This is a genomic window from Pseudomonas nitroreducens NBRC 12694 (assembly GCF_002091755.1).
Taxonomy (GTDB): Bacteria; Pseudomonadota; Gammaproteobacteria; order Pseudomonadales; family Pseudomonadaceae; genus Pseudomonas; species Pseudomonas nitroreducens.
On the sequence record NZ_BDAI01000004.1, the window covers coordinates 392,975 to 447,669 of the forward strand.

The window sequence follows — 54,695 nt, forward strand, 5'->3', positions numbered from 1 at the left end:
GCGGGCGCGCTTCCGCTTTGCCTTCGAAGCCACGCTGGGCAAGGGCCACTACTCCGTGGCCATCGCCCTCTCCGCCTACGACTCGCACCTGGACAAGAATTATGAATGGCGCGATCACAGCCTCATTTTCCACGTCCTCAACCAGGGCAAGGAAGACTTCGTCGGCTCGACCTGGCTGGGCGCCCGAGCGCAAGTAGAGAAGGTCGGTGCATGAGGTCCGTGCCGCGGGTCGTGCTCAATGCCAGCATCCTGCTTGCCCCGCAAGCCGGCATCGGCCGGTATGTCGGTGAGCTGAGCCGCGCCCTGCAGCAGCGAACCGACGTTCACCTCTCGTTCACCTACGGTCTGCGCCATGGTCCGCAGTTGCCTGCCCAGGGGCTGAGCCACTACTCGCTGCTGCGCGATCTGGCGAAACGCCTGCTGCCGTCGCCTTACCAGGCCAAGCGCTGGGTGGAGCGCCGCACCCTCAGGCGCGCCCTTGACGAGCAGAATGCCGACCTGTACCACGAGCCTTCGCTGTGGCCGCAGCGTGTCGATCGCCCGATGGTGTTCACCCTGCATGACCTGACCCACGTTCATTATCCGCAGACACAGCCAGCGGATCGCCTGCGCGCCATCGAAAAAAGCCTGGACCACGCCCTGGGCAATGCGCGCAGAATTCTCTGCGTCTCCGAGTCCACTGCCCAGCAAGCCATGCAGCACTATGGCCTGAACCGTGAGCGCCTGTGTGTCACACCCCTGGGCGTCTCAGCGCATTTCCGGCCATGCAGCGCAGATCAATCCTTGCCGACACTGCAGCCCCTCGGCCTGCGCCATCGTAAATTCCTGCTCTGCGTTGGCACCCTCGAACCACGCAAGAACCTCGAACTGGTGTTCCAGGCCGTTCAGCACCTGCCCTCCTCCTTCCTCGAGCACTGCCCGCTGGTGCTTGCCGGCGCTCGCGGTTGGGGAGAAATCCCACTCTCACTGGCGCAACTGGAGCGCAAAGGACACCTGATCCGCACCGGCTATCTGGAGCGCGAGCCATTGCATCTGCTGATGGGCTCGGCACGCACGCTGCTGTTCCCTTCCCTGTATGAGGGTTTCGGCCTGCCCATTCTCGAGGCGATGGCCAGCGGCACCCCGGTGATCACCTCCAACTGTTCCTCCATGCCGGAGGTCGGCGGAGAAGCCGCGGTATATATCGATCCGACACAGCCGGAACAGCTGGCCGAGGCAATCCTGCGCCTTCATGAAGACGACGCCTTGTGGGCAACCTTGCAGCTGGCGGGACTCAAGCGCGCAGGCGAATTCTCCTGGGAGCGAACCGCGGAACTGACGATGAGCGCCTACCGCGCAGCGCTGAGCTAGCCCGCAGCAGAACAATCGTGCGTCCTTCGCAGCGATACAGTTGCCGGCAGACCTGGACTGCTCTAATACAATTTCGCCTCCCTGTGCCTGCCCGCGCGCCCTCACCGAGCCCATCCTAATTCCACAGGAACGGACCGGGAGGAACCCGCCATGCAAAGTTTCGTCTCCACTGCTCATCCCAAACCCGACACACCGCGTCCGGGCTTGCGCCACCTGCTGCGCCAATGGCACCAGAACGCCCGCACCCGCCGCCAGCTCGCCGAGCTGAGCAGCCTGCAACTGGCCGACCTGGGCATCAGCCCCAGCGAGCGCGTGAGAGAAATCTCGAAACCGTTCTGGCGCTGAATGCTGGTGACGCCGATCAGTCTTGGCTAGTCTGACCACAGTTAGAGTGGCCGCCCCGGCCACCTCTGTTTGGTCTTATCCGGAGCCACTCCATGAAGAACAGCCTTCGCCTGATTGCCGCCGCCGCCCTGATCGGTTGCACCACCGGCGCCTTCGCCACCAGTTTCGTCTACACCACCGACCTGTCGGTACGTGCCACTGGCGCCACTTCCGACGGCACCTCGGATATCAGCAACTCCTTCAAGGACGACAAGATCGTCCTGGAAGCCCGTGACGACGCCGCCACCTTCGTCGCCAGCCAGGGGCAGATTCGCGGTGCGCACCTGGAAGCCGCCCTCGCCCACATCCGCAGCAAGCTGCCGACCCTGGCCGCCAACGACCAGCAGCTGGCCCAGGCCATCCTGACCATCTGATCCACCGCTCGCCCCCTGCCGCGCCGGGCGCTCCGCCCGGCGCTCTGCGCTGGCTCTCCACAGCGCATTCCGTTAGCCTTGTCGGCCGTGCTTTTCCGATCGTCCGAGCCCATGCGTACCCTGTTCTTCCTGCTGCCGCTGCTTGCCTGTTCCCTGCCTGCCCAGGCATTCGACCAGACGACCCAGTTTCCGGTGGGGACCAGTTACGCCACCAGCCAGGTCACCAGCGCGCCCTTCGACAACAAGCTGCTGCGCGGCGCCCGCGATGACGCGGCGCTGTTCGTTGCCTCCGACGGCGCCCTGCGCGGTGCGCGCCTGGAAGCGGCCCTGCACTGGCTGCGACGGGAACACCCCGGGCTGGCGGCGAATGATCGGGAACTGGCCGAAGCCATTCTTGCCAAATAAGTTGTGAGCAGCCCTCGCTGCCCTTTCGGAGACATCCATGCGCCTCAGTTCGCTGTCCAAGAGCCCTCTGATCCTCGGTCTGCTGTTCGCCGCCTGCGCGTCCACCGCCCAGGCCCAGTCGGTGGTCCGCGTGTTCAACATCACCACCAACGCCTTCGCCCGCAGCATCGATTTCACCTCGGACACCACCACGTCCGTGCGCGACATGAAGGTCGTCCGCGAAGCCCGCGACGATGCCGCCAGCTATGTCGGCAGCGATGGCGCGATCCGTGGCGCCCAACTCGAAGCCGCCTTCAAGGTTCTGCGCGAGCAGGTGCCGCAGGCGCGCGAGGCCTCCGACCAGGACCTGGCTGAAGCCATCCTCGCTCTGTGAGACTCCGGGCTGGCCGCTGGCTGGCGGCCCTGGCACTGACCGTCGCCGCCAGCAGCCACGCCGCGCTCCGCCTGGAGCTGGATGAGGAAGGCCTGAACGCTGCGCAGCGCCAGGCCAGCCAGCAGCTGCTCGACGAGGCCCTGCACACCCTGCCGGACAGCTTCGTCGCACGCCTGGATCGCAAGGTCCAGGTGCAGTGGCGCGACGACCTGCCCAGCAACGGCATGGGTCGCACCTTGCGCCCCGGCGCCATCGCCCTGAATACCCGCTACCTTGGCCCGCTCACCGACGGCACCGCCGCCACCGAGCAGACCGGCCGCACCCATGGCACCCTGCGCCGGGAACTGCTGGCCACGCTGCTCCATGAGCTGACCCACCTCTACGACCGCGCCCGCCTCTGGGAAACCGACGAAGGCCGGGTGATCCGCCGCTGCACGATGCGCGACAAGAGCCTCGGCCGCGTTGGCGCGCCGGATGAATGCCGTGGCCAGACCGGCCGCCGCTTCACCCTCTCGGACGACCCGCGCCTGCTCGACCTTGCCGGTTGGCCGCAGTACGCCGGCAAACATGGCGAGCGCGAACAGCACAATCGCTTCCTGCTGCGCAGCCCGGACAAATACGAGCTGACCAACCCGCGCGAGTACGTCGCGGTGAACATGGAGTACTTCCTCCTCGACCGCAGCTTCGCCTGCCGCCGCCCGACGCTCTATCGTTACTACGCAGAGCGCTTCGGCGAGCGCCCGCATGACGAGTGCTCGACCCAGTACGCCTACCTGAACGCCGGCCGCGACTTCGGCCGCCAGCCGCTGGGCTATCTCGACCCGGAACGGGTCTACGAGGTCGACTACCTCATCGCCGAGGCCAACAACGAGATTGCCAGCCGCTGGGGCCACACCATGCTGCGCCTGGTGGTCTGTGCGCCGGGCCGCCCGCGCGGCCCGGCGTGCCGCCTGGACCTGGACCAGCACCTGGTGCTGTCCTACCGCGCCTTCGTCGGCGACCTGCAGCTGTCCAGCTGGGACGGCCTGACCGGCGCCTACCCCTCGCGCCTGTTCGTGTTGCCACTGTCGCAAGTGATCGAGGAGTACACCAAGGTCGAGCTGCGCAGCCTCGCCTCGATCCCGCTCAGGCTCAGCCGCGACGAGGTCAACAGCCTGGTGGAGCGCTCCGCGCAGAGCCACTGGAGCTACGACGGCAACTATTACTTCCTGTCCAACAACTGCGCGGTGGAGACGCTGAAGCTGTTGCGCAGCGGCATCCAGCGCCAGAGCCTGCAGACCATGGACAGCATCACGCCCTATGGCGTCCTCGGCCTGCTGGAGAACAAGGGCATTGCCGACGCCAGCGTGCTGGACAACCCCAAGGAAGCGCTGCGCCTGGGCTATCGCTTCGACTCCTTCCGCGATCGCTACCAGGCCATGTTCGATGTGCTGAAGACGCGCATGAAGGTGCCACAGGACAAGGTCGAAGACTGGCTCGCCCTCCCCGCTGTCGAGCGCCGCCCGTGGTTCGACAAGGCCGACTTGCGCTCCAGCGCCGCCCTGCTGCTGCTCGAACAGGCGTCACTGCGCCGCCAGCTGCTGCTGGCCCAGGACGAGTTGAAGCGCTTGTACCTGAGCAACCCGGAGGCCATGAAGAGCAAGCCCGACCTCGCCGCCGCCGGCAAGACGCTGCAGCAGATCCTCGACGACAGCGGCTTCCTCAGCCGCCCTGCCGAACTCCTCGACGGCGGCTACGGCCTGCCCCAGGCGCCGGAAACGGCGACCCTGGAGAAGCAGACCCAGCAGCGCCAGCAACGCCTGCGCCAGCTCAGCGACAACCTCGATCGCGAAGTGCGCGCCCTGCTCACCCCGGAGCGCCGCGACGAGCTCGCGGCGCTGGAAGCCAACGCCAAGCAGATCGGCGCGCACCTGCGCGAACTGCACAAGGCAGCGGGCGGGCTGGAGTTGCCCTGAGACTCCGCCCATCCTACGAAGGCTTCACCTTGACGCCATCTCCGAGCACTAAAGCTTCTCCTCCCACTCCTCCTCCAGCTGCTCGTCCAGATGAATCCACGGCAGCCGGCTGTTCACCCAGATATGTCGATCCGGCACCACGGTGGCAACCTCCTCCAGCGTCGCCGTGGTGATATCCAGCGTATCCGGCGCCTGGTCGGTGAACAGGGCCAGCTGGGCACCACAGTTGCGGCAGAAGTAGCGCACGCACGGCGGCGAAGAGCGGTATTCGGCAGGCTTGCCGTGGGTCCAGCGAAAGCTCTTCAACGGCACCGTGACCCAGGTGGTGACGATGCCGCCGGTGGTGCGCCGGCAGATCGAGCAATGGCAGTGAGCGACGTCCTTCAGCTCGGCGTCGCACTCGTAGCGCAGCTGGCCGCAATGGCAGCCGCCGGCATGTACAGCACTCATCGTTGATCCTCCCAGTCAGTCGTACTCGGCCGCGTCGTGGTCGCCCAGCAGCCGGCGTTGCCGCGGTGTGCAGGCGGCGAGCACCTCAGGGTTGAAGGTCCAGTCCAGGTAGGGCGAGAACTTCTGCGCGACCATGCGCCGGCCATAGTGCACCTGCAAAAGGTAGCGCGTGCGCTGACTCGTGTTGCGGCTGCCGGCGTGCCACAGGTCGCTGCGAAGCAGCAGGCAGTCACCGGCGCGGCACAGCACCGGTTCGGTGGCCCGGCCCTGCCACGCGCACTCGTCCGGGCCCGGCGCGCGGCCGGCACGGTGGCTGCCGGGAATCACCCAGGTCGGGCACAGCGCCTCGTCGATGTCGTCGAGGTAGATCTGCGCGGTACAGATGAACATCGGCACGTCGACGGCGGGCAGCGCGACAGGCAGGTAATCCTGGTGCATTTCCGCACCGATGAACCCCGGATGGCAACGCCAGGCGGTCTGGCCGATGACATGGCAGTCACCGCCCAGCGCCGCCTCGGCCAGCTCGATCAGCCCGGGCGGATCGAGGTACGGCAGCCAGCGCGGCGACCGGTTGAACACACACTTGTAGTGGTCCACCAGCCCTTCGTAATCCCAGTGCAGCGGCCGCAGGCCGTCGATCAGCGTGCGCACCTCGGCGACCTGTGCCGCGTCCAGCAGGCCGCGCAACAGGACGAAGCCGTCCTCGTGCAGGGCACGCAGCGCGTTCACACCGGCGCCACGCCGCTGCCCAGCCGCGCCTGGGCACGCTCCAGCGCATCAAGGAAGGCCGCCAGCGATTCGCCGGGCTCCGCGCCCTGACGCGTGACGCAGTGGAATTCCGAGACATAGGCCAGCTGCGCCGGACGGATCGCGCGCAACCGGCCATCGGCCACCCACTCGCCGGCATAGTGGCTCGGCAGGTAGCCGATGAAGGTGCCGCTGAACACCAGGTTGGCGATGGCTTCCATGCTGTAGGCGTTGGTCGCGCGGCTGAACACCAGGCCGTGGGGCCGCCGGCTCTCGGCCATGTAGCCGCGCCCGACATACTCGGCAGCGCAGATCTGCTCCAGCGTCGGCTCGTCGTCCTGGCGGGCGAAGAATGGATGTTCGCGGGCGCAGTAGAGGTTCTGCTCCTCGCGGAACAGGGGCTGATAGCGCAGGCCGGACAAGCGATGGTGAAAAGCGCCAATGGCCAGTTGCAGGCGCTCTTCCAGAACCGCGTTCTCCAGCTCGTCCGGGCGCTGCGTATGCAGGTTCAGGCGCACCCGCGGATTGTCCCGGCGGAACAGCTGGATCGCCAGCGGCAGCGGCCAGCAGTGCTGGCCAAGCACGCCATCCACGCAACCCAATTGAAGGATCTCGCGGTTGCGCCCACCCAGGCCGGTGACCTGCTCACGGAAGCGCTCGATGTCGGTGAACAGGCCGAGCGCCGCGTCGTAGAGCTCCTGGCCCTCATCGGTGAGCTGGAAGCCGCTGCTGCCGCGCCGGCAGAGCGAATAGCCCAGACGCAGCTCCAGATCCCGCACCAGCACGCTCAGGCGCGACAGGCTGGTATTCAGGCGCACCTGGGCGGAGGTGAAGCCGCCTGCCTCGACAATGGTGCAGAAGGTGCGCAGCAGGCGCAGGTCGATATCGGAAAGATTGCCCAGCATGGGAGTTCTCGCGGCGGCGGGCGCAGGCCTTTCGTTATAGCGCCGAGGACGCCGCCGCGTGAACCCCCACGACGCTCAGCGGCGAGCGGCCAGTGAATCGGCGAGCACGCAGAGCAGCTCGAACATCATGGTCGCGCCCACGAGCGCGGTCGCCCCGCCCTGGTCGAACGGTGGCGACACCTCCACCACGTCCGCGCCGATCAGGTTCAGGCCCTGCAGTCCGCGGATCAGGTGCTGCGCCTGCAGCGTGGTCATGCCGCCGATCTCCGGCGTGCCGGTGCCGGGCGCGAAGGCCGGGTCGAGCGCATCGACGTCGAAGGTCACGTAGGTCGGCTCCTGCCCCACCACGCGACGCACCTCCGCCAGCGTCGCCTCGACGCCGAGGTCGGCGAACTCTTCCATGTGGATCACCCGGATGCCGCACTCCTGGGCAAAGGCTTCATCGTCTGCGTCGTAGATCGAGCCGCGGATACCGATCTGTACCGTACGCTTCGGATCGAGCAGCCCTTCTTCGATGGCGCGGCGGAACGGCGTGCCATGGGTGTACGGGTTGTCGCCAAAGTAACGGTCGTTGGTGTCGGAATGGGCGTCGAAGTGGACCATGCCGACGGGCCGCTCCGCGGCCAGCGCGCGGAAGATAGGCAACGTCACCAGGTGGTCGCCGCCCACCGACAACGGGATGGCGCCAGCGGCGTGAATGCGCCGGTAGAAGCCCTCGATGCGCTTGAGCGAATCGAGCAGGTCGATGGGGTTCACCGGCGCATCGCCGATGTCACCGACGCGCACCAGATCGTAGGGGGCGATGTGGCTGACGTGGTGCACCTTGCGCATCAGGCTGGACTGGTTGCGCACCTCGCGCGGGCCGTGGCGGGCGCCGGCGCGGTTGGTGGTGCCGCCGTCCCAGGGCACGCCGAGCAGCGCGATGTCCACCTGCGCCGGGTCTTCGAAGATGGGCAGGCGCATGAAACTGGGAATGCCGGCGAAGCGGGGAATTTCGGCGGCGTCCAACGGTTGGGGGAAGTCGTGGGTCACGGTTCGTCTCCTGGCTGCGAAAGGGATTCAGTCGGCCTGCGGCTGCAGGCCGATGGCAGGCTTGCCGGCGAGGCTGACCACCACGAAGGTGACCAGGCTGGCGAGCAGGCCGTAGGCGATGGGGGTATTGGCGAGGATGCCGTCGATGGCCATGAACAGGACCACCACCAGGCTGCCGACGACGATGCTGGCGATCGCCCCGCGGGCCGATGCGCGGCGCCACAGCAGCGCGCCGAGGATCGGCACCAGCAGGCCGCCCACCAGCAGGTTGTAGGCAATGCTCAGGGCGCCGATGACGTCGTTTACCAGGCATGCCAGGACCAGCATCACCACGCCCATCAGCAGGGTGAACAGGCGACTCTCGCGCAGGCCGTTGGGCGCACCGGGGCGCAGGAAGCGCGCATAGACATCCTCCTGCAGCACAGTGGCGGCGGCGAGCAGGCAGCCGGAGGCGGTGGACATGATGGCCGACAGCGCTGCCGCTACCACCAGCCCGCGCACGCCCGGCTCCAGTACCTGCCGGGTAACCTCGGCGTAGGCGTTCTCCGGCACCGCCAGGTTGGGGATCAACACGTGGGCGGCGGCGCCGATCAGCGCGCAGGCCAGGCCGTAGAGCATGCAGTAGATACCGGCGCCGAGGCCGGCGTAGCGCACCACCTTCTCGCTGCGCGCGGTGAACACACGCTGCCAGATGTCCTGGCCGATCAGCGCGCCGAAGAAGTACAGCAGGAAGTAGGTGAGGATGGTGTCGAGGCCGATGTGGCCAAGGTCGAAGAAGCCCGCCGGCAGCACCTCCTGCATCCGCGACAGGCCGCCCGCCTCGTGGATCGACATGGGCAGCAGCACGGCGAAGATGCCGAGGGTCTTGATCACGAACTGGATGATATCGGTGAGGGTCAGCGACCACATGCCGCCGATCACCGAATAGAAGATGACGATGCCGCCGCCGCAGAGGATCGCCGGGATGCGCGGCACATCGAAGACCACCTCGGTCACCGAGCCGATGGCGATGGTCGCGGTGACCGCCACCATCAGGTCGTAGGCGACCATCACGATGCCGCCGATCAGCCGCGACGACGCCTGATAGCGCTGCTCGAGGATCTGCGTGACGGTGTAGACCTTGAGCCTGGCGATCTGCCGCGAGAACACCAGGCTGAGGACGATGATCCCCAGGCCCAGCATGAACACCAGCCACAGGCCGGACAGCCCGTAGAGATAGCCGAGCTTCACCGTACCAATGGTGGACGCGCCGCCAAGCACCACGGCAGCCATGGTGCCCAGGTACAGGCCCGGGCCGAGCCGGCGCCCGGCGACGAGGAAGTCGTTCTGGTTGCGCGCCTTGCGCATTCCGTACCAGCCCAGGGCAAGCATGCCCAGGGCGTAGACCAGCATGATCAGGTAATCGAGCAGCATCGCGGGGCTCCTGTTGTTGTTGTGTGGGCCGCCCGGCAAGCCTGATGCGCCCCGCCTCGCCAACAAATCCCCAATGCCGGAAGCCAACTTTCGCCGGCGCGAAAGTGGCGGCCTGTCCCGCGCCTGCCGAAGAAAAACCTGCTCAAGCCAAGTGCTTGATTCGTATACGTATGTTATCGTTGTAAACACTGTATACAGCGTAAACGGAGCTGTTCAAAAAGTGACCACCGTTGTTTCGTTCCGCGCCGATGACAGCCTCGTGGCGGCGCTGGACCAACTGGCCCGCGCCACCCACCGGGACCGGCCGTATCACCTGCGCCAGGCCCTGGCGCAGTACCTGGAGCGCCAGAGCTGGCACGTGGCGGCCATCGATGAAGGCGTGGCGGACGCCGATGCCGGCCACCTGCTGGAGCACGCCGCCATCGAAGGCAAGTGGGGGCTGGCATGAGCCTGCAGTGGACGCACAAGGCCGCAGCCGACCTGGACGCCATCTATGACCACTACGTCGTGCTGATCGGCCCGGAGAAGGCATTAAGGGCGATCCAGGACATCGTCGAGCAGGTCAGCCCGCTGGCGAACCTGGACCTGAGCAGCAGCGGCGTGCCGAGCGAAGTCCCCGGCGTGCGCGAACTGAGTGTCGAGCGCTGGCCGTACCAGGCCGCTTTCCGGGTAAAGGGCCGTTCTGTACAGATTTTGCGCATCGACCGTGTGGATAACCCGGGGTAAAAGTGGCCACACGGTTACAAGATGTTTCAAGGCATTGACTTTTCTTATTGATCATAAATCGATCAATAGAGCAAAGGCGTATTACTTGGTCAATCAGCAGCATTCAGGGATAAGAACGAATATTTTGTGACCAATCGGTAGTGTTCAGTCAAAATTCCTGAGCGACGTCTGGCGTTTTCCAGGCAACAAAAAACCCGGCCTTGGCCGGGTTTTTCAGTTTTTGCGCTTTTCCGCCGGGTGATTTCAGGCGGCTTGCCAGTTCACCGGCAGTTGGCCTTCTTTCCAGGCGAAACGGTCGAGGTGGCTGACTACCACGTTCTGCAGGCGCTCAAGGCCTTCGGCATCAGCGGACTCGGCTTCCATCAGCAGGGCTTGCGCGGTGGCGTGCAGGCGGCAGGTGCCGAAATCGAAGGTCAGGACGCCCCGGTCTTCGGTCAGTTCGACCGGCAGCTTGTGGGCGAAGTGGTTGCACAGGCGCTTGAGGTAGCGCGCGGCATCGGGGGTAGGGACGGTGGCACGGCTCGAAGGCATCGTTTCTCTTCTCCATTTTGGGAGATGACATCCTAGGCGCCGGCAATCAAGGGAAAAACCCGCTATTTTGCCTTTCACTCTTTAGCGGAGCTTCACAATGGACAATCTTCGCGGCATGGCGGTGTTCGCCACCGTGGTCTCGCGCGGCTCCATGGCCGCCGCGGCCGAGGCCCTCGGCATGACGCCCTCGGCGGTCAGCCAGCAGATTCGCAAGCTCGAAGCCCACGCCCAGGTCACGCTGCTGCACCGCACCACCCGCAAGCTGACGCTGACCGAAGCCGGCGAGGCCTTCTACCGCAGCTGCGCGCAGATGCTGGCGATTGCCGAGGAAGCCGAGCAGCGCCTGGGCGAATGGCGTGAAGCGCCGGTGGGCGAGCTGCGGCTGGCGGCACCGGTGGGCTTTTCCGGCAAGTTGATCACCGAAGCGCTGCGGCCGCTGCTGGAGAACCACCGGCAACTGCGCTTGCAGCTGTTCTTCCATGACGAGCAGATCGACCTGATCGAACAGCGCATCGACCTCGCCATCCGTGTCGGCAGCCTCTCTGATTCCAGCCTGGTGGCGCGCCATCTGGCGGAATGGAACAACGTCATCTGCGCAGCACCCACCTACCTTCGGCGCATCGCCGCCATCGACCATCCCCAGCAATTGCAGAACGTGGACTGGCTGGCGCTGAACACCGTGGCGCACCAGGCCTACCTGACCTTCAGCGGGCCGGGCGGAGAAACCTGCAAGCTGCGCCTGGAGGCGCGCGTCGCCGCCAACAGCATGATCGCCCTGCGCCAGTTCACCCTCGATGGCCTCGGCGTGTCCTGCCAACCGGAACCCGAAGTGCGCGAGGCACTGGAGGAGGGCAGGCTGGTGCGCCTGCTGCCGGAGTGGTCATTGCCGCCATTCGGCATCTACGCCGTCACTCCGCGCCGCGACGCCCAGCCGGCCAAGGTCAAGGTCGCCATCGAAGCGCTGCGCCGGCACCTGGGCGGGTCCGCGACACTGCGCTTCCACGCGCCGGTGTGAGCCGCGTTACCATGGCCTTCTCGATGACCGGAGTGAACAGAACATGGCCCTGAACTGGACCTGCAAGCACCACCGCGACCTGACCAAGGAAGAGCTCTACGCCATCCTGCAACTGCGCACCGAAGTCTTCGTGGTGGAGCAGAAATGCCCGTACCAGGAAGTCGACGGCCTCGACCTGGTCGGCGACACCTGCCACCTGATGGTGGAGCAGGATGGCCAACTGATCGGCTACCTGCGCCTGCTCGATCCGCAACGCCATGACGGCGACGTGGTGATCGGCCGCGTGGTGATTGCGCCGGCCGGGCGCGGCAGCGGTCTTGGCCACCAGCTGATGGAGCAGGCGCTGCAGGCCATTGCCCGGCGCTGGGCCGGCCTGCCGATCTACCTCTCGGCCCAGGCGCACCTGCAGGGCTACTACGGTCGCTACGGCTTCGCGCCGGTGACCGAGGTCTATCTGGAAGACGACATCCCGCACATCGGCATGCGCCGCAACGCCTGACTCAGCGGGGCAGAGCGTCGCGCCAGGCACCGGGGCTGGTGCCGTACCAGCGGCTGAAGGCGCGGGAAAAGCTCTGCAAGTCACCGTAGCCGAGCTGGTCGGTGATCTGTGCCAGAGACAGCAGCGGATCCTCCAGCAAGTCCAGCGCGCGGAAGCGCCGTTGCTCGTCCAGCAGTTCGCTGTAGCGCCAGCCGTGGCTGAGCAATCGCCGCGCGGCGGTGCGCTCGGTCAGATGGCGGAGCTCGCAGAATGCCTGGAAGCTCGCGCCCTGGGGCAGTTCGCGGGCAATGTAGTCGGCGGCCTCGTCCAGCAGGGTACGCTGGGTCTGGCTGCGCGCCTGGTCGAGCAGGCCGACCAGGGTGGCCTCCAGCTCGGCGTTGGGCGGCGACAGAGGGCGGCGGTACAGCTCCGGCCACAGGTGCAGCACCACCGCCTCCGAGCGCCAGCGCAGAGGCACGCGCAGCGCCTGCTGGTAGACATGCGGACTGGCCGGTTCGACGCCGGGCAAGTCGATGGCCAGCAGGGGATCGAGTGGAATGCCGCTGGCCGACAGCTTGCGCCGCAACAGGCTGCAGATACCCACCACGGTGTATTCGCTGCTCTGCCGCCCCGACAGCAGCGCACCCTGTTCGCTGAGTACCAGGGCGATCTGCCCGCGGTCCTCGCGCAACTCGGCGCGCAACGAACCGTTGAAATACGGGAAGTACTCGCAGAAGTAGGCGCAGGCCGACTCCAGGGTCGGCGCCACGTCGAACAGGTAGGTCAGGCCGTTGGTCAGGGTCGAGGCGAAGCGCTTGCCCGCCAGCAGGCCGATGGCCGATTCGCCGCTGGCCGCTTCGGCCTGGTCCCAGAAGCGCCGCGAGAGGAACAGAGGCACCCGCACCAGCGGCGTGCGCAGCTCCAGCAGCGTGCGGCGGAAGCTCGCTTCCAGCTCATCGCCCGGCACACCGCGCGCCAACAGCTCCTCGATGGCCGGCAGCAGGGTCGGCGCGTAGAAGGCGTTGGACAGGTCGGCGGGACGGGGGCTCATGGGCTCGGCAGCTCGGGATGGCGGCGCGACCGACCTTACGCATTGCGCCCGATGCCCACAAGCGCCAACGAATTCAGGCCGGGTAATGGCGCGTGAAGAAGTCCAGCAGGTAGGCATTCACCTTTTGCGGCTGCTGGTTCTGGATCCAGTGCCCGCAGTCCCCCAGCACATGCTGCTCGAGGTTCGGCACATGCTCGGGCATGCGCTGCAGGGTGTACGCCTCGAAGCGCCCGACCGGGTCGCGGTCGCCGATCAGGAACAGCGTCGGCTGCTGTACCTGGCGCCCGACCAGCGACTCGGTGCGCTGCCAGCTGCGCTCGAAGTTGCGGTACCAGTTCAACGCGCCGTGGAAGCCGCGGCCCTGGAAGGTTCGCACGTAGTACTGGAAGTCCTCGGCGCTGCACCAGCTCGGGTGCTGCGGCGGGGTCGGCAGGCCGTCGAACAGGCGGCCATCGGGGGACTGGTCGGGCGCCAGGCGCACGTTGTCACCGAGGAAGTGCCGCAGGCTGATGGCGACGTCCGCGTCCAGCTCGGCCTCGGCGCACCCCGGCTGCTGGAAGTAGAGGATGTAGAAGAATTTGCCGGCGAACACCTCGCGCATGATCTCCACGGCGGGGCGCTTGGCGCGGCCGGCGAAGGGAACCGACAGCGTGGCCAGCACCTCGACGCGCTGCGGCTCCAGCAGCGCCAGGTGCCAGGCCACCGGGGCGCCCCAGTCGTGGCCGACCATCGCTACGCGCTCGTGGCCCAGGGCATCCATCGCTCCCTGGATATCCGCGCACAGGGTCAGCACGTCATAGGCATCCACCGCGTCGGGCGCGCTAGTCTGGCCGTAGCCGCGCATCTCCGGCACGAACACGCGGTAGCCGGCGGCAGCGAGCGCGTGCATCTGGTGCTGCCAGGAATGCCAGCACTCGGGGAAGCCGTGCAGCAGCCAGACCGGCTTGCCACTCGGCGGGCCGCAGCTGTAGAGGCTGAGCTGGATGCCGTTGACCGCCAGCAGCTGGTGATCAAACTCGTTCATGGCCGGGGCTCCCGCGAAAGGTGATGACACAGGGAGAACCACTATGCCAAGTCCCGCGCACATCGCCGAAGCGCATTCATCAGCCGAATGCCGGCACCGCGTTCATCGGCGCAGCACACGGATGATCGGAAATTGTCCTGTAGCGCTGGCGGCGCGGGGCAGGGCGCTCACTAGCATCCACCGCTCGCTTTCGCGCCCAACGCGGTACCCGCCATGCTCGACCTACGCCAACTGGACCTCAACCTGCTGCTGGCCTTCGACGCCATCTACCACCAGCGCAGCATCACCCGCGCCGCCGAGGTGATGAACCTCACCCAGCCGGCGATGAGCAACGCGCTGCGCCGCCTGCGCCTGCTCTGCGCGGACCCGCTGTTCGTCAAGACGCACCTGGGCGTGGCGCCGACGCTGGTGGCGCACCGGCTCTCCGGGCACGTCCGCGACGCCCTCGACAGCCTGCGTGACGCCCTGCACCACACACCCGCAGCACTGGCCACGACGCCCACGCGCAGCCTGCGCCTGAGCTGCCCGGACACTTTCCAGCCGCTGCTGCTCGATGCGCTGTGCGAGCAGCCGGAGCAGCACTGGCAGGTGCGCTACTACCAGAGCCGCCGCCGCGAAGCGTTGCACGAGTTGGCCACCGGCAAACTCGACCTGCTGATCGACGTCGACCAGCCGATTTCCCAGCAGAGCGGCCTGCGCAAGCTGCCTCTGCTCAGCGACCACTATGTGTTCGCCCATGGCGCGGCCTTGCAGCAGGCGCCGCGTACGCTGGAGGAATACCTGCGGGTACCGCAGATCCAGGTGTCGCAGCGCCGCGATGGGCTTGCGCCGGTGGACCTGGAGCTGGGCCTGCGTGGCCAGCGCCGGAGCATCGCCGTGAGCGTGCAGAGCGCACTGGCCGCACGCCTGATCGCCGACCGCCAGCCCTTCGGCCTGACCCTGCCCAGCCGCGTCGCCGAGCTGTTGGGGCTGCAGCAGAGCCCGCTGCCGCTGGAGCAGCCGCTGTGCCTGGAGTTGTGTCTCTATGTGGAAAGCCGCTACCGCTTCGAGCACGCGATGGAGCGAGCCCTGACCGGTATCCAGCAGGCGTTCGCCGGCCTGCGGAAACCGCCACGGCAACGCATCGCCCTGGAGCGCTAGGCGAGCGTTCCCAGGCATGCGACCGGTGGCTAAGCTTGTGGCCAACGGATGCCATCGACAGCGGGAACCCCATGAAGCGAATCCCTACCGCCAGCCTGTGCCCCGAACTCGACGCGATCCTTCGCGCGGAGCTGAGTGCCGGCAACCAATTGGGCGAAGGGCCGGTGCGCACCGACTGGCCGCAGCCCGGTTCGATCTACGCCGCATTGCGCGACAGCCTCCGCGTTCCACTGGGCGAGTTGACCGGCCCGGTGAAGCATTCGATCTGCCACGATCCACATTACGGCTGGCATGACGAGTGTTTCTGCGAGCAGCATGGCGACCTGCTGGTGGCCGGCAGCACGCAACATCCCTGAGGTTTCAGCAGAGGCCGGCGCCGCTGCGCCCCATCAACCCGCATGACTTCCGCGCGGCAAGCGCCGATCGGCCGCGAAGATCGCCTCGATCATCGCCTGCGCCGCCGGCGACAAGCCGTAGCCCGCGCGGCTGACGATGCCGTAGTGCAGGCGCAGCTCGGGGCGGTCCTGGGGCACGTCGACGATCTGCAGGATCGCCACCTCGCCGCGCTGCACCGGATCGTGCAGGGCCTCCACCGCGGCGAGGCCCACCGCATCGGAACGCGCGACGATATGCAGGATCGCGGCGAACTGCGCGCACTCGACGTTCATGTGGAAGTCACGCTCGCCGAGCACCTCGGCCAACACCTTGCGCAGCGGCGGCGGGATACGCGTACCGACGCGCGGGTAATCGAGCAGGGCGGCCAGGCGCAGCGTGCCCTGCCCGGTCAGCGGGTGCCCCGGCCGGCAGAAGAAGCGCCCCGGGCGCAGGTCCATCCAGCGCACCTGGTAGTCGGGGTCGCCGGCGAAATTGCGCGCATCGCCGATGAAGAATTCCACCTGCTCTTCCTTGAGCAACTGGGCCATCTGCTCCCAGTCGCCCATCAGGAAGCCGACATCGATGGCCGGGTGTGCGCGGATGAAATCCGCCATCGCCTCCGGCACCAGCAACTGGGCGGGGTAGGGACCGCAGCCGAAGCGCAGTTCGCCGGCATTGAGGCCGTTGTACTGCTCCAGTTCGTTGCGCAGCGAACGGGTGCCACTGAGCAGGCGACGGGCGTGCTGCAGCACCAGCTGACCCTGGCCGGTGAGGCGGAAGTCGCGACTCTGGCGGTCCACCAGCTCGCAGTCGAGATCACGCTCCAGGGTCTGGATGCTGCGGCTCAGCGCCGACTGGCTGAGGCCGATGGCATCGGCGGCGCGCTGGAAGTTCTGGAAGTCGGCGAGGGCGGCCAGGTGGCGAAGCTGTCGGAGTTCCATCATGCATCCTGCGCATCAAAGTGTTGAGTCGAATGAATTTGATGGATAACAGAGCGAGCTGATCTAGTAAACCGGTCGCTGAACCGGTACCCCGCCATGTCGCCCCTGCTCTTCGCCTCCAGTGCCTTCGCCAGCACCATCCTGCTGCACGCCGCCCGCCTCGGACTCAGCGCCGTCGACCTGCGCCTGCGCGCCGGTATTGCCGAAGCTTTGCTGGAAGACCACCGCGGGCGCATTCCAGCGCTGCAGGTGGAGCAGCTGTGGCGCGAGTGCGAGCGGGCCAGCGGTAATCCGCACTTCGGCTGCGAGCTGGTCAACGGCATGGCGACCCATTGCCTGCAGGGGCTGAATATCCTGCTGGATTCCGCGCCGGACCTGGGCACCAGCCTGCGCGCGTTCTGCGAGCACGTGCCGTCGGTGACCAATTGCGTGGACGCACGGTTGGAGTTCGATGGCGAGAACACTCGCCTGGTCCTCGATCCGGTCACCCAGAACCTGCACCACTTCGGCCTCGACGCCGCCGTGCTCACCTTGATCCGCAATATCTCGCGGCGGATCGGCCGCTCGCCACAGGGCGTGTTCAACGCCGTGGGGATCGGCCCGCGGCAGCGCTGCGAGGAAATGCTGACGCTCTGGAATGTGCCGTGGCAGGTCACGCCGACGCCATTCCTGCAACTGCCCACTGCGCTGCTGGACACGCCGCTGCCGGGCGCCAACGAGTTCCTCTACCAGAGCCTGCGCCGCCAATGGTGCGGCACCGCGCAGACCGGGGAGGGCGATGGCCTGAGCCTGGCGCGCATCTGGCTGCGTTCGTCCGACCAGCCCATCGAACGCATCGCCGAACGCATCGGCTACCGCCAGAGCGGCAACTTCATCCGCGCCTTCCGCAAGCGCTTCGGCATCACGCCCAAGCAGTTCCGTCTGGGCCAGTCGATCGGCGCATGATCGAAATTTGTCGCTCCCGGCTTGTGGCGGAAAGGGCCGCCGCCGTCATGGTGCTCCCGCGGTACCTCATACCCGGAGCCCATAATGACAAGAATCCATCCGGCCGCCGTTCCCCCCGTCTGCCGGGGGCGGCGCCCACGCAGCTTTGCCCAACCTCTCCTGCTGAGCCTCGCGGTGACCGGCGCCAGCCACGCGCAGGCCACCACCTTCGAGCTGAACGACGACTGGAGCCTGTCCACCAAGACCACCCTGAGCCAGGGCGCCAGCTGGTCGGCGCAGGCCCCGGACCGGCACCTGATGACCCACGCCAACGCGGTGCAGGCGCAGCACATCAATAACGCCGACGGCACCAGCGTCAGCGCCGACGACAACCGCCTGAACTTCAAGAAGGGCGACCCGATCTCGCAGATGTTCAAGGGCCTCACCGACTTCAGCCTGGATGGCCAGGGGCAGGGCGCGTTCATCCGCTTCAAGTACTGGTACGACAACGCCTACGAAACCGGCGACGGGCGCTTCAAGGACTTCGACGACAGCGGCTGGCCGACCCTGGCGCGCTACCACGGCTTCGATACCCTCGATGCCTACGTGTGGAAGGACTTCGACGTCGACGAGCATCCGCTGAACCTCAAGCTCGGCAAGCAGGTGCTGTCCTGGGGCGAGGCGATCCTGATCCAGAACGGCATCAACGTGATCAACCCGCTGGACTACAGCGCCTTCAACAAGCCCGGCGTGGACATCAAGGAAGGCCAGCTGCCGGTGGAGATGCTCTCGTTCAACCTCGGCCTGACCGACAAGGTCAACCTAGAAGGCTTCTACCAGTACAACTGGCGACCCAGCGTGCTGGACGGTTGCGGCACCTTCTTCGCCACCAGCGACGCCATCCAGCCCGGCTGCGGGCCGCTGTACCTGAGCCAGACGCAGACCGACGCGCAGATGCAGGCCGCCGGCCTGTACGCCGCCCACGGCGACGACCAGGACCCTTCCGACCAGGGCCAGTGGGGTGTCGCGCTGCGCACGCTGATCAGCTCGCTGAACGACGCCGAGGCAGCCTTCTACTACGTCAACTACCACGCCCGCCTGCCGTACCTGGAGCTGACCGCGCGCGACGCCAGCAAGCCCGGCAACTTCCCCATCGGCCGCGTGCAGGGCCCGGTGTACGCCGCTGCGTTCCCGGAGAACATCCATCTCTATGGCCTGAGCATCAACGGCGCGCTGCCCGGCTGGGGCACCTCGCTGGGCGCGGAACTGAGCTATCGGCCGAACATGCCGGTGGCCATGAACGGCTCGGACATGAACGTGGCGATGATCACCGGGCCATCCGGCAGTTCGGCCATCGAAGGTATTCCGGCCAGCGCCACCACCACCGGCCAGAGCCTGGACGGCTGGGTGCGCAAGCCGGTGTGGCAGATGACGGCCTCGGCCACCCAGATCATCGACAACGTGCTCGGCGCCACGCGCCTGACCCTGCTGGGCGAGGCCGGCGTGGTGCATGTCGGCGACCTGGGCGACGAACGCCTGGGGCGCAACGCCGCCTTCGGCCGCAGCGCGCGCCTGGACGGCGCCGCCTGCAACGCGCCGAGCACCGGCGTGACCAACCGCTACTGCACCGACGACGGCTTCACCACGCCCTGGTCCTGGGGCTACCGCCTGCGCGCCGGCCTGGAATACAGCGATGTGCTGCCGGGCGTGAACATGCTGCCCAGCCTGAACTTCCGCCATGACGTGGAGGGCTACTCCTACGATCCGGGCGGCCCGTTCCAGGAAGGGCAGATGGCGGCCGGCCTCTCCCTGGCCTTCAACTACCTCAACGATTACAGCCTGGAGTTCGGCTACAACGCCTTCTTCGGCAACAACCAGTACAGCACGCTCGACGACCGCGACTTCTACAGCGTCAGCGCCAAGGTCGACTTCTGAGGAACCTGCCGATGCAACTCATGCGAATCACCGCCCTGGCGCTGGCCATGGGCCTGGCCGTTGGCGCCCACGCCGACACCGTTGCCGACCTGGGCGGCAAACTCACCCCGGTGGGCGCCGAGAAGGCCGCCAACGCCGACGACAGCATCCCCGCCTGGGACGGCGGCCTGGCAGCCAACGCCGGGCAGGTCGACGCCAAGGGCGGCTACGCCAACCCCTACGCTGCCGAGAAGCCGCTGTTCACCATCACTCCGGCCAACGCCGCGCAGTACAGCCAGTGGCTCAGCCCCGGCGAGCAGGCGATGCTCAAGCGCTACCCCAACACTTACAGGATCAACGTCTACCCGAGCCACCGCAGCGCCCGGCTGCCTGACGAGATCAACGCCGAAACCCGTAGGAACGCCGAGCAGAGCAAGCTCGCCGATGGCGGCAACGGCGTGCTGAATTACCACCGGGGCGTCCCGTTCCCGCTGCCCAGGGAGGGCGTCGAGGCGATCTGGAACCACATCACCCGCTACCGCGGCGGCAGCATCGAGCGCACCTTCAGCTCGGCCAACGTGAAGGAGAACGGCGTCTACAGCCTGGTGCGCTCGCAGACCGAGATGAACTACGCCCAGACGATTTCCGACCTGCCGGCCGACGCCAACATCCTCTACCTGTTCAAGACCCGCGTGCTGGAACCGGCGCGGTTGTCCGGCGAAGCCGTGCTGTCCCACGAGCCGATGGACCAGGTCGCCGAACCGCGCGCCGCCTGGCAGTACATTCCCGGCCAGCGCCGCGTGCGTCGCGCCCCGCTGATCGCCTACGACAACAGCGCGCGCTACAGCGACGGCATGATCACCGCCGACAGCCTCGACGGCTTCAACGGCGCACCGGATCGCTACGACTGGAAGCTGGTGGGCAAGCAGGAACTGTTCGTGCCCTACAACAGCTTCCGCCTGTACGACCGCTCGGTGAAGTACGCCGACATCCTCAAGACCAACCACCTCAACCCAGACCTGGCGCGCTTCGAGAAACACCGTGTGTGGGTCGTCGAAGCCACCCTCAAGCCCGGCGCGCGGCACATCTACAGCAAGCGTCGCTATTACCTCGACGAGGACAGCTGGAACATCGTCCTCGGCGAGTTCTACGACAGCCGTGGCGAGCTGTGGCGCAACTACCAGTCCCATGCCATGCCGTACTACGACCAGCAGTTCACCTACGAGGCGCTGGCGGGAGCCTTCGACCTGATCAGCGGGCGCTACTTCGTCAATGGCCTGATGAACGAGGAGAACAGCGGGCTGAAGACCGGGCAGACGGCGACGATGAGCGACTACACGCCGTCCGACCTGCGGCGCTGGGCGAAGTAAGACCTGCGCTCCCTTATCCCGGCTGGGCGTAGCCGGGACTGTTGCGCCCTCTCCGGATTACGGAGAGGGCGTTTTTGCTTTTCGGCGGGATGCTGCTGGGCTGCCCGGCGCAAGTGCATTCCCTCACCCTAACCCTCTCCCAGGGGAGAGGGGACTGTCCTGCGCAAGCTGGAAGTCCCGCGCTCGCCGGCTGACTCAGCAACATCCCCAAAGCGCCGAACGGCCCCCTCTCCCGGGGGAGAGGGCTGGGGTGAGGGGGCTTCTGGCCTTCCTACAGCACCAACCCGAAGCGAACCTCACTGGGCACCCATGGCACAGGCAGTTCGCGAGCAAGGGCTAGGCGCCCTCGCTCCTACAAGCGAACCGAACTCCCTTCCTATCGACAAGTAAAAATCAGCATCGTATTCTGCACAGCGAAACATGATTCCGTAAAACAAAAGCAAGACGGAGCACAGCATGTCAGAAGCGGTACAGCTCGAACGCCGGGGTGACATCGCCCTGGTGACGGTCGACAACCCACCGGTGAACGCCCTCGGACACGCCGTCCGCGCCGGGCTGCTCGCCGCCTTCCAGCAGGCCGAGGCCGATCCGCAGGTGCGCGCGGTGGTGCTGGTCTGTTCCGGGCGCACCTTCATGGCCGGCGCCGATATCCGCGAGTTCGGCAAACCGCCGCAGGCGCCTTCGCTGCCGGAAGTGGTCGAGGTCATCGAAGGCTCGACCAAGCCCAGCGTCGCCGTGATCCACGGCACCGCCCTGGGCGGCGGCCTGGAAGTGGCGCTGTCCTGCCATTACCGCATCGCCCGCCGCGATGCCCAGGTCGGCCTGCCGGAAGTGAAGCTCGGCCTGCTCCCCGGCGCCGGCGGCACCCAGCGCCTGCCGCGCCTGGCCGGCGTGGAAAAAGCCCTCGACATGATCGTCAGCGGCGCGCCGATCCGCGCAGCGGAAGCCCTCGAATTCAATGTCGTCGACAAGCTCATTGACGGCGACCTGAGCGAAGCCGGCCTCACCTTCGCCCAGCGCCTGCTGGCGGACGGCAAGGGCCCGCGCCGCACCGGCGAGCGCAACGAGCGCGTGCAGGAAAGCGGCCTCGCCGAGCTGATCGCCCACAAGCGCGGCGAGGTGCAGAAGCGCCTGCCCGGCCAGTTTTCCCCGCAGCGCTGCATCGATGCCGTCGAAGCCGCCACCCAATTACCGCTGCGCGAAGGTCTCGCCCGCGAGCGCGCGCTGTTCCAGCAATGCATGGAGTCGCCACAGCGCGCCGCGCAGATCCATGCCTTCTTCGCCGAGCGCGAAGCGGCCAAGGTCGAAGGCCTCGCGCCCGAGGCTCAACCGCGCGAGGTACGCCGCGCCGCCGTGATCGGCGGCGGCACCATGGGCGTGGGCATCGTCCTGTGCTTCGCCAACGCCGGCATCCCGGTGCAGCTGCTGGAAGTGAACGACGAAGCCCTGCAACGCGGCCTCGACCGCGCCCGCAGCCTGTACGCCGCCAGCGTGGCGCGCGGCAGCCTGGGCGCCGAGGAGATGGAGCGGCGCATGGGCCTGATCAGTGGCGTACTCGATTACGCCGCGCTGGGTGACGTGGACCTGGTGGTCGAAGCCGTGTTCGAAAGCCTGGACGTGAAGCGCCAGGTCTTCGAGCAACTGGACACCGTGTGCAAACCCGGCGCGATCCTCGCCAGCAATACCTCCTCGCTGGACCTCGACGAAATCGCCGCCTTCACCAAGCGGCCGCAGGACGTGGTCGGCCTGCACTTCTTCAGCCCGGCCAACGTCATGCGCCTGCTCGAAGTGGTACGCGGCAAGGCGACGTCGGACGCCGTGCTGGCCACCGCCATGCAGCTGGGCAAGCGCCTGAAGAAGGTCTCGGTGGTGGTCGGCGTGTGCGACGGCTTCGTCGGCAACCGCATGATCTTCCAGTACGGCCGCCAGGCCGAGTTCCTGCTGGAGGAGGGCGCCACACCCGCGCAGGTGGACCGTGCGCTGCGCACCTTCGGCATGGCCATGGGGCCGCTGGCGGTGCGCGATCTGTCCGGCCTGGACATCAGCCACGCGATCCGCTCGCGCCAGCGACCGAACCTGAAACCCGGCCAGACCCTGCCCACCGTACTCGACCACCTGATCGCCGCCGGCATGCTCGGGCAGAAGACCGGCACCGGCTTCTACCAGTACGGCGAGGGCGGCCGCCCCCCGCAGGACAACCCGGCGTTGCCGGCCATGCTGGAGCAGGCCGCGGCCGACCGTGGCATCAGCCGTGGGCCGGTGAGCGACGAGGAAATCGTCGAGCGCTGCCTCTACGCGCTGATCAACGAGGCGGCGAACATCCTCGACGAAGGCATCGCCCAGCGCGCCAGCGACGTCGACGTGATCTTCCTCAACGGCTACGGCTTCCCCGCCTGGCGTGGCGGCCCGCTGTTCCATGCCGACAGCGTCGGCCTTGCCCACGTGCTCGAACGAATCCGCGAGTTCCACCAGCGCCTTGGCGCCTGGTGGCAACCCGCGCCGCTACTCGAACGCCTGGTGGCCGAAGGCCGCCGCTTCGCCGATCTCTGAGGACCCGCCATGGACATCCATTTCACCCCCGACGAACTGGCCTTCCGCGATGAAGTCCGCGCCTTCCTCGAAGCCAAATTGCCCCAGGACATCGCCACCAAGGTGCGCCTGGGCAAGCACCTGAACAAGGGCGACCACCAGCGCTGGCAGCGCGTGCTGACCGAGCAGGGCTGGTACGCCACGCACTGGCCCGAGGAGTACGGCGGCACCGGCTGGAACGCCGTGCAGAAGCACATCTTCGAAGAAGAATGCGCCGCCTTCGGCGCACCGCGCACCGTGCCGTTCGGCGTCAACATGGTCGCCCCGGTGATCATCAGGTTCGGCACGCCCGAGCAGCAGGCGCACTACCTGCCGCGCATCCTCGACGGCACCGACTGGTGGTGCCAGGGCTACTCCGAACCGGGCGCCGGCTCCGACCTCGCCTCGCTGAAGACCCGCGCGGTGCGCGACGGCGATCACTACGTGGTGAACGGCCAGAAGACCTGGACCACCCTCGGCCAGCACGCCGACTGGATCTTCTGCCTGGTGCGCACCGACCCGGAGGCGCAGCAGCAGCGCGGCATCAGCTTCCTGCTGATCGACATGCAGACACCGGGCATCACCGTGCGGCCGATCATCACCCTGGACGGCGAGCACGAGGTCAACGAGGTCTTCTTCGACAACGTGCGCGTGCCGGTGGAAAACCTCGTCGGCCGCGAGAACGAAGGCTGGACCTGCGCCAAGTACCTGCTCACCTACGAGCGCACCGGGCTCGCCGGCATCGGCGCATCCAAGGCGGTGCTCGCGCACCTCAAGCGCGTGGCCAGCCGCGAGCTGTGCGACGGCAAGCCGATGCTCGAAGACCCGCTGTTCCGCGCCCAGGTGGCGGAGGTGGAAATGCAGCTGATGGCCATCGAGATGAGCACCCTGCGCATCCTCGCCGCCGCCCGCGAAGGCGGCGTGCCGGGGGCGGAAAGCTCGATCCTGAAAGTGAAGGGCACCGAGATCCGCCAGGCGATCAGCCACCTGCTGCGCAAGGTGCTCGGCCCCTACGCGCTGCCCTTCATCGAAGACGAATTCGAGCTGGGCGCCGAGCCGCTGCACGCGGACTATTCGGCCGCGCCCGCCAGCCAGTACTTCAACCTGCGCAAGCTGTCGATCTTCGGCGGCTCCAACGAAATCCAGAAGAACATCGTCTCCAAGATGATTCTCGAACTGTGAGGCACCGAGCATGGACTTCAAACTGAGCGAAGAGCAGCAGATGCTGCAGGACACCGCGGCGCGCCTGGTGCGCGACGCCTATCCGTTCGACAAGCGCGAGGGTTTCAGCCGGAGCGAGCGGGGCTACAGCGTCGAGTTCTGGCGCCAGCTCGGCGAGCTGGGGCTGACCTCGGTGTCGCTGCCGGAAAGCCACGGCGGCTTCGGCGGCGGTGTGGAGAGCATGCTGGTGCTCACCGAACTGGGGCGCGGCCTGTGCCTGGAGCCGTACCTGCAATCGGTGGTGCATGCCGGCGGCCTGATCGCCCAGTTGGGCAATGACGCGCAGAAGGACCATTGGCTGCCGCGCATCGCCAGCGCAGAGGCGCAATTGGCTGTAGCGCTGGAAGAGCCGCAAAGCCATTACCAGCTGCACGACGTGCAGACCCGCGCGGAACAGGCCGGCGCAGGCTGGAAACTGAGCGGCCGCAAGGCGGTGGTGGTCGGCGGGCAGAGCGCCACGGCGATCCTCGTCTCGGCGCGGGTGTCCGGCAATGCGCGGGACGAGGCGGGCATCGGCCTGTTCCTGGTCGATCCGCAGCAGGCCGGCGTCAGCCGCCGCGAGTACCCGACCGTGGATGGCCAGCGCGCCTGCGAGCTGTTCCTCGACGGCGCCCTCGGCGAAGCCCTCGGCACGCCGGGTGACGCGCTAGCGGCGCTGCGTTACCAGCAGGGCCGCGCCATCGCCGGGCAATGCGCCGACGCCCTCGGCAGCCTGCAGGAAGCCTGCGCGCTGACCCTGGACTACCTGAAGACGCGCAAGCAGTTCGGCATCCCCATCGGCAAGTTCCAGGTGCTGCAGCACCGCATGGTGGACATGCGCAGCGAACTGGAACAGGCCACCAGCATGGCGATCCTCGCCGCCTGCGTGGCCGATCAACCCGACAGCGCCGAGCGCAGCCGCACCCTGGCGGCGGCCAAGTTCATCGTCACCCGCGCCGCGCGCTACGTCGCCGAGCAGGCGATCCAGCTGCACGGCGGCATCGGCATGACCTGGGAATACGTCCTCGCGCACCACGCCAAGCGGCTGGTGATGCTCAGCCACCAGTTGGGTGACGATGATCATCACCTGAAGGTGTATGCGGGGTTGATGGAGGTGGCGTGAGAATATGGGGTGATCCGATCCGGCTTCGGCACGGGGATTACCCCTCACCCTAACCCTCTCCCAAAGGGAGAGGGGACAGGCCGGAGCACGCGGAAAGTCAGGCGCTCGCCGGCAGGCTCCATTGCTTCCACCGGCACCGGAGGGCTCCCTCTCCTCGGGGAGAGGGCTGGGGTGAGGGGACGGAATGGCAGAGGAACTGAACGGAAGAGAATCAGGCCCCGAGGCTCTCGATATCCCGCGCCAGAATCTCCAGCTCATGGGCCAGCGACCCGCGCAGCGTCTCCTCGCTGAGCTGGAACGACGGCGCCCCGCAGGTCAGCGCCATCAGCCCGCCGTCGGCCAGGCGCAGCGGTACGCCGGCAGCGCGCACGTTGCGGTCCCAGTCGCCCAGCGAGAGGCAGAAGCCATGCTCGTAATACTCCTCGAAGGACGCATCGAGCGAAGCGCGCATCACCGACCAGTCGCCTTCGTGGCGCTCCTGCAGCGCCGACAGCAGATGCTCGCGCTCCTGCTGCGGCGTGGCGGCGAGGTAGGCGCGGCCGGCGGCGGTGGTGGCCAGCGGCAGGCGCACGCCGGCGTCCATGCGCAGGGACGTCGCTTCCGGCGGGCGGCAGTTTTCCACGTAGATCATCGACAGCCAGTCACGGCAGGTCAGGCCCACCGTGGTGTTGGTGCGGCGGGCGAAGGCGTCCATGTACGGCTTGGCCAACTGGCGCACGCGCAGGTTGGAGACGTAGGCGTAACCCAGCGCCAGCACGCCTGAATCGAGCTGGTACTTCTCGTGCTGCTGCGAGTAGCAGAGGTAGCCCAGCTGGGTCAGGGTGTAGGTCATGCGCGACACCGTGGCCTTGGGCAGGCCGGTGATCCGCGAGATTTCCTGGTTGCCGAGCACCACCGAGCCGTGGGTGAAGGCGCGCAGCACGTCCAGTCCGCGGGCGAGCGCCTCGACGTACTTGCGGTCCTTGGGGTTGCTGCTGTCTTCGACGTCGTCGCTCATGGGGCCTCGGCGGGTATTCGGGTGGACGAGCGCCGCGCGCGGCGCGGGCGAACGATAGCAGATCGACCCCATTCCCCGCAGCGGTCCGGGCCTGCTCGTTGCGCCAGGCAAGCCTATCGCATACCATCAATTTCGACACGCTGTTTCACTGTGCAGAACAATAATTCGAAGCTCAGAGAAAAAGTACGGAGAAGTCGATGCCTGCCATTGCGACCGGATACGTGGCCAGCGAGATCGCCCGCCACGGTTACCAGAACCTGTACGACCTGCTGCAACGCGCCTCCCGCGAGTTCCCCGAACGCCACGCGTTCTCCTGCGGCGACAGCCATCTCACCTTCGCCGAACTGGACCGCCAGGCCGACGCCTTCGCCCGCTACCTACGCCACCACGCAGGCCTGCAACCCGGCGACCGCCTGGCGCTGATGCTGCCCAACTCCCTGCAGTACCCCATCGCCACCTTCGGCGCGCTGAAGGCTGGCGTGGTGCTGGTGAACACCAACCCGCAATACACCGCCAGCGAGTTGCGCCACCAGCTGGCCGACTCCGGCGCCAACGCCGTATTGCTGCTCGACCGCCTGCTGCCATTGCTGCGCAGCGTGCAGGCGCACAGCGAAGTGCGGCACATCCTGCTGACCTCGATCGACGACATGGAGCGCCCCCGGCTCGACAGCGACGAAGCCGACTGCACGCGCTTCCAGCAGGCCCTGCGCCTGGGCGCCGAGGCGCCGCCGGTACCCATCGAGCCGGGGCTGGATCGCCTCGCGCTGCTGCAATACACCGGCGGCACCACGGGTGTCTCCAAGGGCGCGATGCTCAGCCACCGCAGCCTGGTCGCCAACGTCGTGCAGACCCTGGAACTGTTCCTGCGCCCCGGCCTGCTGGACCCCGCCACCGACGTGCGCATCGCGCCGCTGCCGCTGTACCACATCATGGCGTTCTCGACGAACCTGCTGAGCTCGGTGGGCATGGGCCTGCACACGGTGTTCATCCGCGACGGCCGCAATCTCGACGAGATCATCGGCGCCATGCGCCGCTATCCCTTCACCCTGATGAGCGGGATCAACACCCTGTTCGTCGGCCTGATGAACCACCCGGATTTCCCCGCCGTCGACTTCAGCCACCTGAAGTGGGTGACCTCCGGCGGGGCACCGCTGAACCGCGAAGTGGGCCGGCGCTGGGAGGCCGCCACCGGCGCGCCGGTGCGCGAAGGCTTCGGGCTCACCGAGGCGTCGCCCGTGGTCTCGACCGGCACGCTGCACAGCCCGTATCGCGAGGGCTACGTCGGCCAGGCGCTGATCGACACCGAGCTGCGCACCGTGGACGAGGAGGGCAACGACACCGGCCCCGACCAGCCCGGCGAGCTGTGGCTGCGTGGCCCGCAGGTGATGCAGGGCTACTGGCAGCGCCCGGAGGAAAGCGCCCAGGTGCTGACCGCGGACGGTTGGCTGAAGACCGGCGACATCGCCGAACTGGACGCCAACGGCATGCTGAAGATCGTCGACCGCAAGAAGGACATGATCCTGGTCTCCGGCTTCAACGTGTTCCCCAACGAGGTGGAAGACGCCGTGATGCGCCACCCCGGCGTGCGCGAGTGCGCGGCCATCGGCGTGCCGGACGAACGCAAGGGCGAGTCGGTGAAGCTGTTCGTCAGCCTCAAGGATGAGTCGCTGGCGCCGGCGCAGATCATCGCCCACTGCCGCGAGCACCTCACCGGCTACAAGGTGCCGAGCTTCGTCGAGGTGCTCGACGAGCTGCCCAAGACCAGCGTCGGCAAGTTGCTGCGCCGTCAGTTGCGCGACCTGGAGCTGGCGAAAAGGACCACCGCGTGAGCGCAGCGTCTATGGTTGAAGCAGGTTCGCACGACGAGACCCGCCGCATGACCGAGTCCCTCCACCGTATCGGCGTCATCGGCGCCGGCGCCATGGGCCGAGGCATCGCCCAGCTGTTCGCCAGCGCCGGCCTGCCGGTGCGCCTGTACGACAGCAACCCGCAGACCGTGGAGCAGGCGCTGGCCTTCAACCGCGAGCTGCTGGAACGCGCGGTGGCCAAGGGCAAGCTCAGCCCGGAAGCGCTGGCGGCGACGATGCAGCGCCTGTTGCCAACCCACCGCCTTGACGAGCTGGCCGACTGCGACCTGCTGATCGAGGCGATCATCGAGGACCTCGGCGCCAAGCAGGCGTTGCTCGCCGAGCTGGAAAAACGCGTGGCGCCGGACGCCGTGCTCGCCAGCAACACCTCGTCGCTGTCGATCACCCGCATCGCCGCGCGCTGCCGGCACCCGGAGCGGGTCGCGGGCTTCCATTTCTTCAACCCGGTGACGCTGATGCGCATCGTCGAAGTGGTGCGCGGCCAGCGCACCGACGAGTCGGTAGTGCGCCGCCTGAGTCGGCTGGCGGAGCAGGCCGGGCACTTCCCGGCGGTGTCGCCGGACAGCCCCGGCTTCATCGTCAATCACGCCGGCCGCGCCTTCAGCACCGAAGCGTTGCGCATCCTCGGCGAAGGCATCGCCAGCCCGGCGCAGATCGACCGCATCCTGCGCGACGGCGTGGGCTTCCGCATGGGGCCGTTCGAACTGCTCGACCTGACTGGCCTGGACGTCTCCCACGCGGTCATGGAATCGCTCTACCAGCAGTTCTATCAGGACCCGCGCTACACCCCGTCGCCGCTGGCCGCGCAACGTGTCGCCGGCGGCCTGCTCGGGCGCAAGAGCGGCGAAGGCTTCTATCGCTACCGCGACGGCCAGCCCGTGCGTGAAGCCGAAGAACAGCACGACAGCGTACTGCTCAATCGCCCGTACTGGCTCGACAGCCAGGACCCCGAACTGCGCCACCGGGTCGCCGCGATCCTCACCCTCGGCGGCGTGGTGCTGGAGACCGGCGAGGGGCCATCGTCCCGCGCCATCTGCCTGGTCACGCCGCTGGGCGTGGATGCCAGCACCCGCATCGACGCCCTCGGCCTGCCGCCTGATCGCAGCCTGGCGCTGGAAACCTTCACCGAACTGGACCGCCGCCGCGTGCTGATGCGCCAGCCGGCGCTCGACCCGGCGCTGGAGGCTCAGGCCCGCCAGGCCCTGGGCAGCGACGGCGTGCCGGTGGAAGTGATCAACGACTCGCCCGGCTTCATCTGCCAGCGGGTGATCGCCGGCATCGTCAACCTCGGCTGCGAGATCGCCCAGCGCGGCATCGCCACGCCGGTGACGCTGGACCGCGCAGTGCAATTGGCGCTGGGTTATCCGTTCGGCCCGCTGGCCTTCGGCGAACACTATGGCGCGGCACGTATCCTCACCATCCTCCAGGGCCTGCAGGCCTGCTACGGCGAGGCGCGCTACCGGCCCAGCCCCTGGCTGCGCCGCCGCGTGCAACTAGACTTGCCGCTGCACAGCCCGGATCGGGCGGAGTAGTTCCACCGCCAGCGATGATCGTTTTCTGTCCGCTGGCGCTTACGGCCGGCGGCTCGGCGTGGCGCACTCTGCGGCGATGCCTGGCGCCGGCGCGCGCGGCGGGGCCGGGCGAGAACAATAACAACGAGGAACACGTCATGCGCCAATGGCTGCCCGCACTCGCCGCCCTTCTGCCCCTGCTCGCCGGCCACGCCTGGGCCGCCGGGCCAACGCCACAGGAGGCCCGCGAACTGGCCTCGCAGGCCTATCTGTTCGCCTTCGCCACCGCCGAGCACGGCAAGACCCTGCAGGCCATCGCCGCCAAGCTGCCGGTCAATTACCTGTACAACAAGACCGCGCTGCTCGGCCCGGAAGACCGCACCGTGGTCTCGCCGAACAACGACACGCTCTACTCCTATGCACTGCTCGACCTGCGCGAGCACCCGGTGGTCCTCGACGTGCCGGCCGTGCCGCAGCGCTACTACAGCTTCCAGCTGATCGACATGCGCACCAACAACCTCGACTACATCGGCACCCGCGCCACCGGGCGCGCGGCGGGCAGTTTCCTGATCGCCGGCCCCGACTGGGATGGCCAGGCGCCCGAGGACTTCAAGGGCCAGGTGATCCGCTCACCCAGCCGCATCGTCTTCCTGCTCGGCCGCACCGCGGTCGATGGCGAAGCCGACCTCGACGCCGCCAAGGCCGTGATGGACGGCTACAAGCTGCGCAGCACCAAGCCGACGCTGCTACCGCACAAGATGGACGTGCCGGAATACCTGCCGACCAAGGAAGGCCCGGCGGAAAACGCCTTCATCGACTTCAACGGCCTGTCGGCCTGGCACGCCTGGTCGCCGGAAGAACAGGCGCGGCTGAAACAGTTCGCGCCGATCGGCGTAGGCACCGGCAAGCCCTTCGACGCCAAGCAGCTACCGGCAGACATCGCCCAGGCGGTGGAGCAGGGCGCCGAGGACGGCCGCGAGAAGATCCGTGCCGCCACCGAGCGCTTCGCCGCGCCGGTGAACGGCTGGCAGAATTCGCCGATCAATATCGGCCACTACGGCAACGACGACCTGACACGCGCGGCGGTCGCCTGGAAGTACATCTACGCCAACGACCCGGCCGAGGCGATGTACCCACTGACCCGCGTCGACGCTGCCGGGCAGGCACTGGACGGCAGCCGCGCCTACACCCTGCACTTCGCCCCTGGCCAGCTGCCGCCGGTGGATGCCTTCTGGTCCGTCGCGCTCTACGACGGCAAGACCCAGATGCTCGCGGCGAACCCGCTCAACCGCTACGCCATCAACAGCGCCAGCGACCTGAAGAAAGACGCCGATGGCGGCCTGACCCTGACCATCCAGCATGCCCGGCCGGCCAGCACCGACAACTGGCTGCCGGCACCGCCGGGGCCGTTCAACCTGATCCTGCGCATGTACCTGCCGCAGGCAAAGGCGCTCAAGGGCGAATACCAGCCGCCGGCCGTCCAGCCCATCGCCAGCAACGCGATCACCAGCAAGGAGTAGCCATGAACCCGATCCTGACCCGCCGCCGTCTCATCGGCGCCAGCGGTGCGCTGGGCTTCGGCCTGACGCTTCCCGACTGGCTGCTCGCGGCCTCTTCCCAGACGAGTGATCCGGCCATGCCCGAGACATCCACTGACCAGGAAACCGTCCGCCAGGCGTGGCTCTATGCCTACCCGATGCTGATGCACTACCAGACGATGCAGAAGCAGGCGCTCGATGCGAAATCGCCGGAGTACGTCGGCGGCTTCGGCGTGTTCCGCCACTACAGCGAACTGTTCACGCCGAACAACCGCGACATCGTCACGCCGAACAATGACACGCCCTACTCCTGGGCCTGGCTCGACCTGCGCGCCGAGCCCTGGGTGCTCAGCGTGCCGGCGGTGGCCGAGGACCGCTACTACGTGCACCAGCTGGTGGACCAGTACACCTTCAACTTCGGCTATGTGGGCGTGCTCAGCACCGGCCGCGAAGCCGGTGACTACCTGATCGCCGGGCCGGACTGGAAAGGCGAGACGTCCAGCGGCATCCGCCAGGTGCTGCGCAGCGAAACGCAGATCGCCATGGTCCTGGGCCGCACCGGCCTGCGCGATGCCAACGACTTGCCGGCCGTGCGCGCATTGCAGCAGCAGTACCGTCTGCGACCGCTGCACGAGTTTGCCGGCAGCACGGCGCCAGCGATCCCTCCGGCGGTGAACTGGCTGCCGTGGGAATTTCCCCGCGACCTGGGGCCGGGCTTCATCCCGCACCTGAACCAGATCCTCGCCTTCTGCCCGGTGGACCCGAGCGAAGTCGAACTGCGCAAGCGCTTTGCCCAGGTCGGCATCGGCGCCGGGCTGGCCTTCAATCCAGCCGCCCTCTCGCCCGCGCAGCGCACGGCGCTGGGCGCCGGCATCCAGCAGGGCGTGGCGGAACTGAAGGCGAAGGTGGCGACGCTGCGTTCCTCCGCTGGTCTGTTCGGCACCCGCTCGGCGATGCACAACGACTACCTCAGCCGCGCCGCCGCGGCGGCCAGCGGCATCTACGGCAACAGCGTGGAAGAGGCGATCTACTTCGGCACGCGCAGCGACAGCAGCCAGCAACCGCTGGTGGGCGGCCAGCGCTACCGGCTGCACTTCCCGGCCGACGCGCTGCCGCCGGCGAAGGAGTTCTGGTCGATCACCCTCTACGACCTGCCGGACCGGCAACTGGTAGCCAACCCGATCCAGCGCTACTGCCTGAGCAGCCGCGATCACCTCGCGCGCGACGCGGACGGCGGAGTGACGCTGTATCTCCAGGCGGATTCGCCCGGCCAGGCGCTGGAGGCGAACTGGTTGCCGTCGACCCGGCAGGGGCCGTTCAACGTCATCCTGCGCATCTACGGGCCGGAGCCGGCCGTTGTGGGCGGGGAGTGGAAGATGCCGGGAGTGGAGCGGGTCTGACGCAAGCCGCCAGCGTCCTGCATTGGTTCGCGAGCAAGGACTGGGCGTCCCCCTCGCTCCTACAGGTTGAATCGGCGCTCTGCCTGTAGGAGCGAGCTTGCTCGCGAACCCGCCCCACGCCAGAGCTCAACGAAAGGTGACGCGCTCCCCGGCAGCGAGGCGTTCGAGCGCCGCCTTGCGTTGATCCGCCGGCAGCGCCCCGAGCTTCTCCACCCGCGCATAGAACGCCGGCCAGTTGCCGCCCACCTGCCTGAACAACGCGGCAAACGCCGGCACCCACTGGTCATACAGCCCGAAGGGCAGCAGCTTGGCATTGTTCATCGGGCCGTTGACCCAGGCATCGAACGGCGCCTTGCCGCCCCAGTCGCGATCGCGCAGCTGTGCGTAGTCGTGGCGCAGGCGCTCGAACTCGGCGGCCTTGCCGGCGCGCTTTTCCGCGTCGCTGCGCGGGCTGGCGTACAGCGCCTGCAAGCGCTCGCGGGTATCGAGCACCAGCTGCGTGAAGCGCTTGCGCTGCTCGTCCAGCAGGGGCGATTCATCCGCCAGGTTGCGCGCGGCGCGCCAGCGACGGCCGCCTTCTTCCTCGACGAAGGAGGCGTAGGACTCGTTGAAGGCGGTGTCACCGGGCAGATAGAACTTCTGGTGCGCCAGCTCGTGGAAGATGGTTTCCGCCAGGCGCTGGTCGCCCCAGCGCAGCATGCTGCTGAGGATCGGGTCGTTGAACCAGCCCAGGGTCGAATAGGCCTCTACGCCGCCGACATAGACGTCCAGCCCCTCGCCCTTCAGGCGCTTTGCCTCGGCCTGTGCGCCCTCGGCGCCGTAGTAGCCGCGATAGGCCACACAACCGGCGATGGGGAAGCAGTGGGTCAGCGGCTGCAGCGACAGCTCGGGCGTGGCGAAGACGTTCCACACCACATTGGGCCGGTGGATGTCGGCGTAGAGGCGATAGCTCTGGTTGTCCGGCAACCCCAGCTCGGCGCTGGCGAAGGCGCGCGCCTCCTGGGACAGCTCCAGGCGCTGGCGCAGCGCGGGGTCACGGCTCGGGTCGGCGACCACCTCGGCCACCGGCTCACGGGCGGCGAGCAGGCGCAACTGGCCGTCCGCCAACTGGCCGTAGTAGCTCACCGTGGAACAACCGCTCAGCGCCCAGATCGCCAGGCAGGGAACCCAGCGGCACAGGCGGCGGTCGAGTGTCGGGATAAGAAGGCGGAAGGGCATGCGCGGAACATAGCACAGCGCCTGGTCCGCTCGCTGCCGCCCCTTTCTGACCAGGAGCCACCCCGATGCGCACCCTCCTCATTCCCGCCGGACTGCTCGCCCTGAGCGGCTGTTCGATGCTGATGCCCCAGCCGGACCCGAACCGCGCCTGGGTCGACCTGGACACCAACAGCCAGAGCGACCTGGCCGCCATGGAGGTGGACAGCAAGGAGTGGTCCAGCACGCGTTACTTCGAGGTCGACCCCGGCTCCCACGAGTTGCGCGTGCGCTTCCAGTTCCAGGTCGAGCCGGTGGATATCGGCCCGGTCGCCGAATCACTGTGGCGCGATTGCGAGATGACGGTGCAATACAAGGACTTCAGCGCCGGCCAGCGCTACCGCCTGGAGACCGGCAGCATCGGCTTCCGCCCCTGGGCCAAGCTCTACGACGCCCAGGGCGGCGAGATCGCCCGTGGTCGCGAACGGGGCTGCGCGAAGGCCTGAGCGGGGTATGCTGTGGACTGACTACAGCCCACGGTAACTCTCCATGCGCCCGCGCTTCCTGCCTGCCTTCGTCCCGCTGAGCCTCGCCCTGCTCGCCGGCTGCGCCAGCCCGCTGCCCGCCCACGACCCGCAGCTGGCCTGGATCGATCTCTACACCGCGGCCGGCAGGACCCTGATGGCCGAGCGCCTGGACGGCAAGTCGGTGAACGACGGGCGCTACTACCAGGTGACGCCGGGCCGCCACGAACTGCTGGTGCGCTTCCAGTACGAAATCCCCAGCGGTGGCGGCATGGGCGCGATGAGCGACCCTTCGGAGCTGACCTGCCGGGTCAAGGTGACCTACGACGACTTCGCCGCCGGCCAGCGCTACCGACTGGAGCTGCGCCCGCAATTGCGCAGCGCCCTGGCATTACTGACCGATGCCAGTGGGCAATTGGTGGCGAAAACGGATTTCCAGGGGCCGGTGAGTTGCGGGCCGTTCTAGCGGAATAGCAGGCTTCGTGGGCGCAACGGTCTTTCTCGGGAAGCCCGTACCGATGCGTCCCCCTCACCCCGCACCTGACTACGCGCCCCGCACCCGAGAGAGCAGTGGCCGCACATGCCGGTTGACGCCGAAGTTTCATCCTGCCCCGAACAGTCCCCTCTCCCCTGGGAGAGGGTTAGGGTGAGGGCCGCCCCAAGCGCAGAGGCATCTCATGGCGGCGGACTTCGTCCCGGCGTGGAGGGGAAACTCAGCCGTCGTTCTTCTGATAGATGATCCGTCGTTTACCGTTGTCGCAGGTGCCGACCACCATATTCGGGTCCTTCACCTCGGCCTTGTCCACGATCTCCAGGGTGTAGGACGTCACCCCGGCGGCCTGGATCTTGGTCTCGATCTCGGCCTTGAGTTCCTCGCAGGGCTTCACTGCCGCCCGGCTCGCGCCGCTCGCCAGCAGCAGCGCCGCACCGGTCGCCACGGCCCACTTCATCGTCGTCATCACAATCCCTCGTCAAAGCCCCACGGCGGGGCACCCTATCCTAACGGTGGACCGCCACCGCGCAACAGAGTGCCCCGACGGCTCATTCGAGGCTGGCGTCGAGGGTGATGCGCGCGTTGAGCACCCGTGAGACCGGGCAGCCGGCCTTGGCCTTGTCGGCGATGGCCTGGAAGGTCTGCGCATCGGTACCCGGCACTTTCGCCTTCAGGGTCAGGTGCACGGCGGTGATGGTGAAGCCATCGGTAAGTTTCTCCAGGCTGACTTCGGCCCGGGTGTCGATGCTTTCGGCGGTCAGACCTTCCTCGCCCAGCATCATCGACAGCGCCATGGAGAAGCAGCCGGCGTGAGCCGCGCCGATCAGCTCCTCGGGGTTGGTGCCCGGCTTGTCCTCGAGGCGCGTGTTGAAGCCGTACGGCTGTTCCTTCAGCGCGCCACTCGGCGTGGAAATCGTGCCCTTGCCGTCCTTCAGGCCGCCCTGCCAGTGAGCCGATGCCGATTTTTTCATGTCGCTTCCTCCGTTCGGGTTGCAGTCAGGACGTTCGAGGCCGGCGCGAGGGCAGGGGTTCAGCTTTTCTAAAAGGCTCTTCGCAGGATCGAGGGGAACGCCAGTGCATGAAAAAGGCCGGGCCCCTCGCGGGTGCCCGGCCTGCCGGCGTTCGCCGGGAATCACTTCGAATAGACGATTTCCTTGGTGCCGCCTTCACAGGAGCCGACGACTTGCTTGCCGCCCGCGCTGCCCTTGTCGACGACCTCCAGGTTGAACGAGGCAACGCCTTTGGCCTTGATCTTCGCCTCGATCTCCGATTTCAGCTCTTCGCACGGCTTGCCGGCAGCCATCGCATGGCCCGCCAGGGCGAAGATCCCCACAGCCAACAGGAACTTCTTCATCGGTAACGCTCCCTCGTCGTTCACAGGAAAAGGCCCGAGCGGGCCGGAAAACCGGGATACCCCGGTGCGCACATCCACGCGCCGCACCAGCATGGCCCAGGCGCGTGACAAAAAAGCCGCGTGACAAAAAAGACCTAGCTGTTGGCAATCCTGAAACCGACCTTGATCGTCACCTGGTAGTGACCGACCGCGCCGTTCTCGATATGCCCACGGGTATCCACCACCTCGAACCACTCCAGGAAGTCGATGCTCTTGGCCGCTTCCGCCAGGGCATTGTTGATCGCGTCCTCGATGCTGGTGCGCGAGGAGCCGACCAGCTCGATCTTCTTGTAGGTGTGGTGATTGGACATGGTGCCTCTCCTCATTCGCCGAGCAACGCCGGCAGATTGCCAGCGCACTTAAAGGACAGTAGTAGAGGGGTGGACCCAGGGCAAACGGCCCGGTTCAGTCTTTATGCGACGCCCTTCAACTCCCCCTGGAGCCAACGCGCCAGGCGCTCGGCACGCGGATCGGCGCGCCGCTGCGGGACCCACAACGCCAGCCGCGCGGTGGTTTCGACGAAGCCCCAGGGGGCGGCCAGGCGGCCGGCGGCAAGGTCGTCGGCCACCAGCTGTTGCGGCGCGATGGCCACGCCCAACCCGGCCACGGCAGCTTCCAGCAGGTAGTAGAGGTGTTCGAAGCCCTGGCCGCGCTTCAGCCGCGCCGGCTCCAGGCCATGGCGCGCGGCCCATTCCGGCCAGGCTTGCGGGCGCGAGACGGTGTGCAGTAGCGATTCGCCCAGCAACGCCTCGGCAGGCGCCGCGCTCAACTGCTTGAAGCGCGGTGAACGCGGACTGAGCACCGGGCCGATGCTTTCCACCGCCAGTTCCAGCACGCGCATGTCCGCCGGCCACGGCGGCGCGGCGAAGCACAGGGTGGCGTCGAGGCCGCCACGGCGCGGATCGAGGTCGCCATCGCTGGCCGATAGTTGCAGGCGCAGATCCGGCAGGTCGCGGTTCAGGCGATCCAGGCGCGGGATGAACCAGCGGGCAAGCAGGCTGCCGGGACAGCCGAGAACGAACGGCGCATCACCGCCAGCCTGACGGCGCAGTTCGGCGCAGACGCTGCGCAGGCGCTCGAAGGAGTCGCTGGCCACTTCGCTCAGGCGCACGCCGGCATCGGTGAGTTTTACGCCGCGCCCTTCCTTGACGAAAAGGGCGACGCCCAATTCTTCCTCCAGCAGGCGGATCTGCCGGCTGATCGCCCCATGGGTGACACTCAGCTCATCCGCCGCCGCGCTCACGCCGCGCAGGCGGGCAGCGGCTTCGAAGGCGCGCAGGGCATTGAGGGGCGGAAGGTCGCGGCTCATGGCATTCAACCTGTGAGTTTTTCTGACATGTTATGGCGATCTTATCGCTTTTCCCCGTCCTCCCACAGCCGTATCCTGAGCACCATTCGTAGGAGCGGACTCTGTCCGCGATAGCGCCCGGCGGGCACCCTACTTCACGACCCCAGAGGAGCCTTCCCATGTCCACACTGCGCACCGGTCCAGACGCCAAGGGCCTGTTCGGCAGCTTCGGCGGCCAGTACGTCGCCGAGACCCTGATGCCGCTGATCCACGACCTGGCCCGCGAGTACGAGAAGGCCAAGGACGATCCGGAATTCCTCAAGGAACTGGCCTACTTCCAGCGCGACTACGTCGGCCGTCCGAGCCCGCTGTACTTCGCCGAGCGCCTGACCGAGCACTGCGGCGGCGCGAAGATCTACTTGAAGCGCGAAGAGCTGAACCACACCGGCGCGCACAAGATCAACAACTGCATCGGCCAGATCCTGCTGGCCAAACGCATGGGCAAAAAACGCATCATCGCCGAGACCGGCGCCGGCATGCACGGCGTGGCCACCGCCACCGTGGCCGCGCGTTTCGGCCTGCAATGCGTGATCTACATGGGCACCACCGACATCGATCGCCAGCAGGCCAACGTGTTCCGCATGAAGCTGCTGGGCGCCGAGGTGATCCCGGTCACCGCCGGCACCGGCACCCTGAAGGATGCAATGAACGAGGCCCTGCGCGACTGGGTGACCAACGTCGACAGCACCTTCTACCTGATCGGCACCGTGGCCGGCCCGCACCCGTACCCGGCGATGGTCCGCGACTTCCAGGCGGTAATCGGCAAGGAAACCCGCGAGCAACTGGCCGAGAAGGAAGGGCGCCTGCCCGATTCGCTGGTCGCCTGCATCGGCGGCGGCTCCAACGCCATGGGCCTGTTCCACCCGTTCCTCGATGACAGCAGCGTCAAGATCATCGGCGTGGAAGCCGCCGGCCACGGCATCGAGACCGGCAAGCACGCGGCCAGCCTGAACGGCGGCGTACCGGGCGTACTGCACGGCAACCGGACCTTCCTGCTGCAGGACGAAGACGGCCAGATCATCGACGCGCATTCCATTTCCGCCGGCCTGGACTACCCCGGCATCGGTCCGGAACACGCCTGGCTGCATGACATCGGCCGTGTTGAGTACACCTCGATCACCGATCACGAAGCCCTCGACGCATTCCACCAGTGCTGCCGCCTGGAAGGCATCATCCCGGCGCTGGAGTCCTCCCACGCCCTGGCCGAAGTCTTCAAGCGCGCACCGAACCTGCCCAAGGACCACATCATGGTGGTGAACCTGTCCGGTCGTGGCGACAAGGACATGCAGACCGTCATGCACCACATGCAACAGGAGCCGCAAGCATGAGCCGCCTGCAGACCCGCTTCGCCGAACTGAAACAGCAGAACCGCGCTGCCCTGGTGACCTTCATCACCGCCGGCGACCCGGGCTACTCGACCTCGCTGGACATCCTCAAGGGCCTGCCCGAAGCCGGCGCCGATGTCATCGAACTGGGCATGCCGTTCACCGACCCGATGGCCGATGGCCCGGCGATCCAGCTGGCGAACATCCGCGCCCTGGGCAACGGCCAGAACCTGGCCAAGACGCTGAAGATGGTCCGCGAATTCCGCGCCGGCAACGACACCACCCCGCTGGTGCTGATGGGCTACTTCAACCCGATCCACTACTACGGCGTGGACAAGTTCATCGCCGACGCGAAGGAAGCCGGCGTCGACGGCCTGATCGTCGTGGACCTGCCACCGGAGCACAACGAAGACCTGTGCCACCCGGCGCAAGCGGCGGGCATCGACTTCATCCGCCTGACCACTCCGACCACCGACGACAAGCGCCTGCCCACCGTGCTCGAGGGCAGCTCCGGCTTCGTCTATTACGTCTCGGTGGCCGGCGTGACCGGCGCCGGCGCGGCGACCCTGGAACATGTCGAGGAAGCCGTGGCGCGCCTGCGCCGCCACACCGATCTGCCGGTCTCCATCGGCTTCGGCATCCGCACCGCCGAACACGCCGCGAGCATCGCGCGCCTGGCCGACGGTGTGGTGGTGGGTTCGGCGCTGATCGACAAGATCGCCGAGGCGAGCAGTTCCGCTGACGCGGTGCAGGGCGTGCTCGGCCTGTGCCGGCAACTGGCCGAAGGCGTGCGCAACGCTCGCTGAGGATTGCTCTTTTGTAGGAGCATGAAAAAGCCCGGCGCGTGCCGGGCTTTTTCGTTTCAGGCGCGGGTTATTCCACGCTTTCTGCCTGCGGCTCTTCTTCCCCGCCGGCAGCGCCGCCGCCCAGGCCAAGACCCTGCGCGGAGCCCATGGCGAAGGCCATGAACTCCGGCACGCTCATGTCCTTGCCGTTGAACTTTACCTGGTCGTTGGCGTAGGCCAGCGAGCTGGACAGGGCGTTGCCGTCGAGCACGGCCCACTGCGAGTTCAGGGCCATGCCACTGAACAGGTCAGTCATGGCGTCGGATTGCTGCTTGAGCGCAACCGGATCGACGCTGCCGGCAGCCTCGCCACCCAGCGAGCCCTGCAGCGCGACGATGTCGCCGATCACCGCCTTGTCCACCTTCAGGTCAGCCTTGAGCGCGGCGAGGATGCTGCGCGCCATCTCGTCCGGCGTAGCGGCGGCAGCGTTGGGCTTGCGCAGGTCGACCGACAGCGAAGCCTTGGCTACGCCGTGGCTGGTCTGCAGGGACAGTTCGTCCAGCGACAGCACCGGCGAGCCTTCCAGCAGGGCCAGGCCCAGGCGCTTGAGTTCCTCTTCCTGCGCCGGGGTCAGCTCGGTGCTTTCCAGGCTGTCCAGGGCCATCTTGTTGTAGGACTCCTTGAAGGTCTTGAGCACGCCCTCGTCGAGGTTGCGCAGGCTCAGGTCCAGCTTCACGCCGCCGATTTCCTGGCCCTGCACCACGACCTTGCCGACGCGGTAGGAAACGCTCTGGTCAAGGCCCTTGCCGCCCTGCTTGAGGGTCTCTTCGACCACGGCGTCGCGCAACTCGACTTCCGGCGCGCCCGGCGACTTGATGTTCAGGCTCTTGATGGTGGCGGAGCTGGGGCCGAGGGCAAAGCCGTTGGCATTTTCCTTCTTGTCACCCTGCATGCCCAGGTCGCGCAGCTGTACGCGCGCCGGCTGGCCGCTGTTCTCGTCGGTGAAGTCCAGGTCGACCTCGGCGAGGTTGCCCACGGCGCTGACGTCCTTCTTGTCGCCGGAGACGTTGAAGGTGATCTTGGCCGGGGACAGACGCAGCTTGTCGCTGTCCTTGGCGAATTCCAGGGCGGCGGTCTCGACGGCGCCTTCCTGTTTCTGGTCGTAATGGATGGTCAGCTCGCCGAACAGCGGAGCCTTGCCGCCAGCGGCGGTGAACAGCGGAGCGGTGAGTTCGTTCTGTTCCAGAGCGAAATGGCTCTGCGCCATGACCGGGGCGAGCTTGCCCGCCGCCAGGCGCGAGGCCGGGAAGGGGCCGTGTTCGAGGCGATCGGTGAAGACGAGGATCTGCGGCGCTTCGCCTTCCTTGCCGGTGAAGGACAGGTTGTAGCGCGCGGTGCTGGAGAACAGGCCGCGCTGGATGTCCACCAGGGTCAGGTGGGCGCCCAGGCCAGGGGCTTCCTGCTCGAACAGTTGGTTGGCTTCGGTGATGCCGCGGTTCACTTCCTGCTCGACACGGCTGCCGGTGTACCAGGCGCCGGCAACGGCAGCGCCGACGATGGCAACGGGGATGGCGATGGCCAGGGCGGTCTTCTTCATGCTGATTCCTTTCAAGTGCGGCCGTACGGGGGACGTCCTGTCGACCGTGATTGTGGGGGTGGCGGCGGGATGCTAGCAGGCGCACTGCCATCACTCCAGCGCCGTTGGCGACCGACTTCACAGCGCCAGCATTGACCCGCAGGGGACGGCTGTCAGGATAGAGCGCTCAGACCGTCCGGGAAGCCCACGCCATGACCCTGCTGCACAGCCTCCACCACGTTGCCCTGATCTGCTCGGACTACCCGCGCTCAAAGCACTTCTACACCCAGGTGCTGGGCCTGAAGGTGGTCGCCGAGACCTACCGCACGGCGCGTGACTCCTGGAAGCTCGACCTGGAGCTGGGTGATGCGCGGCTGGAGCTGTTCTCCTTCCCCGGCGCACCAGCGCGGCCGTCCTACCCCGAGGCGCAGGGGCTGCGCCACCTGGCATTCGCCGTGGATGACCTGGAGAGCGCGGTGGCCCACCTGCAGAGCCACGGCGTGGCCTGCGAGCCGATCCGCGAGGACGATCTGACCGGCAAGCGCTTCACCTTCTTCGCCGATCCGGATGACTTGCCGCTGGAGCTTTACGAGCGCTGATGCCTCCGGCCAACGCCTTTGTAGGATGGCGTGGAGCGATACCCATCAATTCGATTCGCCTACAGCATGGGTATCGCTGCGCTCCACCCATCCTACGAAAGTGCCCCTGAATCGGCTCAGGCCGGCACGGCCTCGCTGTCCAACGCCCCGCGCAGGCTCGCCAGGTCGCGCAGCGGCGGCGCGCCGAACAGGCGGCTGTATTCGCGGCTGAACTGCGACGGGCTCTCATAGCCGACGCGATGCCCGGCCACTGCCACTTCCAGCCCTTCCGACAACAACAGCCGCCGCGCTTCCTGCAAGCGCAGCTGCTTCTGGTACTGCAACGGGCTCAGGGCGGTCACTTCCTTGAAGCGGTGGTGCAGGGTGGACACGCTGAGGTTCACCTCGCGGGCCAGGTCCTCGATACGCAGGGACTTGTCGTAGTTGCGGTTGAGCCACTCTATGGCGCGGGTGACGCGGTGGGTCTGGCTGTCGGTCATCGCCAGGTCGTGCAGCAGGTGGCCCTGCGGGCCCCGCAGCAGGCGGTAGAGGATTTCGCGGACGAACAGCGGCGCCAGCATCTCGATGTCGCGGGGGGTATCCAGCAGGCGCATCAGGCGCAGCAGCGCGTCAAGCACGGTGCAGTCCAGGCGTTGCAGGTAGATGCCCCGGCTGGCCGGGCGCGGCGCACTGCCGGCGAGGCCGGCCTCGGCGATCAGCCGGGTCAGCTCGCCGGGGTCGATGTCCAGGCGGATCGACAGGTAGGGCTTCTCCGGCGAGGCCTCGATCACCTGGCCGGAAACTGGCAGCGTCACCGACACCACCAGCAGGTTGAGTTCGTCATAGCGATACACCTCGCTGCCCAGGCGCACTTCCTTGCAGCCCTGGGCGATCACGCACAGGGCGGGGCGATAGAGGGTCGGCATGCGGCCCTCGTGGGGGCAGTCGCTGCGGCCGACCAGCAGGGAATCGATGGCGGTCTCGAAGACGCCTTCCCCCTGGCAATGGCGCTGGATGATGTCGGCCAGCTCCTGGCGGCCGGCGGCAATGGGATCGTAGGCGGGAACGGACTGGGACATGCACAGGACCTCCAGTGGCGGCGCTCGAAGCTTACGCCCGCGCCGCGTGCGCGAGTGTGACAGTAAGGCAGCCGCTGGAGGATCAGGCAAGCAATCGGCAGGAATGGACAAGCCGCAGCGCCATTCACGCACGCACCGCGGCGGTGCATGGCCCGGAAACGACCGGTTACAGAGGTTGGCAAACCTGCCGCAGGATCAGGCAAGAAGCCGACAGCATCCGGATAACGCGCGGGGCTGGCGGGGCCGTACTCTTGCTGTCAGTCGTCCGAGGAGCCACTTCGGACTTCTTCCTGTAACGCGGAGGACAGGACATGCACTGGCAAACCCCCATCGAACACGAATTGCAGATCCACCCCCGGGCGGGACACGAAGCGGAACTCGGCGCCCTGATCGACAACCTGGTCGACGGCGCCCGCCGCGCACCGGGATGCCTGCGCTGCCAGTTGGTCGCCCGTGAGAGCGGCGAGCCGTGGCTGCTGCAAGGCAGCTGGAAAAACGAAGACGCCCTACTGGACTACTTCGCCACGCCCTCATTGCAGCTGCTCGGCGAGGTGCTCTTGTGCCACTGCCGAAGTCTCAGCGGCGGCATAGTGGAAACCCTCGATCAGGCCACCGGAAAGGTGGCCTGAGTCTTTTTAGGTAGAGAGCTTTCAGGCCCTTTTAGTACGCCAGGCTCCACCCCAGGGTGAACGTGCGGCCACGGCCCTGGTAGTCATAGAGATAGGCCGGCCCGTAGGTCGGCGAATAGAACAGTGCAGCGCGCTGGCCCCAGACGGTGCTGTACTGCTTGTCCAGCAGGTTCTGGATACCGGCGCTGAAGGTGCCGAAGCCGGTCTTCTGCTCGCCCATCAGGTCGAAGGTGGTGTAGCCGTCGATCTCGTGGTCCGCATCGTCCTTCAGGTTGAACGCGTGCTGGGCCTGCAGGCGGGCACTGCGCTCACCATCGCCCCAGCCGACGAACGCGGTGGACTTGGACAGCGACGCGTAGCGCGCATCACGCTTGATCCAGTCGCCATCGGCATCCTCTTCTTCCGAACGCACCAGGTGCAGCGTGGTACCACCCTGCCAACCGTTGTCGAAGTAACGGGTGACCGCGCCTTCGAAGCCGAAGTCGCGGCTCTTCTGGTCTTCCACGTCGATGGTCAGGGTCGCCGCGTCGGTGGTGATGATCTTGTCCGACCAGATGTAGTAGACCGCCGCCTGGGCCTGCCACTGCATGTCGCTGTAGCGCCAGCCGGTCTCGACCTGGCGGCTCTTGATGCCAGCCAGTGGGTTGTCGTCCACCGACAGACCGGCCTTGCCGTAGTACTTGGCCGGGTCGGGCAGGTCGAAGCCTTCGCTGTAGTTGGTCCAGACCTGATGGCCGTTCTTGAAGTCGTAGATCGCGCCGAGGTTGAACAGGTTGACCTGGTAGTCGTTGCTGCCGCCGGGCACGCCTTTGAAGTCATCCACCTCGACGTCCATCTTCTGGTGGCGCGCGCCGCCGGAGAGGGTCAGGTTGTCGGTGGCCTTCCAGTCCAGCTGGCCGTAGAAGGACAGGCCATCGACGACGTAGCTCGGATAGCGCGGTGCGCTGCTGGCGGTTTCCAGGTCCAGGCCGCCGCTCTCGGAGGACAGACGCTGGTCGAAGACCTTCTGCTCGGCGTTAAAGCGCTCGTGGTCGAGGTCCACGCCGTAGGTGAACTTCAACGCATCCCACTGCTTGCTGAACAGGCCCTTCAGGCCGCTGACCTCGAAGTTCTGCTGCGAGCCAGCGAAGTACACACCCTTGGAGCCGGTCGGCTTGCCGGTGTTGTAGTAGGGGAACGGATAGAAGTTGTCGTCTTCCTTGCGGTAGTACGCCTGCAGGTAGAAGTCCTGCTCCAGCAGGTTGCTGTGGTGGTAGTTGGCGTTGAGCAGCACGCGGCGCGAGCGCGGCTCCAGGTCGGTGTCCAGGCCGCTGCGGATTTCCGCATCTTCCAGGTTCGACGGGCCCTGGTACTTCAGGTTGGGAAAGTAGATGCCGGTGCTGCCGTCGTTGCCCGAATCGTAGTACTGCGCCAGCAGGTCGAGGCTCTGCTCGTCGGTGAACTGCGCGGTGAGGTTGCCCATCACGTCGACGGTGCGGTTGTACTGCAGGTCGGTCTGGGTGTTGTCGATGAAGATCTGGTTGCCGCCGCCGTCGTAGAAGGCTTCGTTCTTCTCCGCTGAAATCCCCAGGCGGCCGGCCACGCGGTCATTGCCGCCGCTGACGGACTGCGCGGCGCGAGTGGACAGGTCATCGCTGTTGTTGAAGCCGCTGGTGGCGCCCAGTTGCGTCTCGAAGCGCGCATCACCGGCCGCGCCCTTCTTGGTGATGATGTTGATGATGCCGCCGGTGGCGCCGCCGCCGTAGATCGCGCTGGCGCCGGAGAGCACCTCGATGCGCTCGACGTTGAACGGCGATATGCTGTCGAACTGGCGCGACAGGCCGCGCGAACTGTTCTGGCTGACGCCGTCGATCATCACCAGCACGTTGCGCCCGCGCATGTTCTGGCCGTAGTTGGTGCGGCCCTCGGGCGCCAGGTCAAGACCGGGAACCAGCTTTCCCACGGCCTCCTTCAGGCTGACGCCGGTATCGAGCTGTTCGCGCAGCTGGGTCTGGTCGACCACCCAGACGGTGCCGGGGATCGAGCTGATATCGGTGGGCGTGCGCGCCGCCACGCTGATCTGCATCGGCGCCAGGCTCAGGGCAGCGGAGTCGTCCTTCTCGCGCTTGAGCAGCACGGTGCGCTCGTCGGTGAAGCGCCAGCTCACACCGCTACCGGAAAGCAGTTGGTTGAGCGCTTCCTCGGTGGTGTAGGTGCCGTCTAGCCCTTCGCTCTGCAGGCCCTGGATGTCCTCGGAATTGAACAGCAGGTGCAGCCCGGCCTGGTCGGCGAACTGGGTCAGCGCACTGTCCAGGCTGCGCGGGGCGATATGCAGCTCGACGGCGGCAGCGTTCGCGGCATGGACGACGGGCGCGGCGGCGCCAAGCAGGGAAGCGAGCAGGATCGCGCGGTGCAGCGGGGAAGGACGGTAATGCATGCGGGTGAAATCCGTTCTTGTGTGGGCAGGGTCGCGTATTGAGAATTTTTCGCGTTCCTGCCTACGACGAAACGGTCATGCAAACCTTGCAGTGCTGAATGAAAAATATTTTCATTTTCTTGTCACAGAACGAGACTTCACCTGTAGGAGCGAGCTTGCTCGCGAACCGCCCTGCCTCGGAGTCGCCGGGAAATCCGTTCGCGAGCAAGCTCGCTCCCACACGAAGAACGGTCAGGTTTTTCGGGCGGGGCGGATCAGCACCAGCCAGGGCATATGGGTGACCTTCACCGGCTGCAAGCGCTCCAGGGTCTTGAGCAAGGCGCCGGGGTCCTGCAGGTCGAACACGCCGCTGACCTTGTGCTGGCGCAGCGCTCTGTCGGTCAGCACGATGCGGCCCGGCACGTAGCGCTCCAGCTCGTCCAGCACCTCGCCCAGCGGGCGCTGGTTGAAGATCAGCTTGCCGCGCTGCCAGGCGCTGGCACTGGACAGGTCCAGCGGCTGCGCCGGCTCGGGCGCGGCGCGCTCGCGGTAACTCAGGCGCTCGCCGGCGGACAGCCGCACCGGCGCGCTGCCGGCACTGTTCACCTGCACCACGCCTTCGGTCACGTCGACGCGCACCTGCGGCCCACGGCTGTCCACATCGAAGCGCGTACCCACGGCGCGCACCTCGCCGCCCCTGGCCTCGACGATGAAGGGCCGCGCGGCATCCTTCGCCACCTCGAACAAGGCTTCGCCGGTGTGCAGGCGCAGGCGCCGCTGCTGCGGGCTGAAGTCGACGGACAAGGCGCTGTCGCTGTTCAACCACACGCGGCTGCCATCGGCCAGCTGCAGCATCCGCCGCTCACCCGTGCGGGTCGCGTAGTCGGAATACAGCCCGGCCAGCGGCTCGGGCAGTGCGATGGTGACGGCGATTGCCGCGACACAGACGGCAGCGGCCAGCGCCAGCCAGCGACGCGGGCGCCGGGCGCGGCGGCGGTAATCCTCGGCGTGGCGGGTTTCCGGCAAGGCCCCCCACAGCGCCTCGGCCTCGCGAGCGGCACGCTCGTGTTCCGGGCTCTGCCCACGCCAGCGCAGGAACTCCATGCGCTCGCCAGCACCGGCGCTGCCCGCATGCAGCTGCACCAGGCGCTCGATGGCTTCATCGCCCAGCAGGTTCTGTTCGACGCGGCTCATGGCGCGTCTCCCTGGCGCTGCGCCCAGTCGCGGCAATGGCGCATGGCCTGGACGATGTACTTGCCCACCATGCTCTCGGAAACGCCCAGGCGCTGGGCGATCTGCGCGTGGGTGAGGCCGTCGAGGCGGTTCATCAGCAACGCCTGGCGGGCATTGGCGGGCAATTGGTCGAGGGCGGCGTCGAGGTGCTCCAGCGCCTCATGGGCGAGCAGGCGGTGCTCCAGCCCGGACGCGGGATCGCTGAGGTCATCCGCGGCGGCTTCATCGACATGCAGCTCGGCCAGCCGGCCCTCGCGGCGCAGGTTGTCGATGGCGATGTTGCCGGCGACGCGGAACAGGTAGGCGCGCGGGTCCTGCACCTCGGCTTCGGCAGGGTGGTCGGCCAGGCGCAACCAGGTGTCCTGGGCCACGTCTGCCGCGCGCTGGTTATCGCCCAACCGCCGCGCAAGGAAGCGCATCAGGTCCGCGTAATGCGCCTGGAAGCTCTGCAGCAGGGAGGAGGAGGCGAAGCGCCGCATGATGGCCGAAATACCCCGAAAAACCGGACAACGTCTGTCAGACCGATGCGAAGGGACGGCAGCATACACCGAATCGAGAATTATTATCGAATGCAAAAACGTGTCAGCTCGTGAACGGCGAGAGGTCCAGCGGACGTACTTCGCCCATCCATAGACCGTGATCGCGGTGATCGCGCAGGTCATCGCCCGTGTTGGGGTGGACGAAGATCACCAGGCCATCGCGATTCAGCGCCAGCCACGGCACCAGGGTGGCGAAGGTGGCGTTGTCGAAGGCCAGCTGGCAGCTCCAGTCCGGATGCGGCCCCACCGGGCGCTCGTGCACCCGGCCCATCTTCGCGCCGAAGCGGCTGGCCGCCTCTTCGCACAGGGCGCGGGCACGCGCGAGGCTGCTCGCGTCGAAATAGACGTGGGCGTGGAAATCCTTGATCGGGGTGTCGTTCATCGGTCCTGCTCCAGTTCCGCCTGCAGCCAGTCGACGAAGCGCTGCACCAGGCGCATGCGCCGTTTGCGCTCGGGCAATACGGCGTAATAGCCGAATCGCGATTGCAGCGACCCGGCGATGGGCCGGCACAGTAACCCCTGTTCCAGCAGTTCGTCGACCAGGTGCCGCCAGCCGATGGCCACGCCCTGCCCGGCGATGGCCGCCTGGATCAGCAGGGTGTAGTTGTCGAAACGCAACCCGGCCGGGCCCGGCGCCGAGTCGATGGCCAGTTCGCGATAAACGCCAGTCCAGTCGAACCACCGACTGGAGGCTTCGGGTTTCAGGTGCAGCGTCGGCAAGGCCGTGAGCGCCTGGGGCGACAGCGGCAGTTCGCGGCCTGCCACCAGGCGCGGGCTGCACACCGGGAATACTTCCTCGCTGAACAGCCGCAGCGCTTCGCCATGCTTGAAGCGCCCGTCACCGAAGGCAATGGCGACATCGATATCGCTGCGCAGGGAAATCGGGCTGCGATCACTGCTGATCAAACCGACATCCAGCTCCGGGTGTGCCTGGCGGAAGCGCGGCAGGCGCGGCATCAGCCAGTAGGCGGCGAAGGCGAAGTCGGTGGCGACCTGCAGCACTTCGTGGGGGTTTTTCGCGGTCACCGCAGCGATGCCGGCGTCGATGCTCTCCAACCCCGCCTGAACGTGCTGCTGCAGCACCTGCCCACTTTCGGTCAAGGCGATGCCGCGGTGGATGCGGTCGAACAGGCGCACTGCCAGCAGCTTCTCCAGGCGCTTGATCTGCTGGCTGACCGCCGGCTGGGTGGTGCCCAGCTCACCGGCGGCGGCGGTGAAGCTCAGCAGCCGGGCCGCGGACTCGAACACGCGCAGCAGTTCCAGCGGCACGCTCAAGACTGGCTCACGCATAAGTGGACGTTATCCGAAGCATGCCGTGCCATGCGCTTTACCCCGTATTCAGCAGGAAACAGACTCATGACCAACAGCATCCCATAACAGCGCCAACAGGATAAGCCCAACGCCATGAAGCGCCCGAACATTCTCTTCATCATGGCCGACCAGATGGCCGCGCCGCTCCTGCCCTTCTACGACGCCCAGTCGCCGATCAAGCTGCCTCACCTCTCGCGCCTCGCCGGTGAAGGCGTGGTGTTCGACTCGGCCTACTGCAACAGCCCGCTCTGCGCGCCCTCGCGCTTCACCCTGGTCAGCGGCCAGTTGCCGACCAAAATCGGCGCCTGGGACAACGCCGCCGATTTTGCCGCCGACATCCCCACCTACGCGCACTACCTGCGCCGCCTGGGCTACCGCACCGCGCTGTCGGGCAAGATGCATTTCTGCGGCCCGGACCAGTTGCACGGCTACGAAGAACGCCTGACCAGCGACATCTACCCCGCCGACTACGGCTGGGCGGTGAACTGGGACGAGCCGGACGTGCGCCCGAGCTGGTATCACAACACGTCCTCGGTGCTACAGGCCGGCCCGTGCGTGCGCACCAACCAGCTCGACTTCGACGAGGAAGTGGTGTTCAAGGCGCGCCAGTACCTCTACGACCATGTGCGCGAACACCCCGAGCAGCCGTTCTGCCTCACCGTGTCCATGACCCACCCGCACGACCCCTACACCATCCCGCGCGAGTACTGGGACCTGTACCGCGACGAGGACATCCCGCTGCCCTCGGTAGAGATCGCCCAGGGCGAGCAGGACCCGCACTCGCAGCGGCTGCTCAAGGTGATCGACCTGTGGGGCCAGAAGATGCCCGAGGAGAAGGTACGCGCCGCCCGCCGCGCCTACTTCGGCGCGTGCAGCTATGTCGATGCGCAGATCGGCGCGCTGCTGCGCACCCTGGAGGATTGCAACCTGAGCGATGACACCCTGATCGTGTTCTCCGGCGACCACGGCGACATGCTGGGCGAGCGCGGCCTCTGGTACAAAATGCACTGGTTCGAGATGGCCGCCCGTGTGCCGCTGCTGGTGCACGCGCCCAGGCGTTTCGCGCCACGCCGGGTCGGCGAATCAGTGTCCACCGTCGACCTGCTGCCAACCCTCGTCGAGCTGGCCGGCGGGCAGGTCGAGCCCGGCGTCGACCTCGACGGCCGCTCGCTGCTGCCACACCTGCAAGGCGTTGGCGGCCACGACGAGGTGATCGGCGAATACACCGCCGAAGGCACCGTCAGCCCGCTGATGATGATCCGCCGCGGCGACTTCAAGTTCATCTACTCCGAGCAGGACCCGTGCCTGCTGTTCGACGTGAAGAACGACCCACGCGAACTGGAAAACCTCATGGATTCGCCGGCCCACGCCAATCGGGTACGCGACCTGCTGGGTGAAGCCCGCGCGCGCTGGGACGTGCCGGCCATCACCCGGCAAGTGCTGGCCAGCCAACGCCGTCGCCGGCTGGTGGCCGACGCGCTGACCCATGGCACGCTGAAAAGCTGGGACCACCAACCCATGGTCGACGCCAGCCAGCAGTACATGCGCAACCACATCGACCTCGACGATCTGGAGCGCCGCGCGCGCTATCCGCAACCGAAATAACAACCACAACACGCCGAAGGGGAAGGGAGCATGAAGAACACCGTACGAAGAGCATCGACGCTGTTGCTGGCCGGCGCACTCGCGCTGGGCGGCCCGCTGGCCCGGGCCGAAGATGAAGCCTGCAGTACGGTGAAACTGGCCGATCCGGGCTGGACCGACATCGCCGTCACCAACGGCATCGCCGCCTTCCTCCTCGAAGGCCTGGGCTACCAGGTGAAGATCGACACTCTCTCGGTGCCCATCACCTACGGCGGCCTGCGCGACGGCCAGGTGGACGCCTTCCTCGGCAACTGGATGCCGGCGCAGCAGGGCTTCTTTGATCAGTTCATCGCCAGCAAGCAGGTCACCCAGTTGGCGAAGAACCTCCAGGGCACCGAGTTCACCCTGGCCGTACCGACCTACGTGTGGAACGCGGGCGTGAAAACCTTCGCCGACCTGGGCCAGCACGCTGACCAGTTCAACAAGAAGATCTACGGCATCGGCTCAGGCGCGCCAGCCAACCAGTCGATCCAGAAGATGATCAGCGGCGACGAGTTCGGCCTGGGCGGCTGGAAGCTGGTGGAGTCCAGCGAACAGGCGATGCTCGCCGAGGTAGGCCGCGCGGTGAAGCGTGATCGCTGGGTGGTGTTCCTCGGCTGGACGCCGCACCCGATGAACGTCAAATACGACATGAAATACCTCACCGGCGGCGAGAAGTACTTCGGCAGCACCGGCAGCGTGTTCACCGTCACCCGCAACGGCTACGCCGAGCAGTGCCCGAACAGCGGCAAGCTACTGGCCAACCTGTCCTTCGACCTGAAGATGGAGAACGCCATCATGGCCCAGGTGCTGGAGAAGAATATGAAGAACCCCGACGCGGTGAAGGCCTGGATCAAGGCCAATCCGCAGAGCCTCGACACCTGGCTTGAAGGCGTGAAGACCCGCGACGGCGGTGACGCGCTGGCCGCCGTGAAGGCCAAGCTGTAGGCCTTCGATGGAACGTCTGATCCGCCTGTTGCCCTTCATTGCCTGGCTGCCGCAGGTCACGGGGCGCGATGTGCGCCGTGACCTGGGCGTCGGCCTTTCCGGTGCAGTGCTCGCCCTGCCGCAGTCCATGGCCTATGCGCTGATCGCCGGGCTACCGGCGGAGTACGGCTTGTACGCAGCGATGCTGCCGGTGCTGATCGCCTGCCTGTGGGGCTCGTCGAAGCACATGGTCGGCGGACCGACGGCGGCGATCTCGGTGGTGCTGTTCACCGCCATCGCCCCGCTGGCGCCGCCGGGCAGCGCGCAGTTCATCCAGTACGCGCTGCTGCTGACCTTCCTCGCCGGATTGTTCCAGTGGTTACTGGGCATGCTGCGCTTCGGCGTGCTGGTGAACTTCGTCTCGCACTCGGTGCTGCTGGGCTTCACCTGCGGCGCCGCGCTGGTGATCGTCATCGGCCAATTGCCCTATCTGCTCGGCATCACCACGGGCGGGCAGGGCACGGCGCTGACCAGTGCCGCCGCGCTGTGGTGGAAGCTGCCGCAGTTCCATGGGCCTTCGTTGCTGGTCGGCCTGTTTAGCCTGGCGCTGAGTCTGATGGTGAAACGCCTGTGGCGGCGCGGGCCAGCGCTGCTGGTCGGCCTGATCGGCGCCAGCACACTGGTCTGGACGATGCCGGCGACCTTTGCCGGTGTCGCCAGGGTCGCCGCCTTCCGCAGCGCACTGCCGCCATTCAGCCCGTTGCCGTTCGACCTGTCGGCGATTGCCCAGTTGCTCCCCGCCGCCGTGGCCTGCGGCATGCTCGGGCTGGTGACCAGCCTATCGATTGCCCGCGCACTGGCGACCCGCTCGCATCAGCCGCTGGATGCCAATCAGGAGGTGCGTGCACAGGGGTTGTCCAACCTGATCGGGCCGTGGCTGTCCGGCACGCTGTCCGCTGGCTCCTTCACCCGCTCCGGGCTGAACCAGGATGCCGGCGCGCGCACGCCGCTGGCCGGGGTCTTCTCGGCACTGTGGGTGGCGCTGCTGGCGGTGGCGGGCGCTGGATTGATCACGCACATTCCGTTGCCGGCCATGGCCGCCGGCATCCTGCTGATCTGCTGGAATCTGGTTGATCGCCCGGCTTTGCGCGCCTTGTGGAAAGGCAGCCGCGCGGAATCCCTGGTGATGCTGCTGACCCTCGGCGCCACGCTGCTGCTGCCGCTGCAGAATGCCATCTACGCGGGCGTGCTGGCCTCGCTGTTCTTCTACCTCAAGCGCACCTCGCAGCCGCGCGTGCAGCACTGGGAGCGCGAGGACGAGGAGGTGCTGCGCATCGAAGGCTCGATCTTCTTCGGCGCCTGCGACTACCTGCAGAAACGGATGCAGCACAGCCGCAGCGAACGCCTCGTGCTGGACGCCCACCACGTCAACTTCATCGATTTCGCCGGCGCGCAGATGCTTCAGCAGGAGGCTCGGCGCCTCGCGAGCGAAGGCCGCTGTCTGGTACTGCGCAACGCCCGGCCACGGGTGCGCGCGGAGCTGGAAAGGCAGATGGGGAAGGGCGCAGTGTTGCAGGTCGAGGAATAGAGCCGGCAGCCACTGTCGGAGCCCACTCCCAAATCGGTGTTCAGCCCTTGAGCTGCGCCCTCAGCTCATCCAGCACCGGCGCCGAATCCGGCCGTACGCCGCGCCACAGCAGGAAGGCTTCCGCCGCCTGTTCCACCAGCATGCCCAGCCCGTCGATGCAGCGCGCCGCACCGTGTTCGGCAGCCCAGCGGTTGAAGGCGGTCACGTCCTTGCCGTACATCATGTCGTAGCAGACGGTGTGGCCCGGCTCGATCAAAGCGGGAGCAATGGGCGGCAGCTCGCCGGCAAGGGAAGCCGAGGTGCCGTTGACGATCAGGTCGAAGGGCTCGGCGCGCAGATCGAATCCGCCGCCGCGCACATTACCCAGGTCCTTGAACTCCTCGGCCAGTTGCTCAGCCTTGAACGCGGTGCGGTTGGCAATGACGATGCAGGCCGGCTGCTCGGCGAGGAAGGGTTCGAGAATGCCGCGTACCGCGCCGCCGGCGCCCAGCACCAGGATGCGCGCGCCGCGCAGTACGACCCCGTGATTCACCGTCAGGTCGCGGGTCAGCCCGGCGCCATCGGTGTTGTCACCCAGCAGGCCGCCGCCTTCCAGCTTCTTCAGGGTATTCACCGCACCGGCCCGGCGCGCGCGTTCGCTCAGCTCGGTGGCCAGGCGGTAGGCGTCTTCCTTGAACGGCACGGTGACGTTGCCGCCCAGGCCCTCAACGAAGAACTCGCGGGCGTTCCCGGCGAAGTCATTCAGCGGCGCCAAGCGCGCGTCATAGCTCAGCACCTGGCCGGTCTGCTCGGCGAACAGGCGGTGAATCTGCGGCGACTTGCTGTGGCCGATGGGGTTGCCGAAGACGCAGTAGCGGTCCATGGGAAGTCCTGGAGCGAGAAGATTGGAAAGGGCAGGAGCTTGCCGGGTTTTCTATCGGGGTGCCAGACCAGGTTCGCGAGCAAGCTCGCTCCTACTGGCAGCTCCGAAGCCGCTCTTGTAGGAGCGAGCCTGCTCGCGAACGCCCCGAAAGATGACGGTCAGGCCTGCGCCAACCAGTCCCGATCCGTGAGGAAGTACTCGGTCAGGCGCG

Annotated in this window: 57 protein-coding genes (2 of these 57 running past the window's edge); 32 read left to right on the forward strand and 25 right to left on the reverse strand. The window is 67.0% G+C overall.

Annotated elements, in window-relative coordinates; all coding sequences use genetic code 11:
* From PNI01S_RS14120 to PNI01S_RS14150, 7 genes are all read left to right on the forward strand, one after another.
* Positions 1-214, forward strand: the final stretch of a protein-coding gene (locus PNI01S_RS14120) for an ABC transporter ATP-binding protein (RefSeq protein WP_037006841.1). Its footprint begins 1,016 nt before the window's first position; 214 of the gene's 1,230 nt are visible here — the last part of the coding sequence; the start codon falls outside the window, past its left edge; it ends in the stop codon at positions 212-214.
* Entirely contained in the window at positions 211-1,350 is a 1,140-nt protein-coding gene (locus tag PNI01S_RS28345; RefSeq protein WP_038803462.1) for a glycosyltransferase family 4 protein, read from the forward strand. Before PNI01S_RS14120 ends, PNI01S_RS28345 begins: the two co-directional genes overlap by 4 nt.
* A gap of 150 nt (positions 1,351-1,500) precedes the next feature.
* Positions 1,501-1,695: a DUF1127 domain-containing protein gene (locus PNI01S_RS14130; RefSeq protein ID WP_024763707.1), complete on the forward strand. Its 195-nt coding sequence runs from the start codon at positions 1,501-1,503 to the stop codon at positions 1,693-1,695.
* A 92-nt stretch (positions 1,696-1,787) separates the two neighbouring features.
* Positions 1,788-2,108 carry a DUF2388 domain-containing protein gene (locus PNI01S_RS14135; protein ID WP_024763706.1) on the forward strand — a complete coding sequence of 107 codons (321 nt, stop codon included), beginning with the start codon at positions 1,788-1,790 and terminating at the stop codon, positions 2,106-2,108.
* Between the two features lie 111 nt (positions 2,109-2,219).
* The gene (locus PNI01S_RS14140) at positions 2,220-2,513 is read left to right on the forward strand and encodes a DUF2388 domain-containing protein (RefSeq protein WP_024763705.1); all 294 of its coding nucleotides are present in this window, start codon (positions 2,220-2,222) and stop codon (positions 2,511-2,513) included.
* Between the two features lie 37 nt (positions 2,514-2,550).
* On the forward strand, positions 2,551-2,886 hold the full coding sequence (locus PNI01S_RS14145) for a DUF2388 domain-containing protein (RefSeq protein WP_024763704.1): 336 nt from the start codon (positions 2,551-2,553) through the stop codon (positions 2,884-2,886).
* Positions 2,883-4,841 carry a DUF7844 domain-containing protein gene (locus PNI01S_RS14150; protein WP_065327711.1) on the forward strand — a complete coding sequence of 653 codons (1,959 nt, stop codon included), beginning with the start codon at positions 2,883-2,885 and terminating at the stop codon, positions 4,839-4,841. Before PNI01S_RS14145 ends, PNI01S_RS14150 begins: the two co-directional genes overlap by 4 nt.
* Before the next feature lie 48 nt (positions 4,842-4,889).
* On the opposite strand, the gene PNI01S_RS14155 is transcribed toward PNI01S_RS14150, so the two are convergent.
* From PNI01S_RS14155 to PNI01S_RS14175, 5 genes are all read right to left on the reverse strand, one after another.
* Complete coding sequence (locus PNI01S_RS14155; RefSeq protein ID WP_024763702.1) at positions 4,890-5,291, reverse strand: GFA family protein; 402 nt, start codon at positions 5,289-5,291, stop codon at positions 4,890-4,892.
* A 15-nt stretch (positions 5,292-5,306) separates the two neighbouring features.
* Complete coding sequence (locus PNI01S_RS14160; RefSeq protein ID WP_084358451.1) at positions 5,307-6,020, reverse strand: phytanoyl-CoA dioxygenase family protein; 714 nt, start codon at positions 6,018-6,020, stop codon at positions 5,307-5,309.
* Positions 6,017-6,943 carry a LysR family transcriptional regulator gene (locus PNI01S_RS14165; protein ID WP_037011732.1) on the reverse strand — a complete coding sequence of 309 codons (927 nt, stop codon included), beginning with the start codon at positions 6,941-6,943 and terminating at the stop codon, positions 6,017-6,019. The genes PNI01S_RS14160 and PNI01S_RS14165 overlap by 4 nt, the downstream gene beginning before the upstream one ends.
* 75 nt (positions 6,944-7,018) lie before the next feature.
* Positions 7,019-7,975 (reverse strand): agmatinase, encoded by a 957-nt coding sequence (gene speB, locus PNI01S_RS14170; RefSeq protein ID WP_084358452.1) that lies wholly within the window; start codon positions 7,973-7,975, stop codon positions 7,019-7,021.
* A 27-nt stretch (positions 7,976-8,002) separates the two neighbouring features.
* Positions 8,003-9,388, reverse strand: coding sequence for a sodium:solute symporter family protein (locus PNI01S_RS14175; protein WP_038803461.1), 1,386 nt, complete (start codon positions 9,386-9,388; stop codon positions 8,003-8,005).
* Positions 9,389-9,608: 220 nt separating this feature from the next.
* On the opposite strand from PNI01S_RS14175, the gene PNI01S_RS14180 reads away from it, so the two are divergent.
* Positions 9,609-9,836 (forward strand): CopG family ribbon-helix-helix protein, encoded by a 228-nt coding sequence (locus PNI01S_RS14180; RefSeq protein WP_024763698.1) that lies wholly within the window; start codon positions 9,609-9,611, stop codon positions 9,834-9,836.
* Positions 9,833-10,114 (forward strand): type II toxin-antitoxin system RelE/ParE family toxin, encoded by a 282-nt coding sequence (locus tag PNI01S_RS14185; protein ID WP_024763697.1) that lies wholly within the window; start codon positions 9,833-9,835, stop codon positions 10,112-10,114. Before PNI01S_RS14180 ends, PNI01S_RS14185 begins: the two co-directional genes overlap by 4 nt.
* A gap of 243 nt (positions 10,115-10,357) precedes the next feature.
* Here the strand turns inward: PNI01S_RS14185 and PNI01S_RS14190 are convergent, their stop codons facing one another.
* Complete coding sequence (locus PNI01S_RS14190; RefSeq protein WP_024763696.1) at positions 10,358-10,645, reverse strand: DUF2218 domain-containing protein; 288 nt, start codon at positions 10,643-10,645, stop codon at positions 10,358-10,360.
* Between the two features lie 97 nt (positions 10,646-10,742).
* Here PNI01S_RS14190 and PNI01S_RS14195 point away from each other — a divergent pair, with 97 nt between their 5' ends.
* Positions 10,743-11,660, forward strand: coding sequence for a LysR family transcriptional regulator (locus tag PNI01S_RS14195; RefSeq protein ID WP_024763695.1), 918 nt, complete (start codon positions 10,743-10,745; stop codon positions 11,658-11,660).
* 43 nt (positions 11,661-11,703) lie between these two features.
* Positions 11,704-12,159, forward strand: a complete 456-nt coding sequence (locus tag PNI01S_RS14200; RefSeq protein ID WP_084358453.1) for a GNAT family N-acetyltransferase — start codon at positions 11,704-11,706, stop codon at positions 12,157-12,159.
* A gap of 1 nt (position 12,160) precedes the next feature.
* Here PNI01S_RS14200 and PNI01S_RS14205 read toward each other — a convergent pair whose 3' ends face one another.
* Together PNI01S_RS14205 and PNI01S_RS14210 are read right to left on the reverse strand one after the other, a co-directional pair.
* Positions 12,161-13,189 (reverse strand): helix-turn-helix domain-containing protein, encoded by a 1,029-nt coding sequence (locus PNI01S_RS14205; protein WP_231387660.1) that lies wholly within the window; start codon positions 13,187-13,189, stop codon positions 12,161-12,163.
* 73 nt (positions 13,190-13,262) lie between these two features.
* Positions 13,263-14,213, reverse strand: a complete 951-nt coding sequence (locus PNI01S_RS14210; RefSeq protein ID WP_065327707.1) for an alpha/beta fold hydrolase — start codon at positions 14,211-14,213, stop codon at positions 13,263-13,265.
* A gap of 213 nt (positions 14,214-14,426) precedes the next feature.
* On the opposite strand from PNI01S_RS14210, the gene PNI01S_RS14215 reads away from it, so the two are divergent.
* Positions 14,427-15,353 carry a LysR family transcriptional regulator gene (locus PNI01S_RS14215; RefSeq protein WP_084358454.1) on the forward strand — a complete coding sequence of 309 codons (927 nt, stop codon included), beginning with the start codon at positions 14,427-14,429 and terminating at the stop codon, positions 15,351-15,353.
* 71 nt (positions 15,354-15,424) lie between these two features.
* Positions 15,425-15,709, forward strand: coding sequence for a hypothetical protein (locus tag PNI01S_RS14220; RefSeq protein ID WP_065327705.1), 285 nt, complete (start codon positions 15,425-15,427; stop codon positions 15,707-15,709).
* Between the two features lie 33 nt (positions 15,710-15,742).
* Here PNI01S_RS14220 and PNI01S_RS14225 read toward each other — a convergent pair whose 3' ends face one another.
* Positions 15,743-16,669: a LysR family transcriptional regulator gene (locus PNI01S_RS14225; protein WP_065327704.1), complete on the reverse strand. Its 927-nt coding sequence runs from the start codon at positions 16,667-16,669 to the stop codon at positions 15,743-15,745.
* Positions 16,670-16,765: 96 nt separating this feature from the next.
* Here PNI01S_RS14225 and PNI01S_RS14230 point away from each other — a divergent pair, with 96 nt between their 5' ends.
* The 6 genes from PNI01S_RS14230 (at position 16,766) to PNI01S_RS14255 (ending at position 25,768) form a co-directional block, all read left to right on the forward strand.
* The gene (locus PNI01S_RS14230) at positions 16,766-17,614 is read left to right on the forward strand and encodes an AraC family transcriptional regulator (protein WP_065327703.1); all 849 of its coding nucleotides are present in this window, start codon (positions 16,766-16,768) and stop codon (positions 17,612-17,614) included.
* A gap of 84 nt (positions 17,615-17,698) precedes the next feature.
* Complete coding sequence (locus tag PNI01S_RS14235; RefSeq protein ID WP_084358455.1) at positions 17,699-19,528, forward strand: DUF1302 domain-containing protein; 1,830 nt, start codon at positions 17,699-17,701, stop codon at positions 19,526-19,528.
* 11 nt (positions 19,529-19,539) lie between these two features.
* Positions 19,540-20,877, forward strand: coding sequence for a DUF1329 domain-containing protein (locus PNI01S_RS14240; protein ID WP_084358456.1), 1,338 nt, complete (start codon positions 19,540-19,542; stop codon positions 20,875-20,877).
* A 456-nt stretch (positions 20,878-21,333) separates the two neighbouring features.
* Positions 21,334-23,427: a 3-hydroxyacyl-CoA dehydrogenase NAD-binding domain-containing protein gene (locus PNI01S_RS14245; RefSeq protein ID WP_084358457.1), complete on the forward strand. Its 2,094-nt coding sequence runs from the start codon at positions 21,334-21,336 to the stop codon at positions 23,425-23,427.
* A 9-nt stretch (positions 23,428-23,436) separates the two neighbouring features.
* Positions 23,437-24,627 (forward strand): acyl-CoA dehydrogenase family protein, encoded by a 1,191-nt coding sequence (locus tag PNI01S_RS14250; protein WP_084358458.1) that lies wholly within the window; start codon positions 23,437-23,439, stop codon positions 24,625-24,627.
* A gap of 10 nt (positions 24,628-24,637) precedes the next feature.
* The gene (locus PNI01S_RS14255) at positions 24,638-25,768 is read left to right on the forward strand and encodes an acyl-CoA dehydrogenase family protein (RefSeq protein ID WP_084358459.1); all 1,131 of its coding nucleotides are present in this window, start codon (positions 24,638-24,640) and stop codon (positions 25,766-25,768) included.
* 211 nt (positions 25,769-25,979) lie between these two features.
* Here the strand turns inward: PNI01S_RS14255 and PNI01S_RS14260 are convergent, their stop codons facing one another.
* Positions 25,980-26,765: an IclR family transcriptional regulator gene (locus PNI01S_RS14260; RefSeq protein WP_024763684.1), complete on the reverse strand. Its 786-nt coding sequence runs from the start codon at positions 26,763-26,765 to the stop codon at positions 25,980-25,982.
* Between the two features lie 197 nt (positions 26,766-26,962).
* On the opposite strand from PNI01S_RS14260, the gene PNI01S_RS14265 reads away from it, so the two are divergent.
* The 4 genes from PNI01S_RS14265 (at position 26,963) to PNI01S_RS14280 (ending at position 33,082) form a co-directional block, all read left to right on the forward strand.
* Positions 26,963-28,594: a long-chain-fatty-acid--CoA ligase gene (locus PNI01S_RS14265; RefSeq protein WP_084358460.1), complete on the forward strand. Its 1,632-nt coding sequence runs from the start codon at positions 26,963-26,965 to the stop codon at positions 28,592-28,594.
* Between the two features lie 47 nt (positions 28,595-28,641).
* Entirely contained in the window at positions 28,642-30,165 is a 1,524-nt protein-coding gene (locus PNI01S_RS14270) for a 3-hydroxyacyl-CoA dehydrogenase (protein WP_084358505.1), read from the forward strand.
* Between the two features lie 137 nt (positions 30,166-30,302).
* Positions 30,303-31,664, forward strand: a complete 1,362-nt coding sequence (locus PNI01S_RS14275) for a DUF1254 domain-containing protein (RefSeq protein WP_084358461.1) — start codon at positions 30,303-30,305, stop codon at positions 31,662-31,664.
* A 2-nt stretch (positions 31,665-31,666) separates the two neighbouring features.
* Complete coding sequence (locus PNI01S_RS14280) at positions 31,667-33,082, forward strand: DUF1254 domain-containing protein (RefSeq protein ID WP_084358462.1); 1,416 nt, start codon at positions 31,667-31,669, stop codon at positions 33,080-33,082.
* A gap of 126 nt (positions 33,083-33,208) precedes the next feature.
* Here the strand turns inward: PNI01S_RS14280 and PNI01S_RS14285 are convergent, their stop codons facing one another.
* Positions 33,209-34,300: an aminopeptidase gene (locus PNI01S_RS14285; protein WP_065327695.1), complete on the reverse strand. Its 1,092-nt coding sequence runs from the start codon at positions 34,298-34,300 to the stop codon at positions 33,209-33,211.
* Between the two features lie 65 nt (positions 34,301-34,365).
* Between PNI01S_RS14285 and PNI01S_RS14290 the strand changes: the two genes are divergently transcribed.
* Both PNI01S_RS14290 and PNI01S_RS14295 read left to right on the forward strand, forming a co-directional pair.
* The gene (locus tag PNI01S_RS14290; RefSeq protein ID WP_024763679.1) at positions 34,366-34,782 is read left to right on the forward strand and encodes a PA0061/PA0062 family lipoprotein; all 417 of its coding nucleotides are present in this window, start codon (positions 34,366-34,368) and stop codon (positions 34,780-34,782) included.
* A 43-nt stretch (positions 34,783-34,825) separates the two neighbouring features.
* Positions 34,826-35,266: a PA0061/PA0062 family lipoprotein gene (locus PNI01S_RS14295; RefSeq protein WP_037017738.1), complete on the forward strand. Its 441-nt coding sequence runs from the start codon at positions 34,826-34,828 to the stop codon at positions 35,264-35,266.
* A 247-nt stretch (positions 35,267-35,513) separates the two neighbouring features.
* On the opposite strand, the gene PNI01S_RS14300 is transcribed toward PNI01S_RS14295, so the two are convergent.
* The 5 genes from PNI01S_RS14300 to PNI01S_RS14320 all read right to left on the reverse strand — a co-directional run bounded on the left by PNI01S_RS14300 (position 35,514) and on the right by PNI01S_RS14320 (position 37,995).
* Positions 35,514-35,750, reverse strand: coding sequence for a DUF1161 domain-containing protein (locus PNI01S_RS14300; protein WP_084358506.1), 237 nt, complete (start codon positions 35,748-35,750; stop codon positions 35,514-35,516).
* Positions 35,751-35,841: 91 nt separating this feature from the next.
* Complete coding sequence (locus tag PNI01S_RS14305) at positions 35,842-36,264, reverse strand: OsmC family protein (RefSeq protein WP_084358463.1); 423 nt, start codon at positions 36,262-36,264, stop codon at positions 35,842-35,844.
* Between the two features lie 161 nt (positions 36,265-36,425).
* Positions 36,426-36,647, reverse strand: coding sequence for a DUF1161 domain-containing protein (locus PNI01S_RS14310; protein ID WP_024763675.1), 222 nt, complete (start codon positions 36,645-36,647; stop codon positions 36,426-36,428).
* A 134-nt stretch (positions 36,648-36,781) separates the two neighbouring features.
* Entirely contained in the window at positions 36,782-36,997 is a 216-nt protein-coding gene (locus PNI01S_RS14315; protein WP_017518905.1) for a dodecin, read from the reverse strand.
* A 101-nt stretch (positions 36,998-37,098) separates the two neighbouring features.
* On the reverse strand, positions 37,099-37,995 hold the full coding sequence (locus PNI01S_RS14320; protein WP_084358464.1) for a LysR family transcriptional regulator: 897 nt from the start codon (positions 37,993-37,995) through the stop codon (positions 37,099-37,101).
* Between the two features lie 158 nt (positions 37,996-38,153).
* On the opposite strand from PNI01S_RS14320, the gene trpB reads away from it, so the two are divergent.
* Both trpB and trpA read left to right on the forward strand, forming a co-directional pair.
* Positions 38,154-39,362, forward strand: a complete 1,209-nt coding sequence (gene trpB, locus PNI01S_RS14325; RefSeq protein ID WP_084358465.1) for a tryptophan synthase subunit beta — start codon at positions 38,154-38,156, stop codon at positions 39,360-39,362.
* Positions 39,359-40,165 carry a tryptophan synthase subunit alpha gene (gene trpA / locus PNI01S_RS14330; RefSeq protein WP_024763672.1) on the forward strand — a complete coding sequence of 269 codons (807 nt, stop codon included), beginning with the start codon at positions 39,359-39,361 and terminating at the stop codon, positions 40,163-40,165. Before trpB ends, trpA begins: the two co-directional genes overlap by 4 nt.
* 67 nt (positions 40,166-40,232) lie before the next feature.
* Here the strand turns inward: trpA and PNI01S_RS14335 are convergent, their stop codons facing one another.
* Positions 40,233-41,741, reverse strand: coding sequence for a YdgA family protein (locus tag PNI01S_RS14335; RefSeq protein WP_024763671.1), 1,509 nt, complete (start codon positions 41,739-41,741; stop codon positions 40,233-40,235).
* Between the two features lie 191 nt (positions 41,742-41,932).
* Between PNI01S_RS14335 and gloA2 the strand changes: the two genes are divergently transcribed.
* On the forward strand, positions 41,933-42,319 hold the full coding sequence (gene gloA2, locus PNI01S_RS14340) for an SMU1112c/YaeR family gloxylase I-like metalloprotein (RefSeq protein WP_037006837.1): 387 nt from the start codon (positions 41,933-41,935) through the stop codon (positions 42,317-42,319).
* Positions 42,320-42,435: 116 nt separating this feature from the next.
* On the opposite strand, the gene PNI01S_RS14345 is transcribed toward gloA2, so the two are convergent.
* Positions 42,436-43,377: an AraC family transcriptional regulator gene (locus PNI01S_RS14345; RefSeq protein ID WP_024763669.1), complete on the reverse strand. Its 942-nt coding sequence runs from the start codon at positions 43,375-43,377 to the stop codon at positions 42,436-42,438.
* 311 nt (positions 43,378-43,688) lie between these two features.
* Here PNI01S_RS14345 and PNI01S_RS14350 point away from each other — a divergent pair, with 311 nt between their 5' ends.
* On the forward strand, positions 43,689-44,006 hold the full coding sequence (locus PNI01S_RS14350) for a putative quinol monooxygenase (RefSeq protein ID WP_054907546.1): 318 nt from the start codon (positions 43,689-43,691) through the stop codon (positions 44,004-44,006).
* 31 nt (positions 44,007-44,037) lie between these two features.
* Here PNI01S_RS14350 and PNI01S_RS14355 read toward each other — a convergent pair whose 3' ends face one another.
* The 5 genes from PNI01S_RS14355 to PNI01S_RS14375 form a co-directional block, all read right to left on the reverse strand.
* Positions 44,038-46,422 carry a TonB-dependent receptor gene (locus PNI01S_RS14355; protein WP_084358466.1) on the reverse strand — a complete coding sequence of 795 codons (2,385 nt, stop codon included), beginning with the start codon at positions 46,420-46,422 and terminating at the stop codon, positions 44,038-44,040.
* A gap of 231 nt (positions 46,423-46,653) precedes the next feature.
* Positions 46,654-47,595 (reverse strand): FecR family protein, encoded by a 942-nt coding sequence (locus tag PNI01S_RS14360; RefSeq protein WP_084358467.1) that lies wholly within the window; start codon positions 47,593-47,595, stop codon positions 46,654-46,656.
* Entirely contained in the window at positions 47,592-48,113 is a 522-nt protein-coding gene (locus tag PNI01S_RS14365; RefSeq protein WP_054907549.1) for a sigma-70 family RNA polymerase sigma factor, read from the reverse strand. The genes PNI01S_RS14360 and PNI01S_RS14365 overlap by 4 nt, the downstream gene beginning before the upstream one ends.
* A gap of 103 nt (positions 48,114-48,216) precedes the next feature.
* Positions 48,217-48,555, reverse strand: coding sequence for a DOPA 4,5-dioxygenase family protein (locus PNI01S_RS14370; protein ID WP_024763665.1), 339 nt, complete (start codon positions 48,553-48,555; stop codon positions 48,217-48,219).
* Positions 48,552-49,463 carry a choline sulfate utilization transcriptional regulator gene (locus PNI01S_RS14375; RefSeq protein ID WP_037017448.1) on the reverse strand — a complete coding sequence of 304 codons (912 nt, stop codon included), beginning with the start codon at positions 49,461-49,463 and terminating at the stop codon, positions 48,552-48,554. The genes PNI01S_RS14370 and PNI01S_RS14375 overlap by 4 nt, the downstream gene beginning before the upstream one ends.
* A gap of 114 nt (positions 49,464-49,577) precedes the next feature.
* Between PNI01S_RS14375 and betC the strand changes: the two genes are divergently transcribed.
* From betC to PNI01S_RS14390, 3 genes are read left to right on the forward strand one after another with little or no spacing between them, the layout of a single operon-like run.
* Positions 49,578-51,089: a choline-sulfatase gene (betC, locus tag PNI01S_RS14380; RefSeq protein WP_084358468.1), complete on the forward strand. Its 1,512-nt coding sequence runs from the start codon at positions 49,578-49,580 to the stop codon at positions 51,087-51,089.
* 30 nt (positions 51,090-51,119) lie between these two features.
* Entirely contained in the window at positions 51,120-52,055 is a 936-nt protein-coding gene (locus tag PNI01S_RS14385) for a choline ABC transporter substrate-binding protein (RefSeq protein ID WP_084358469.1), read from the forward strand.
* Positions 52,056-52,062: 7 nt separating this feature from the next.
* A complete protein-coding gene (locus tag PNI01S_RS14390; protein ID WP_084358470.1) occupies positions 52,063-53,622 on the forward strand; it encodes a SulP family inorganic anion transporter in 1,560 nt (519 codons plus the stop codon).
* Positions 53,623-53,662: 40 nt separating this feature from the next.
* Here PNI01S_RS14390 and aroE read toward each other — a convergent pair whose 3' ends face one another.
* A complete protein-coding gene (gene aroE, locus PNI01S_RS14395) occupies positions 53,663-54,484 on the reverse strand; it encodes a shikimate dehydrogenase (RefSeq protein ID WP_037017455.1) in 822 nt (273 codons plus the stop codon).
* Between the two features lie 158 nt (positions 54,485-54,642).
* Positions 54,643-54,695, reverse strand: partial view of an oxygen-dependent coproporphyrinogen oxidase gene (gene hemF / locus PNI01S_RS14400; protein WP_084358471.1) — the 3' portion only. It continues 862 nt past the right edge of the window; 53 of the gene's 915 nt are visible here — the last part of the coding sequence; the start codon falls outside the window, past its right edge; it ends in the stop codon at positions 54,643-54,645.

Bases quoted from the DNA above. Each gene is read 5' to 3' on its own strand.
- PNI01S_RS14235 (WP_084358455.1), top strand. From the start codon at position 17,699: ATGACAAGAATCCATCCGGCCGCCGTTCCCCCCGTCTGCCGGGGGCGG.
- PNI01S_RS14355 (WP_084358466.1), bottom strand. From the start codon at position 46,422: ATGCATTACCGTCCTTCCCCGCTGCACCGCGCGATCCTGCTCGCTTCC.
- PNI01S_RS14190 (WP_024763696.1), bottom strand. From the start codon at position 10,645: ATGCCTTCGAGCCGTGCCACCGTCCCTACCCCCGATGCCGCGCGCTAC.
- PNI01S_RS14195 (WP_024763695.1), top strand. From the start codon at position 10,743: ATGGACAATCTTCGCGGCATGGCGGTGTTCGCCACCGTGGTCTCGCGC.
- trpB (WP_084358465.1), top strand. From the start codon at position 38,154: ATGTCCACACTGCGCACCGGTCCAGACGCCAAGGGCCTGTTCGGCAGC.
- PNI01S_RS14225 (WP_065327704.1), bottom strand. From the start codon at position 16,669: ATGGAACTCCGACAGCTTCGCCACCTGGCCGCCCTCGCCGACTTCCAG.
- PNI01S_RS14275 (WP_084358461.1), top strand. From the start codon at position 30,303: ATGCGCCAATGGCTGCCCGCACTCGCCGCCCTTCTGCCCCTGCTCGCC.
- trpA (WP_024763672.1), top strand. From the start codon at position 39,359: ATGAGCCGCCTGCAGACCCGCTTCGCCGAACTGAAACAGCAGAACCGC.
- PNI01S_RS14295 (WP_037017738.1), top strand. From the start codon at position 34,826: ATGCGCCCGCGCTTCCTGCCTGCCTTCGTCCCGCTGAGCCTCGCCCTG.
- PNI01S_RS14230 (WP_065327703.1), top strand. From the start codon at position 16,766: ATGTCGCCCCTGCTCTTCGCCTCCAGTGCCTTCGCCAGCACCATCCTG.
- PNI01S_RS14215 (WP_084358454.1), top strand. From the start codon at position 14,427: ATGCTCGACCTACGCCAACTGGACCTCAACCTGCTGCTGGCCTTCGAC.
- PNI01S_RS14140 (WP_024763705.1), top strand. From the start codon at position 2,220: ATGCGTACCCTGTTCTTCCTGCTGCCGCTGCTTGCCTGTTCCCTGCCT.
- PNI01S_RS14130 (WP_024763707.1), top strand. From the start codon at position 1,501: ATGCAAAGTTTCGTCTCCACTGCTCATCCCAAACCCGACACACCGCGT.
- PNI01S_RS28345 (WP_038803462.1), top strand. From the start codon at position 211: ATGAGGTCCGTGCCGCGGGTCGTGCTCAATGCCAGCATCCTGCTTGCC.
- PNI01S_RS14245 (WP_084358457.1), top strand. From the start codon at position 21,334: ATGTCAGAAGCGGTACAGCTCGAACGCCGGGGTGACATCGCCCTGGTG.
- PNI01S_RS14280 (WP_084358462.1), top strand. From the start codon at position 31,667: ATGAACCCGATCCTGACCCGCCGCCGTCTCATCGGCGCCAGCGGTGCG.
- PNI01S_RS14315 (WP_017518905.1), bottom strand. From the start codon at position 36,997: ATGTCCAATCACCACACCTACAAGAAGATCGAGCTGGTCGGCTCCTCG.
- PNI01S_RS14285 (WP_065327695.1), bottom strand. From the start codon at position 34,300: ATGCCCTTCCGCCTTCTTATCCCGACACTCGACCGCCGCCTGTGCCGC.
- PNI01S_RS14350 (WP_054907546.1), top strand. From the start codon at position 43,689: ATGCACTGGCAAACCCCCATCGAACACGAATTGCAGATCCACCCCCGG.
- PNI01S_RS14240 (WP_084358456.1), top strand. From the start codon at position 19,540: ATGCAACTCATGCGAATCACCGCCCTGGCGCTGGCCATGGGCCTGGCC.
- PNI01S_RS14145 (WP_024763704.1), top strand. From the start codon at position 2,551: ATGCGCCTCAGTTCGCTGTCCAAGAGCCCTCTGATCCTCGGTCTGCTG.
- PNI01S_RS14375 (WP_037017448.1), bottom strand. From the start codon at position 49,463: ATGCGTGAGCCAGTCTTGAGCGTGCCGCTGGAACTGCTGCGCGTGTTC.
- PNI01S_RS14135 (WP_024763706.1), top strand. From the start codon at position 1,788: ATGAAGAACAGCCTTCGCCTGATTGCCGCCGCCGCCCTGATCGGTTGC.
- PNI01S_RS14305 (WP_084358463.1), bottom strand. From the start codon at position 36,264: ATGAAAAAATCGGCATCGGCTCACTGGCAGGGCGGCCTGAAGGACGGC.
- PNI01S_RS14255 (WP_084358459.1), top strand. From the start codon at position 24,638: ATGGACTTCAAACTGAGCGAAGAGCAGCAGATGCTGCAGGACACCGCG.
- PNI01S_RS14385 (WP_084358469.1), top strand. From the start codon at position 51,120: ATGAAGAACACCGTACGAAGAGCATCGACGCTGTTGCTGGCCGGCGCA.
- PNI01S_RS14345 (WP_024763669.1), bottom strand. From the start codon at position 43,377: ATGTCCCAGTCCGTTCCCGCCTACGATCCCATTGCCGCCGGCCGCCAG.
- PNI01S_RS14335 (WP_024763671.1), bottom strand. From the start codon at position 41,741: ATGAAGAAGACCGCCCTGGCCATCGCCATCCCCGTTGCCATCGTCGGC.
- PNI01S_RS14175 (WP_038803461.1), bottom strand. From the start codon at position 9,388: ATGCTGCTCGATTACCTGATCATGCTGGTCTACGCCCTGGGCATGCTT.
- PNI01S_RS14260 (WP_024763684.1), bottom strand. From the start codon at position 26,765: ATGAGCGACGACGTCGAAGACAGCAGCAACCCCAAGGACCGCAAGTAC.
- PNI01S_RS14220 (WP_065327705.1), top strand. From the start codon at position 15,425: ATGAAGCGAATCCCTACCGCCAGCCTGTGCCCCGAACTCGACGCGATC.
- PNI01S_RS14370 (WP_024763665.1), bottom strand. From the start codon at position 48,555: ATGAACGACACCCCGATCAAGGATTTCCACGCCCACGTCTATTTCGAC.
- betC (WP_084358468.1), top strand. From the start codon at position 49,578: ATGAAGCGCCCGAACATTCTCTTCATCATGGCCGACCAGATGGCCGCG.
- PNI01S_RS14185 (WP_024763697.1), top strand. From the start codon at position 9,833: ATGAGCCTGCAGTGGACGCACAAGGCCGCAGCCGACCTGGACGCCATC.
- PNI01S_RS14310 (WP_024763675.1), bottom strand. From the start codon at position 36,647: ATGAAGAAGTTCCTGTTGGCTGTGGGGATCTTCGCCCTGGCGGGCCAT.
- PNI01S_RS14200 (WP_084358453.1), top strand. From the start codon at position 11,704: ATGGCCCTGAACTGGACCTGCAAGCACCACCGCGACCTGACCAAGGAA.
- PNI01S_RS14205 (WP_231387660.1), bottom strand. From the start codon at position 13,189: ATGAGCCCCCGTCCCGCCGACCTGTCCAACGCCTTCTACGCGCCGACC.
- PNI01S_RS14290 (WP_024763679.1), top strand. From the start codon at position 34,366: ATGCGCACCCTCCTCATTCCCGCCGGACTGCTCGCCCTGAGCGGCTGT.
- PNI01S_RS14365 (WP_054907549.1), bottom strand. From the start codon at position 48,113: ATGCGGCGCTTCGCCTCCTCCTCCCTGCTGCAGAGCTTCCAGGCGCAT.
- PNI01S_RS14155 (WP_024763702.1), bottom strand. From the start codon at position 5,291: ATGAGTGCTGTACATGCCGGCGGCTGCCATTGCGGCCAGCTGCGCTAC.
- PNI01S_RS14360 (WP_084358467.1), bottom strand. From the start codon at position 47,595: ATGAGCCGCGTCGAACAGAACCTGCTGGGCGATGAAGCCATCGAGCGC.
- aroE (WP_037017455.1), bottom strand. From the start codon at position 54,484: ATGGACCGCTACTGCGTCTTCGGCAACCCCATCGGCCACAGCAAGTCG.
- gloA2 (WP_037006837.1), top strand. From the start codon at position 41,933: ATGACCCTGCTGCACAGCCTCCACCACGTTGCCCTGATCTGCTCGGAC.
- PNI01S_RS14265 (WP_084358460.1), top strand. From the start codon at position 26,963: ATGCCTGCCATTGCGACCGGATACGTGGCCAGCGAGATCGCCCGCCAC.
- PNI01S_RS14270 (WP_084358505.1), top strand. From the start codon at position 28,642: ATGACCGAGTCCCTCCACCGTATCGGCGTCATCGGCGCCGGCGCCATG.
- PNI01S_RS14390 (WP_084358470.1), top strand. From the start codon at position 52,063: ATGGAACGTCTGATCCGCCTGTTGCCCTTCATTGCCTGGCTGCCGCAG.
- PNI01S_RS14320 (WP_084358464.1), bottom strand. From the start codon at position 37,995: ATGAGCCGCGACCTTCCGCCCCTCAATGCCCTGCGCGCCTTCGAAGCC.
- PNI01S_RS14250 (WP_084358458.1), top strand. From the start codon at position 23,437: ATGGACATCCATTTCACCCCCGACGAACTGGCCTTCCGCGATGAAGTC.
- PNI01S_RS14210 (WP_065327707.1), bottom strand. From the start codon at position 14,213: ATGAACGAGTTTGATCACCAGCTGCTGGCGGTCAACGGCATCCAGCTC.
- PNI01S_RS14300 (WP_084358506.1), bottom strand. From the start codon at position 35,750: ATGAAGTGGGCCGTGGCGACCGGTGCGGCGCTGCTGCTGGCGAGCGGC.
- PNI01S_RS14165 (WP_037011732.1), bottom strand. From the start codon at position 6,943: ATGCTGGGCAATCTTTCCGATATCGACCTGCGCCTGCTGCGCACCTTC.